At 58.8% G+C, this 57,671-nt stretch carries 51 protein-coding genes (1 of these 51 running past the window's edge); 8 read left to right on the forward strand and 43 right to left on the reverse strand.

Annotated features, from left to right (window positions below; genetic code table 11):
• The coding region (locus tag ASH01S_RS05995; RefSeq protein ID WP_067925110.1) for an IclR family transcriptional regulator at positions 1–597 on the forward strand (597 nt) is incomplete at its 5' end.
• 413 nt (positions 598–1,010) lie between these two features.
• Here the strand turns inward: ASH01S_RS05995 and ASH01S_RS06005 are convergent.
• The 4 genes from ASH01S_RS06005 to ASH01S_RS06020 form a co-directional block, all read right to left on the reverse strand.
• On the reverse strand, positions 1,011–2,510 hold the full coding sequence (locus tag ASH01S_RS06005) for a gluconokinase (RefSeq protein ID WP_067925116.1): 1,500 nt from the start codon (positions 2,508–2,510) through the stop codon (positions 1,011–1,013).
• 161 nt (positions 2,511–2,671) lie between these two features.
• Positions 2,672–3,718: a Gfo/Idh/MocA family protein gene (locus ASH01S_RS06010; protein ID WP_067925119.1), complete on the reverse strand. Its 1,047-nt coding sequence runs from the start codon at positions 3,716–3,718 to the stop codon at positions 2,672–2,674.
• Between the two features lie 30 nt (positions 3,719–3,748).
• Positions 3,749–4,531 carry a sugar phosphate isomerase/epimerase family protein gene (locus ASH01S_RS06015; RefSeq protein WP_067925121.1) on the reverse strand — a complete coding sequence of 261 codons (783 nt, stop codon included), beginning with the start codon at positions 4,529–4,531 and terminating at the stop codon, positions 3,749–3,751.
• 179 nt (positions 4,532–4,710) lie between these two features.
• Positions 4,711–5,433: a ThuA domain-containing protein gene (locus ASH01S_RS06020; protein WP_067925123.1), complete on the reverse strand. Its 723-nt coding sequence runs from the start codon at positions 5,431–5,433 to the stop codon at positions 4,711–4,713.
• Between the two features lie 257 nt (positions 5,434–5,690).
• Between ASH01S_RS06020 and ASH01S_RS06025 the strand changes: the two genes are divergently transcribed.
• Complete coding sequence (locus tag ASH01S_RS06025; protein ID WP_067925125.1) at positions 5,691–6,503, forward strand: alpha/beta fold hydrolase; 813 nt, start codon at positions 5,691–5,693, stop codon at positions 6,501–6,503.
• Between the two features lie 110 nt (positions 6,504–6,613).
• Here the strand turns inward: ASH01S_RS06025 and ASH01S_RS06030 are convergent, their stop codons facing one another.
• Positions 6,614–7,471 (reverse strand): 3-hydroxyacyl-CoA dehydrogenase family protein, encoded by an 858-nt coding sequence (locus ASH01S_RS06030; RefSeq protein WP_067925127.1) that lies wholly within the window; start codon positions 7,469–7,471, stop codon positions 6,614–6,616.
• 148 nt (positions 7,472–7,619) lie between these two features.
• On the opposite strand from ASH01S_RS06030, the gene ASH01S_RS06035 reads away from it, so the two are divergent.
• Positions 7,620–9,509, forward strand: a complete 1,890-nt coding sequence (locus ASH01S_RS06035; protein ID WP_157067017.1) for a helix-turn-helix domain-containing protein — start codon at positions 7,620–7,622, stop codon at positions 9,507–9,509.
• 23 nt (positions 9,510–9,532) lie between these two features.
• On the opposite strand, the gene ASH01S_RS06040 is transcribed toward ASH01S_RS06035, so the two are convergent.
• The 9 genes from ASH01S_RS06040 to ASH01S_RS06080 form a co-directional block, all read right to left on the reverse strand.
• Entirely contained in the window at positions 9,533–10,747 is a 1,215-nt protein-coding gene (locus tag ASH01S_RS06040) for an FAD-dependent monooxygenase (protein ID WP_067925131.1), read from the reverse strand.
• A 112-nt stretch (positions 10,748–10,859) separates the two neighbouring features.
• Positions 10,860–12,128, reverse strand: a complete 1,269-nt coding sequence (locus ASH01S_RS06045) for an MFS transporter (protein WP_245628949.1) — start codon at positions 12,126–12,128, stop codon at positions 10,860–10,862.
• A gap of 150 nt (positions 12,129–12,278) precedes the next feature.
• Entirely contained in the window at positions 12,279–13,877 is a 1,599-nt protein-coding gene (locus tag ASH01S_RS06050; protein WP_067925134.1) for a class I adenylate-forming enzyme family protein, read from the reverse strand.
• 115 nt (positions 13,878–13,992) lie between these two features.
• Complete coding sequence (locus tag ASH01S_RS06055; protein ID WP_067925137.1) at positions 13,993–15,093, reverse strand: cupin domain-containing protein; 1,101 nt, start codon at positions 15,091–15,093, stop codon at positions 13,993–13,995.
• A 12-nt stretch (positions 15,094–15,105) separates the two neighbouring features.
• Positions 15,106–16,794 (reverse strand): class I adenylate-forming enzyme family protein, encoded by a 1,689-nt coding sequence (locus ASH01S_RS06060; protein WP_067925139.1) that lies wholly within the window; start codon positions 16,792–16,794, stop codon positions 15,106–15,108.
• On the reverse strand, positions 16,769–17,950 hold the full coding sequence (locus ASH01S_RS06065; RefSeq protein ID WP_067925142.1) for an acetyl-CoA C-acyltransferase: 1,182 nt from the start codon (positions 17,948–17,950) through the stop codon (positions 16,769–16,771). Before ASH01S_RS06065 ends, ASH01S_RS06060 begins: the two co-directional genes overlap by 26 nt.
• Positions 17,951–17,964: 14 nt before the next feature.
• Complete coding sequence (locus ASH01S_RS06070; protein ID WP_067925145.1) at positions 17,965–18,741, reverse strand: enoyl-CoA hydratase/isomerase family protein; 777 nt, start codon at positions 18,739–18,741, stop codon at positions 17,965–17,967.
• A gap of 165 nt (positions 18,742–18,906) precedes the next feature.
• On the reverse strand, positions 18,907–19,317 hold the full coding sequence (locus ASH01S_RS06075; RefSeq protein ID WP_067925148.1) for an acyl-CoA thioesterase: 411 nt from the start codon (positions 19,315–19,317) through the stop codon (positions 18,907–18,909).
• 93 nt (positions 19,318–19,410) lie between these two features.
• Positions 19,411–20,754, reverse strand: coding sequence for a phenylacetate--CoA ligase family protein (locus ASH01S_RS06080; RefSeq protein WP_245628950.1), 1,344 nt, complete (start codon positions 20,752–20,754; stop codon positions 19,411–19,413).
• A 212-nt stretch (positions 20,755–20,966) separates the two neighbouring features.
• On the opposite strand from ASH01S_RS06080, the gene ASH01S_RS06085 reads away from it, so the two are divergent.
• Positions 20,967–21,797, forward strand: a complete 831-nt coding sequence (locus tag ASH01S_RS06085; protein ID WP_067925151.1) for an aldo/keto reductase — start codon at positions 20,967–20,969, stop codon at positions 21,795–21,797.
• A 121-nt stretch (positions 21,798–21,918) separates the two neighbouring features.
• Here ASH01S_RS06085 and ASH01S_RS06090 read toward each other — a convergent pair whose 3' ends face one another.
• The 16 genes from ASH01S_RS06090 to ASH01S_RS06165 all read right to left on the reverse strand — a co-directional run bounded on the left by ASH01S_RS06090 (position 21,919) and on the right by ASH01S_RS06165 (position 40,312).
• Complete coding sequence (locus ASH01S_RS06090; protein WP_067925154.1) at positions 21,919–22,989, reverse strand: anthranilate phosphoribosyltransferase; 1,071 nt, start codon at positions 22,987–22,989, stop codon at positions 21,919–21,921.
• An 88-nt stretch (positions 22,990–23,077) separates the two neighbouring features.
• Positions 23,078–24,559 (reverse strand): aldehyde dehydrogenase family protein, encoded by a 1,482-nt coding sequence (locus tag ASH01S_RS06095; protein WP_067925157.1) that lies wholly within the window; start codon positions 24,557–24,559, stop codon positions 23,078–23,080.
• Between the two features lie 42 nt (positions 24,560–24,601).
• On the reverse strand, positions 24,602–25,759 hold the full coding sequence (locus ASH01S_RS06100) for an iron-containing alcohol dehydrogenase (protein WP_067925160.1): 1,158 nt from the start codon (positions 25,757–25,759) through the stop codon (positions 24,602–24,604).
• Positions 25,760–26,839, reverse strand: coding sequence for an Ldh family oxidoreductase (locus ASH01S_RS06105; protein WP_067925162.1), 1,080 nt, complete (start codon positions 26,837–26,839; stop codon positions 25,760–25,762).
• A complete protein-coding gene (locus tag ASH01S_RS06110) occupies positions 26,832–27,557 on the reverse strand; it encodes an RraA family protein (protein WP_281178200.1) in 726 nt (241 codons plus the stop codon). The genes ASH01S_RS06105 and ASH01S_RS06110 overlap by 8 nt, the downstream gene beginning before the upstream one ends.
• A complete protein-coding gene (locus ASH01S_RS06115) occupies positions 27,547–28,419 on the reverse strand; it encodes an NAD(P)-dependent oxidoreductase (RefSeq protein WP_067925168.1) in 873 nt (290 codons plus the stop codon). Before ASH01S_RS06115 ends, ASH01S_RS06110 begins: the two co-directional genes overlap by 11 nt.
• 84 nt (positions 28,420–28,503) lie before the next feature.
• Entirely contained in the window at positions 28,504–29,280 is a 777-nt protein-coding gene (locus ASH01S_RS06120) for a carbohydrate ABC transporter permease (RefSeq protein WP_083516873.1), read from the reverse strand.
• A gap of 73 nt (positions 29,281–29,353) precedes the next feature.
• Positions 29,354–30,253, reverse strand: a complete 900-nt coding sequence (locus ASH01S_RS06125; protein WP_083516859.1) for a carbohydrate ABC transporter permease — start codon at positions 30,251–30,253, stop codon at positions 29,354–29,356.
• A 150-nt stretch (positions 30,254–30,403) separates the two neighbouring features.
• Complete coding sequence (locus ASH01S_RS06130; RefSeq protein WP_083516860.1) at positions 30,404–31,732, reverse strand: ABC transporter substrate-binding protein; 1,329 nt, start codon at positions 31,730–31,732, stop codon at positions 30,404–30,406.
• Between the two features lie 41 nt (positions 31,733–31,773).
• Complete coding sequence (locus tag ASH01S_RS17860; protein ID WP_083516861.1) at positions 31,774–32,238, reverse strand: RpiB/LacA/LacB family sugar-phosphate isomerase; 465 nt, start codon at positions 32,236–32,238, stop codon at positions 31,774–31,776.
• Between the two features lie 40 nt (positions 32,239–32,278).
• Positions 32,279–32,971, reverse strand: a complete 693-nt coding sequence (locus ASH01S_RS06140; protein ID WP_067925183.1) for an RraA family protein — start codon at positions 32,969–32,971, stop codon at positions 32,279–32,281.
• A 118-nt stretch (positions 32,972–33,089) separates the two neighbouring features.
• A complete protein-coding gene (locus tag ASH01S_RS06145; RefSeq protein WP_067925186.1) occupies positions 33,090–34,082 on the reverse strand; it encodes a LacI family DNA-binding transcriptional regulator in 993 nt (330 codons plus the stop codon).
• Positions 34,083–34,238: 156 nt separating this feature from the next.
• A complete protein-coding gene (locus tag ASH01S_RS06150) occupies positions 34,239–34,766 on the reverse strand; it encodes a helical membrane plugin domain-containing protein (RefSeq protein ID WP_067925189.1) in 528 nt (175 codons plus the stop codon).
• A gap of 15 nt (positions 34,767–34,781) precedes the next feature.
• Positions 34,782–37,973, reverse strand: a complete 3,192-nt coding sequence (fdhF, locus tag ASH01S_RS06155; RefSeq protein WP_083516862.1) for a formate dehydrogenase subunit alpha — start codon at positions 37,971–37,973, stop codon at positions 34,782–34,784.
• 475 nt (positions 37,974–38,448) lie between these two features.
• Positions 38,449–39,684: a Zn-dependent hydrolase gene (locus ASH01S_RS06160; protein WP_281178201.1), complete on the reverse strand. Its 1,236-nt coding sequence runs from the start codon at positions 39,682–39,684 to the stop codon at positions 38,449–38,451.
• 100 nt (positions 39,685–39,784) lie between these two features.
• On the reverse strand, positions 39,785–40,312 hold the full coding sequence (locus ASH01S_RS06165; protein WP_157067019.1) for a hypothetical protein: 528 nt from the start codon (positions 40,310–40,312) through the stop codon (positions 39,785–39,787).
• Positions 40,313–40,567: 255 nt separating this feature from the next.
• On the opposite strand from ASH01S_RS06165, the gene ASH01S_RS06170 reads away from it, so the two are divergent.
• Complete coding sequence (locus tag ASH01S_RS06170) at positions 40,568–41,617, forward strand: XdhC family protein (RefSeq protein ID WP_067925195.1); 1,050 nt, start codon at positions 40,568–40,570, stop codon at positions 41,615–41,617.
• A gap of 4 nt (positions 41,618–41,621) precedes the next feature.
• Here the strand turns inward: ASH01S_RS06170 and ASH01S_RS06175 are convergent, their stop codons facing one another.
• From ASH01S_RS06175 to ASH01S_RS06205, 7 genes are all read right to left on the reverse strand, one after another.
• Positions 41,622–42,755: a vWA domain-containing protein gene (locus ASH01S_RS06175; protein WP_067925198.1), complete on the reverse strand. Its 1,134-nt coding sequence runs from the start codon at positions 42,753–42,755 to the stop codon at positions 41,622–41,624.
• Entirely contained in the window at positions 42,743–43,603 is an 861-nt protein-coding gene (locus tag ASH01S_RS06180; RefSeq protein ID WP_067925201.1) for an AAA family ATPase, read from the reverse strand. The genes ASH01S_RS06175 and ASH01S_RS06180 overlap by 13 nt, the downstream gene beginning before the upstream one ends.
• A gap of 25 nt (positions 43,604–43,628) precedes the next feature.
• Positions 43,629–44,117 carry an SRPBCC family protein gene (locus ASH01S_RS06185; protein ID WP_067925204.1) on the reverse strand — a complete coding sequence of 163 codons (489 nt, stop codon included), beginning with the start codon at positions 44,115–44,117 and terminating at the stop codon, positions 43,629–43,631.
• A gap of 127 nt (positions 44,118–44,244) precedes the next feature.
• Positions 44,245–45,258, reverse strand: coding sequence for an XdhC family protein (locus ASH01S_RS06190; RefSeq protein WP_067925207.1), 1,014 nt, complete (start codon positions 45,256–45,258; stop codon positions 44,245–44,247).
• Positions 45,259–45,323: 65 nt separating this feature from the next.
• Positions 45,324–47,675 carry an aerobic carbon-monoxide dehydrogenase large subunit gene (locus ASH01S_RS06195; protein WP_067925210.1) on the reverse strand — a complete coding sequence of 784 codons (2,352 nt, stop codon included), beginning with the start codon at positions 47,673–47,675 and terminating at the stop codon, positions 45,324–45,326.
• The gene (locus ASH01S_RS06200) at positions 47,656–48,171 is read right to left on the reverse strand and encodes a (2Fe-2S)-binding protein (protein ID WP_067925213.1); all 516 of its coding nucleotides are present in this window, start codon (positions 48,169–48,171) and stop codon (positions 47,656–47,658) included. Before ASH01S_RS06200 ends, ASH01S_RS06195 begins: the two co-directional genes overlap by 20 nt.
• Entirely contained in the window at positions 48,168–49,052 is an 885-nt protein-coding gene (locus ASH01S_RS06205) for an FAD binding domain-containing protein (RefSeq protein ID WP_083516875.1), read from the reverse strand. The genes ASH01S_RS06200 and ASH01S_RS06205 overlap by 4 nt, the downstream gene beginning before the upstream one ends.
• Positions 49,053–49,279: 227 nt before the next feature.
• Here ASH01S_RS06205 and ASH01S_RS06210 point away from each other — a divergent pair, with 227 nt between their 5' ends.
• The 3 genes from ASH01S_RS06210 (at position 49,280) to ASH01S_RS06220 (ending at position 53,363) form a co-directional block, all read left to right on the forward strand.
• The gene (locus tag ASH01S_RS06210; RefSeq protein WP_067925215.1) at positions 49,280–50,431 is read left to right on the forward strand and encodes a GAF domain-containing sensor histidine kinase; all 1,152 of its coding nucleotides are present in this window, start codon (positions 49,280–49,282) and stop codon (positions 50,429–50,431) included.
• A 100-nt stretch (positions 50,432–50,531) separates the two neighbouring features.
• Positions 50,532–51,164 carry a response regulator gene (locus ASH01S_RS06215; protein ID WP_067925218.1) on the forward strand — a complete coding sequence of 211 codons (633 nt, stop codon included), beginning with the start codon at positions 50,532–50,534 and terminating at the stop codon, positions 51,162–51,164.
• Positions 51,165–51,716: 552 nt separating this feature from the next.
• A complete protein-coding gene (locus ASH01S_RS06220; RefSeq protein ID WP_067925221.1) occupies positions 51,717–53,363 on the forward strand; it encodes an ABC-F family ATP-binding cassette domain-containing protein in 1,647 nt (548 codons plus the stop codon).
• Positions 53,364–53,506: 143 nt separating this feature from the next.
• Here ASH01S_RS06220 and ASH01S_RS18440 read toward each other — a convergent pair whose 3' ends face one another.
• The 6 genes from ASH01S_RS18440 to ASH01S_RS06245 all read right to left on the reverse strand — a co-directional run.
• Complete coding sequence (locus ASH01S_RS18440) at positions 53,507–54,229, reverse strand: hypothetical protein (RefSeq protein WP_157067020.1); 723 nt, start codon at positions 54,227–54,229, stop codon at positions 53,507–53,509.
• 51 nt (positions 54,230–54,280) lie between these two features.
• Entirely contained in the window at positions 54,281–54,796 is a 516-nt protein-coding gene (locus ASH01S_RS06230) for a hypothetical protein (protein ID WP_067925227.1), read from the reverse strand.
• A gap of 77 nt (positions 54,797–54,873) precedes the next feature.
• On the reverse strand, positions 54,874–55,587 hold the full coding sequence (locus tag ASH01S_RS06235; RefSeq protein ID WP_067925230.1) for a hypothetical protein: 714 nt from the start codon (positions 55,585–55,587) through the stop codon (positions 54,874–54,876).
• A gap of 111 nt (positions 55,588–55,698) precedes the next feature.
• Positions 55,699–57,123, reverse strand: a complete 1,425-nt coding sequence (locus tag ASH01S_RS06240) for an ArsB/NhaD family transporter (protein ID WP_083516864.1) — start codon at positions 57,121–57,123, stop codon at positions 55,699–55,701.
• Between the two features lie 12 nt (positions 57,124–57,135).
• Entirely contained in the window at positions 57,136–57,282 is a 147-nt protein-coding gene (locus ASH01S_RS18445) for a hypothetical protein (RefSeq protein ID WP_157067021.1), read from the reverse strand.
• A 217-nt stretch (positions 57,283–57,499) separates the two neighbouring features.
• Positions 57,500–57,671, reverse strand: the 3' portion of a protein-coding gene (locus ASH01S_RS06245; RefSeq protein WP_067925236.1) for a hypothetical protein. Its footprint extends 122 nt past the window's final position; only the last 172 of its 294 coding nucleotides appear in the window; its start codon lies beyond the right edge, outside the window — the gene reads right to left on this strand; it ends in the stop codon at positions 57,500–57,502.

Here is a 57,671-nt window from a genome sequence, read left to right on the forward strand (position 1 = left end):
CCCCCCCGCCGCTATCGGCTCGGCCTGTCGGTGCTCACACTGGGCGGCATCCTGATGTCCAACCTGGAAATCTACCGCGAGGGCCAGCACCTGTTGGAAAGTTTCGTAAACCGCTTTGACGAAACCGTCCACCTGGCTGTGTTGGAAGGCCTGTCCACCGTCTACGTAAGTAAGATAGAGTCCAAACACCCGGTGCCCATGCTGACCCACCTGGGCCGCAAAAACCCTTTGCACTGCACCAGCTCCGGCAAGGCCATCCTGGCCTTTCAAGAGGATGAGTTGATCCAGGAGGTCATCCGGCGCGGCCTCACCCGCTACACACGCACCACCATCACCGACCCGGAGCAGCTTTTGCTCCGCCTGGAGGACATCCGCCGCCAGGGCTTTGCCACCAGTGAAGGAGAGTTGCGGGACGGGATATCGTCGGTGGCCGTGCCGGTGCGCGACTACACGCGCAAGGTGATGGGCGCGGTCACGGTGGTCGGGCCGACCTACCGTTTCACGCCCGACAAGGTGAAAACATTGGCCCGCCAGTTGTTGGACGTGGGACGAGAGATCTCCACCCGATTGGGCTATTATGTGCGCCGCAGCCCCTGACGCGTGGACTGACCGACTCAAGCCGCCTGCAAGCGGACAGACACACGCCGTGGAGCCGGACGGACCTCCGTCAAAAAGGTCAAGAGCGCGGACAGCGGCGCACAGGCTCCGGTAGCTGGAAAACCGCCCAGGTTGTCTCTATCATGGGGAGATGTAAGCGCCGGCCCGTTTGCCGCGACTTCTGCCGGTGCCGCAGCGCACTCGGGATGAGGTGTCACATGAAAGAACACATGCTCGCTTTTTTGATTGCGCTCGTCATTGTCCTCTCGATGGTATTGCCCCTTTTCTCCCACAATGGCGGCGGACCCATGGGATCAGCCTATCCATCGCGCTCACGGGTCTTTGTCTCCCCCCACGTCGGCGGAATGGGAGGAATGGGCATGCGCGGAGGACGCGGCAGCCGCAGGTAACCGCTACGGTTCCCGCGCAGTCACGGAAGAATCTACAGCTGCCAGGCCCAAAGCGTGGGCCAGCTGTTGAAACCGATCCAGGCGCTCCTCCCATAGAGTATGCCGGTGAAGGTCAGGCTGGTGCAACTCCTCGGACGCTGGCGGCGCCACTTCGCTCCAGGTCCGCCATCCCGCACAGATCTCCGCCCACAGGACTGCCCCCAGGGTGGATGCGTCCGCGGCTTCGGCCGTCCGCACCGGTACGCCGAACATATCCGCCACCAGCTGCCGCGTCCACGGCAGATCAAACAGCTTGCCGCAGGCCATCACACGCGCTGGCTGCCCCACACCCTGCATCAGCCGCTCCGCCATCCAGCGGGCGTTGAGCAGCATCCCTTCGACAGCCGCGCGCACCACGTGTTCAGCGCGGTGCTGCGTGGTGAATCCGATTAACGCTCCCGTAGCTGCGGCATTCCACAAGGGCGCCCGTTCGCCCGCTACGTAGGGAAGATAGACAAGAGACCCGCTCTCCACTGATCCCGCCCGAGCCAACAGCTCCGGCAGCGGCGGCGCACCAGCCGCGTTGAACAGACTTCGATGCAGGTGGTCCAGGACTACCCCACCACTGTTGCTGGGCGCACCCACCACGTACCGGCCCGTGGTTAAGATGTAGGAAAACGGGCGTGTCTCCGGATCGGCCACGGGCCGGGCGCTGCCCACACGGACCGCGCAACTGGTCCCGATGGTCAACACCATCGCCCTATGGTCCACGACGCCCGCGCCCAGGTTGGCCAAGACTCCATCGGACGCGCCGATGTTCACGCTGACCGACGTGTTCAGACCGCGCCCGGCCAATTCGCTCCCGGGTTCCGGGTGACGGCAGTGCGACGTAGGCACCGGCTGACTCAGACGTGTGGCGTCCACGCCGGCCAGCTGTAGCGCCTGCTCATCCCATACCTGCCGACGAATGTCGAACATCCCCGTCGCGCTGGCCATCGAGTGGTCAATCACCCACTCCCCAAACCAACGGTGCCAGATCCACTCCTTGATGGAGACAAACCGGGCGGCCTGGTTGAACACCTCCGGCCGCTCCTCGCGCAGCCAGACCAATTTCGGCAGCGGCGACATCGGATGGATGGGCGTGCCCGTCCGTTCGTACAACCCGGGCCCAAAGGGAGCGGTCCATATGGCGTCCGCTTGGCGCTTTGCGCGCGTGTCCAGCCACGTGAGCGCGCCGATCAGAGGCTCCCCTGCAGCATCCACCGCGAGCAGGCTGTGCATGGCCGCGCTGAAGCCGACGCAGCGGACACGACCGCCCACGAGCTGCGCCGTCACCTCACCCAGTGCCTCCATCACCGCCCCATACACTGCGCGCACGTCCTGCTCGCGCGCTCCTTGTACGTCCGCTGGCAGCATCGCCACGCGGCGGCTGGTGCGCACCGACGGCACGCCGTCCACAAAGGCTATCACCTTGACGGAGGTGGTCCCGATGTCAATCCCGAGGCTGTACTCTGCCAGTCCCATATCTTATACCCCTCCGTATCCGTTCTCGATGGCATAATCCGGATCCATCCCCGCCCGTCCTACTGTCCAGATCATGCACCGCCGCCAGCGCAGGCAGCCCGGACGGCCAGGGCCGCTCGGGCTGCTTGTGGTGTTTTCTCCGGTCGGCAGGCGCGGGTGTGCTACCCGATGCGCACCGCTTCTCCAGTCTCTGCCGATTGATAGATGGCGTTGATGATTTTTTGCAGGGTCACACCCTGCTCCGCTGTCGCCAACGGTTTCGGACCGCCCAGGCAAGCGGCCACAAACGCCTCGATCTCGGCCTCATGGCCGCCTTTTTTCGGCAGATACACAGGAGTCACATCAATCAGGGTGTCTTGCTTCTCCTGGTAGATCTTCAATGGGAAGACGTCGGCCCCACCGTCCACGCCCATCAGTTGCACCTGCATCACGTCCGCCTTTTCGACGTTCGCCGCAAACGCGGCCTCCAGCACCAGCGTGGCCCCGTTTTTGAAGCGAATGAAACCTCGGGCCATGTCTTCTACGGTGAAGTTCTGCCAGTCCCATTGTCCAAGCAAACCGACGCCTTTGCGGGTGCCGAGTCGCTGATAGGTGCTGCCCACCACCAACTCGGGCTTCGGATACCCCATCAGGTGCAGGGCCGTATCCAACATGTGCACACCGATGTCAATCAAGGCGCCGCCACCCTGCAGCTCCTTGTTCGTGAACACTCCCCAACCGGGAATGCCGCGGCGGCGCACCGCATGGGAGCGAGCGGCGTAAACCTCGCCCAATTCGCCCGCGTCGATGAACCGTTTAAGCGCCAGCACCTCCGGCGTATAGCGATAGTGCAGGCCATAGGTCAATATCTTGCCAGAGCGCGCCGCCGCCTCCGCCATCGCCTCGGCTTCCGCCACCGTCATCGCCGGCGGTTTCTCGCACAGGACATGACAACCCGCCTGCAGCGCCGCGATAGCGGCCGGTGCGTGGAACTTGTTGGGTGTGCAGATGCTGACCGCGTCCAGCTCCACCTCACGCAGCATCTGTTCATAATCGGCAAAGTGGTGCCGAATGCCGAACTGCTCGGCCGCCTGCTGGGCCCGTTCGTGGGCCACGTCGGCAATGGCCACCAATTCCACCTTGTCGGCCTGCTTCTGATAATTGGGCAGATGAATCGACTGGGCTATTCCGCCCGCACCTATGACGCCTACTCGCAACTTGTCCGCCATCTGTAGTTGACCTCCTGTCTCGACTCACGCTCAGCGGGCGGCCACGATTCCGTTGTCGCGCAGCCACTGCATACTCTTGGCCACATCGGACAGCGGATCCGACTCGGAGTAATCCTGCTCGACAATCAACCACTCCACGCCGGCCGCGTCCGCCGCCTCGACGACCGCGCGCAATTGTATGTCACCATCGCCCAGCGGCACGGTCTGGACTTCCCCGCCGGCTGCGCGGCGGGTGTCCTTGAGATGGATGAGCGGTACACGGCCCGCGTAGCGTGCCAAATAAGCGATCGCGCTCTGCCCAGCCCGCTCGGCCCAGCACGTGTCCAGCTCCACACACACCAAGTCAGCGTCCGTGGCCGCAAACAGCGCGTCAAACAACCACTGATTGCCCACTTTCTCCTCAAACTCGAACCAGTGGTTGTGGTAGCCAAACTGAATGCCGGCGTCCCGAAACGCCCGACCGGCCCGCTCCAGCACCGCCAGAGTGTGTTGCCACGCCTCTGGCTGACTCGGATTGTAGCGACAGGCGGGATCGAGATACGGACAGACCGCGTAGCGGCTGCCCAGAGCCTCCTGATACGCTACCTCTTCCGCCAACCGGGTGTCCAGCGCATCGAAGCTGATGTGGCTTCCCACCGCAGTCAGGCCCAACTCATCCAGCGCCGCCCGCAGCTCCGCAGCGGATAAACCGCCGTGCCCGGCAAACTCGACGCCTTGATAACCCATCTCAGCAACCCGCCGCAGTGTGCCGACAAAATCCTCTGCCGCCGGCTCGCGAACGGAATACAATTGCAAAGCCACTTGTCTCGACATAATCCGCCATCCTTTCCGGTCCATGCTGTGGAAAGCGCAACCATCTTGCAGCGAACGCTGCGCCCAGACGCACGCACCTGTGATTAAATCACAAGCCGCCGTGGATGAGAATGACGTATCTGGTCAAGTCCTTACGCATCTGGCTGCAAAGCGGGAACGCGAGCGCTGACTCCATCCCTTTACAACGATTCAATGGGCTTGTGATTGCCGTACGTGGGCGCCACGCCGCCATTGTCCGCCGCCCAACGGACCGCATTGCGAATGACCGTCTGCACGTTCGCGTCATAATACGTCGGATGGGTCTCGTGTCCAGGCCGGAAATAGAACACCTTGCCCCGGCCGCGGCGATAGGTCAGACCACTGCGGAACACCTCTCCGCCTGGGAACCAGCTGATGAACACCACCTCGTCCGGCGTCGGCACGTCAAAGTGCTCTCCGTACATCTCCTCATGCGGAAGCTCGAAGTATTCACCCAAACCGCGGACAATCGGGTGGCTCGGATTGACCACCCACAACCGTTCATGCTCACCGGCTTCGCGCCACTTTAGGTCGCACGAGGTTCCCATCAGCGCCTTGAACACCTTGGAGAAGTGCCCCGAGTGCAGCACAATCAGGCCCATGCCCTGCCACACACGCCGGACCACACGCTCGACGACAGCGTCCGCCACCTCCTGGTGAGCCATGTGCCCCCACCACACCAACACATCGGTTTGGTCCAGGGTCTCCTCCGTCAGCCCATGCTCGGGCTCATCCAGCGTGGCCGTGCGCACCTGGTGGCCGTCCGCAGCCAAGAACTGAGCGATGGTATGGTGAATCCCGTCTGGATACACCTCCCGCACTTTCGCATCCGTCTTTTCGTGGCGGAACTCATTCCACACGGTGACGCGGATTGACTGACTCATGCGCTTTCCCCCGCTCTCGCAGACTGTGTCGGTATAACGCTCTCTATTCTAGCATGTCGAGCATGCGCGGAGAGCCGGCGTTCCACCCAAGCCCAGGAAGCGGACAGACGACATCGTTTCGATCCGGCCGTATTTGTGGAAAAACTATGCGAGGGCGCTTTCATGATTTGCCAGCTGCGGCAGCGAGGTGTAAGGTGAGAAATTGAAGCTTTGAGTCACTGCCAAGACGTGCCGACCACAAAGAGGTGGATTCCCATATGTATTGCGAAGTCATGGGGGAACGCATTTTCTACGACCGCGCCGGCGACCGGACGGCGACACACAAGCTGCTGTTTGTCCACGGCGCCAGCAGCTACGCGTCGTTCTGGCTGCCGGTGATGGCGCGCCTGGGGCAGATGGGCGGGGTAGAGGGCATTTTGCTCGACCTGCCCGGCCACTACCGGTCCTCCGGCGAGGCGCGCACGTCCATTTCCGACTACGCCCAGTTCCTGCACGAGTTTATCCAGGTGATCACCCGCCTGCACCCGGACCTGGGCGGTCGCATCACCTACGTGGGCCACTCGATGGGCGGAGCCATCGGCCAGGAGTTGGCCATCTCGCGGCCAGACTGGCTGGACAAGCTCATCCTGCTCAACACGGCGGCCAAGCTGTCCGTCCCCGAGGAATTCTTGCAGCGCCTGGCCAAAGGGGACTACGACGCTGAGTACTTCCTTGGCCGTGGGTTCGCCAGCGGAGCTCCACAGCGGCTGCGCCAGTCGCTGTTCAAGCATCAGGCTGTTTCCATCACGGCCAGCTATCACGATTTTCTCGCCGCCGCCCGCTTCGATAGGACGCGCGACGTGCATCAAATTGACGCCCGCACGCTCATCCTCTGCGGGGCGGAGGACCACATCGTTCCACACGACGGTCCTTCTCACCTGCACGAGGAAATCGCCGATTCCGTGCTGATGACCGTCCCCGGCACAGGGCACTTTCTGCCTTTGGAAGACCCGCGCATGGTCGCGCGGGCCATCCACGACGTCGTCATCTCCGGGATGGTCGAGTCCGAACAGCTGCTGCGGATTCAATGAATCAGGCGAGACCGTCGGTCTGGACGTCTACACGCGTCCAGACCCCATGCCCCCCGCCCCAGTGCTACTTTGCCCGCAACCCCTGATGCCCTTAGGCCTTCACTCGTGTTTCATTCGTAGTCATACCACCCCTTGTTCACCTTTTTCCCCAGCCTTCCGGCCCGAATCAGCGCCCGCAGCGACTGCGGCGCCGCGTAGCGTGGGTCCTTGGTCTCCTGGAAAAACACGTCCATCACGTGCAGGCCAATATCGACGCCGGCAAAATCCTGCAATTCAAAGGGACCCATCGGGTAATTGAGCCCCAACTTGACGGCGGTATCCACGTCCTCCTTGCTCGCCACCCCTTCTTCGACCAGCCGGATGGCCTCAATGAACTGCGGCACCAGGATGCGGTTTACGATGAAACCGGGAGTGTCCCGCTTCACTTCCACGGTTGTCTTGCCCATCCGCTTGGCCAAATCCGTGGTCAGGGCCACCGTGGCGTCATCCGTTTCGTACCCACGGACCACCTCAACCAGACGCATCACCTGGGGCGGATTGAAAAAGTGCATCCCCACCACCTGTTTCGCGCGCGTCGTGGCCGCCGCGATGCTGGTGATGGGGATGGAAGAGGTATTGGTCGCCAGCACCACCTCCGGCCGGCACAGCCCATCCAACTGCCGAAACAACGCCTGCTTGGCGCCCTCATCTTCGATGATGGCCTCAATGACAAAGTCTGCCGAGCGCACATCTTCCAGACGGGGAGTCACCGTCAACCTCGCCAGCGTCTCCTCCGCTTCCGCCGGTGTCAGCTTCCCCTTCCCGACTGCCTTTTCCTGCAGCTGCCGAATCCGCTCCAGGGACCGCTCCAACGCCGGCTCCAAGGTGTCCGTCAGGACCACCGAAAAGCCGCTTTGCGCCGCCAGGTGGGCAATCCCTCCTCCCATACTCCCGGCGCCCACCACGGCAATCGTCCGAATCTGGGTCATGTCCTGTCCCCTCCTGTCTATTCCTACTCGCTCCCATGATAGTCCCGGCCAGCTCACACAGAAATTCGTACATTCAATCAATCAGATTGATATAATTCCTCTAAAATGAGGATAAGGTCGATCCGCCTGAAAGGAGAGGTCCTCTGTGATGCGCGAGATCCCTGCCGCCGAGCACCCGTTTCCGCTGCGCGGACGGGATCGGCTGCATCTCAACCTGCGCCAGATTGTGCATGACCTGGCGGATGCCCCTTCGCAGGCCCAACTCCTCCGCACTCTGCTGAAAACGGTACACCAGGTGTTTCACAGCGACGTGACCCTCGTCTATCTGACCGAGGTGAGCGGCCAGACGGTGGTTCCGCATGCGGAAGACGCTTCGGAGATCGCAGACTGCGGCCCGCTTCCGCTGTCCGCACTCAGCCAGCGTGTCATGGAGGCGCCGTACCACTGGCCCTCGGCCGAGATCGACCCGATTGTCGGCGCCTGCGCCTTGTGCCGCCAGCTGTCCGAACTGGGGCTGAAGACCTGGTTCTCCCTGCCCATCCGGCGTCGTGGTGTGCTGCTCGGCATCATGGTCGTCGGCTACTACCACCACGAGTACTTGGTCGAGGACGTGGTGCAGGTGCTCTGGGAGTTCGCGCACGACGTGGCCGATCTGATGGCGCGCCATCTCCCTGACCCCTTGCGCCGGCGCGTCGAGACGGCTCCTGATCAGCCAGAGGTGCCAACACTGTACCAACAGCGACGCATGCGCCGGCTGCTCATGAGCCATTTCCAGTTGACCAACACCCTGTGGACCGATGACAATTTGGCGGCGATTGCCCGCACCCTGTCTGGCCTGCTGCGCCAGCCGGTGATGGTCATGGATGAATACCTGGGAGTTCTGTGTGTGGCGCCGGAGGACGGACATTGGGCGAGACCACTCCGCAGACTGCGCCGGTGGGTGGAACAGCACCCGGTGCTCCGCCAGCATCATCCGTTCCCGGTTCGCACCGATAAGCTGGGTGACTCCTCCTTCGTGCTGGCGCCTGTCCAGATGGGCACAACGCCGCTGGGATGGCTGGTCGTCTGGGAGCAGGTGGGAAAACTCGACGACCTGGACATCGTCTCCCTGCAGCAGGCCAGCACGCTGCTGGCGGTCCACTTTTACCGCCGCGGCCTGGGGATTGAGCGGCGCGCCGAGCGGTTTCAGGAATTGTTCAACCTGCTCATCGACGCGCCGGAGGCGTTTGGCCCGGCTCAGGAGCACGAGGCGCGGCTGCTGTCGTTCAATCCAAACGCGCCCCAGTATGTCATGGTTGTCCATCTGCAGCAGCCGGAGCCAGCCTCGCTGGTCGATGCCCTGCGGCTGCGGCTGGCCGCGGAGTACCCGGAGGTGCTGATGGCCCGGCGCCAGTCAGACCTGATCTTGCTTCTGCCCTGCAACCGTTTTCTGAACGAGGAAGACACCCAGCGGTTTGCCCGGTGGCTGACGCACACGCTGCATACCGTGGCCTCCCTCACCCCGCATCCATCCACCATCAACAGGACAGAGGAGAAGACGGCTGACCAGGCGGAAGAACAACCCGCTAGCCGGCAGACCCCGTCCCCTCCACCCGCGCTCGGGATAGGCATCAGCGGCCGATGCTCATCCCGCGCGGAGCTGATGGAGGGTTTTGCCGCCGCCCACCTCGCCTGCCGCCTCGCACCGGTCTACTCGCCACCCGATGCGCTTCTGCACGCCGAGGAGGTGCTCACCGAGCGGGTGTTGCAGCCGATTGCCGCCAGCGATACAGCGCAGCAGTTCATCCGCGAGCGATTGGATCCGCTGCGACGATACGACGCCGACCACGAGTCGGACCTTCTCCATACCCTCTGTGCCTATCTGGAGCATAACGGGAACGTATCGGAGACCGCGCAGACGCTGTACATCCACCGCACCACGCTGCAGTACCGGCTGCGGCGGATTGAGCAGCTGCTGGGTTGTTCCCTGGATTCGGGCCGCATGCGCTTCGAACTGCAGCTGGCGCTCACCCTCGACCAACTGCGCGGCTGCACGTAGACCGACCAGCCCCCGTCCCGCCTTCAATACTTGCTAGCCAGGCTGGGCCCCGTTTTGGGCCCATAAGGCCCCTCGTCCAACCAGCGGCCGGCCTTGGGAAACAACGGGGCTATCGCGGCGGCCAGACGCCGCTGGATGTTGATGGGAAAGGCTCGGCCCTGGATGTGGTGCAGCGCCGTGCCCGCCGCATCCCGGTTGTACTCCGCTGCCGCCCGGCGCTCCTGTTCAAACGACCGAACGGCCGCCTTCGCCGCGTCTCCGCCGCTGGCGAGTGCCTGCCGGATCGCTTGGGCGGCGGCGACCGCGTCGGCAATCCCCGAATTCATCCCCCGCGCCCCGAAGGGCGCAAACAGGTGTGCCGCCTCGCCAACCAGCAGCACGCGGGCGTGCGCGTCACAGAACGATTCCGCCACCACCTGCAGGAACTGGTACGCGGACACCCAGGTGATACGCTCTGCGTACTTTTTGTCCATCACGCGCGGAAGCCAACGCCGCACACCCTCCTCCCCGTTGTAGTCGTCGGCGTTGTCCGTCTCAAACAGCTGCAAGTCCACCCGCCACCCGCCGGCGAACGGAACAAACAGGACGTTGCGCCCGTCCATCGCCGGGTGCTGATAATGAAACACCCGTTCCAGAGGCAACGGATTTGCCTCGTCCTCTTGTATATCCACCACGATGAACGTGTTCGCGGACCGGGTACCCTTCATCTGCACGCCTATCTGTTTGCGCACCACCGAGTGGGCCCCGTCGGCGCCGATGACGTAAGGAGCATGCCAGACCTTGCCCGATTGTGTTGTCACCGCGACCCCCTCGGGGCTTGACTCTACCTTTGTCGCCCCATCCTCCCAGACAAACTGCACGCCCGCAGCCTCACAGGCAGCGAACAGGTGGGCCTCGGCGCGCACCTGCGGCAGGCTGGTGAATGGAGGCAGGGCGTTCGGTTGGGGGGCGGGATAGCGCCGCACATAGACCTCCTTCCCGCGCCAAAACGTGCGTTTTACCGGCCAGACGATGCCATCCGCAGCGAAAGTGCCCGCCAACCCCGGGAAAATCTCATCCAAATGCTTTAACGACGCCTTGTGAATGAAGATGGCGCGGCTGCCCGGGCGAACACGTTGTTTGGGTTCCGCCTCCAGCACCGTGACCGGCAGACCCTGGTGGCGCAGCGCCAGCGCGGCCGTCATGCCGACCGGCCCGGCGCCGATAACGAGGATATGGGACAAGGAAGCTTCGGACATGCTGACCGCCCCTTTCTGCTCATAACGCGTAAAAAGAAATGTCACACATCCAACCAAATCCTAATTCTTACGCTACTTTTATTATACGGATTTTAATTCCGCAATGGCACGACTACGCTTCGACAACCTCGACCTCAGGCACCTCGTAGACAATCCCTTTTTTCTTCAGCTTCAGTGGCGCGGTCTCCTTCAGCCCGAAGGAGACCAGAAATACGAGGAACGAGCCTCCAGCCGCCATCCAGAACGGAGCTGCCGGACTGACCGTATCGGCCAATGTCCCGGCTATCGTGGGCACCAATGTGCCACCAAACAGCTCGCCGACCAGCACGATCGACGACATGGCGGTCGCAACAAAGGCCCGGGGAATGGATTCTGCAGGAATGATGGACATGAACACCGGCGCATACCCTTGCGCAACCGCCAGAAAGAAAGCTAGGATCATGAAGGTGCCCACCCCGACGTGCAACGTGGCTACCAGCGCCGGTGAAATCGCTGCAATGAATCCGAAGATGATCATGATCGGCTTGCGACCAACGTGGTCAGACAAGTAAGGAAGCACCAATCCCCAGATGAAACTGCCTATCCCCATCGCACTCATGATCAGCGATACCTGCGACGGTGTGAACTTATCGACCGTCGTGAAGAAGGTCGGGGCAAACGTGGTAAAGGCAAACAACCAGCTCATAAACCCGATCGATATGATCATGCCCAGCCAGATGTTACGGTGCCGAAACGCCAGTTTATAATCGGAAAGCTTCGGACGCACGTGCACATGACTCCCCGCCTCGCCGATGAGAGCTGGCTCTTTCATGTATTTCATCAAGATCAGCGCGACGACAATACCCGGGACCGCCAGGATGTAGAAGGCGTACTGCCAACCCATGCTCTCGGCGATACGGACAACAAGCAGCGGCGCCACCACGCTGCCCAACAGCGCGGTCGAACTTTGCACCAGCCCCATGTTGAAACCGCGGCGTTGCGGCGTGGAGTCGGCAATCACCGCCGCCTGCGCCAGTGTCACCACCGGTCCTTCGGCTGCCCCCATCAAGCCCCGCGCCAGCAGCAGGATCGACAAGGATGTGGCCAGCCCGGTCGAGAACGAAGCGATGGAGAACACAATGACGATGGCAATGAAGAATTTTTTCTTTGAATTCATCAGATCGGACAAGCTGGAAAACAACCAGCTGGAGATGGCCCAACAAATCGACAGAATCGACACAGACAACCCCATTTGCGCCTCACTCAGCTTGAGCGCCGGTGCCATGAACGGAAACAGGAACGTGATGCTGAGTCTGTCCATCATCACAAAACCGTAAGTAAAGAACATAGCGGTGACGATGAAGTTCTCGTAGCGCCAAAAGCCAGCCCTGGCTTCACGCATCAGGAATACCTCCTTATCACGTCGCAGAGTGGTGGACGGGCGGAGGCTCTTCCCAGTGTTTCCCTATCTCCCATATGTGACGCTGCATACGCAACCCTCCATCCCGTCTTTTCCTCATAAAATCAACACTTCCTCAGCTCAGTCGACCGATCATCCTACCGACGCCCGCACCCAGGCGGCCAGCTTCGCCTTTTGAACCTTTCCCGACGCAGTGGTTGGCAACTCCGGGCGGATTTCCAACCGTTCGGGCAGTTTGTACTTGGCAACCCCTTTCGCCAACAGATAATCGGTTACATCGTTTAGTGTCAGGACATTCCCCCCTTCGTGCGCAGACGATTCGGTGAGCGCCACAAAGGCGCACGACCGCTCGCCCAAGCGTTCGTCCGGCATTGCGACCACCGCCGCCTGGCGGATCTTGGGGTGCTCCAGCAGCAGGTCTTCGATCTCCAGGGCGTAGATCTTCAACCCGCCGCGGTTGATGATGTCCTTGGTACGGCCGACGAAGTGGATGAACCCCTGCTCATCCAGGTACACCAGGTCGCCAGTGCGGAAAAAACCATCCTGAGTCATGACTGCGGCTGTGGCTTGCGGATTCCCTAGGTATTCAACAAACAGGGACGGACCACGAAACGCCAGTTCGCCGATTTCGCCGACAGGGAGTTCCTGGTCACCGGCCGGATCGAGCACACGCACCTCGGCACGCGGACAAACACGGCCCACCGTCTGCCACGAGGCTTCCGGGGGATCCCCGGGCCGGGTGTACGCGCCTGCGCACACCTCGGTCATCCCCCACTGGGCCGCCACGGTGCAGCCAAACTGATCTCGCAGCTGATGCACCATGTGCGGGGGTATTTTCGATCCGCCCGTAATCACCAGCCGCATCTTCAGTGGGATGCCCTCGTCGCGGGCGGCGCGCAGGATGTCCAGCCACTGGGTCGGCACCCCGGTGGCCACCGTCACGCCTTCCCGCCGGGCCGCCGCCAGAAACGCCTGCGGGCTGTACTCGGGCAGGAGCACGTGGCGCATGCCGCAGCGCAGCGTGGTGGAAATCATGGGAATGGAAAACATGTGCCCAAAGGAACCCAGACTGAGGAACACATCCTCGGACGAGAACTGGTATTCGACGGACTGGTCGATATGCCCGGGCACAAACGTGCGATAAGTGTGCAGGGTGGCCTTGGGATTGGATTGGGTGCCCGAGGTGAACAGGATGGCAAACGCGTCGTCGGCTCCCGGCCGGTGCTTGGCCAAATCGGCGTCCGAGACCACAGCGTCCCGCTTGAGCAGGTCGTCGACCACAATCGCCGATTTATCATCGGTCGCGCGACTGACCAGCACGTGTTCGACACACCCCACCTCCGGCAAGACGTCCAACAGCACCGAGAGCAGGTCCGTCCCTTGCCAATCGGGTGTAAGAACCACCATCCGCACCTGATTGTGCGTCAACATATACCTCAGTTCCTGCTGCCGATAGGCGAGGTTGAGCGGGGTCAAGACGGCCCCCACCCGGCACAGCGCCAAGTGCGTCAGGACATGCCACCTATCATTGGGCAGCATCACCGCCACCCGGTCTCCCTTCCCGATACCCAATGCCAAAAAGTGTTTGGCGAGCCGGATGGAGAGATCCCGCACCTCGACGAAAGTCAAGCGTGTTTCCCCCTCCACAAACGCGGTCCGGCCGCCAAACCGGCGGGCCGCTTCGTCGACAATGTCCACGATGGTCGTATCCCGTTCATCCCATATCCGCATCCCGCTTTCACCTCCAACGTGCCCGTATACGAACGAGTAGACACCCGCGGCCCCGACGGTTGATAACCCGCGTCCCGGCCGCCGTGGCGGCGGGCGCTCAGGCAACTTGACAGATTCAGGTCAACGGGGCGAACACCTCGCGCACCGCCTGGTGTCCGTCGCCTTCCGAGTACGCTTCTGTGCGTTCCAACTCCAACAGCTCCATCAACGGCCGGTCGTTGATGGAGAACAGGACGGCATCCCCATCCCCCGTGTTGGCATGCTCATGCCAGGCCCAGGGAGGCACGGTGAAAAAGTCCCCCTTTTCCCAGTCCAGCTGCACGCCGTTGACGACGGAGCGCCCGCGGCCCTCGACCACGTGGTAGACGGCGCTGCTGAGGTGCCGGTGGGCCTTTGTGTGCATGCCTGGCGTGAGCGTTTGCATGACGGCGCCGATGCGCGGATCAGCCGATTGACCGTTGGCCGGATTGATGTATTCGACCGCATAGCCGTCATGGGGATCCGGCGGCAGCGACTTCAGGCTCTCCATCGCGGCCACCGTGTGCTGCCACGGATAAACGGTGAGCGGCGACGGATAACCGTGGTGCCGATCACCGAGCGGGCGCAACGCCCCGTTTCCGTAACGGCGCACCGAGTAGTTGTCCGGCAGCGACAGGGGTTGCCGCTTTTCCTTGTGCGGTTCAAAGAAAGAGGCGTCGATGAGCTGGATGAACGGGGAGTCCAGGCCGTCCATCCAAATCATCGGTTTGTCTCCCTCATGACCGTGATCATGCCAAGTCCAGGCCGGCGTCAGGATGTAATCGCCCCGCTGCATGAAGATTTTTTCGCCCTCCACCGCCGTGTACGCGCCTTCGCCCTCAATGATGAACCGGACGGCCGATTGAGAGTGTCGGTGCGAAGGGGCGATTTCCCCAGGCAGCAACAGCTGGATGCCGACGTACAAGGTGCGGGTGACCGCCGCCTGTTGTCCGGCGGCTTTCAGACCCGGGTTCTCCAAGAAAATCACGCGCCGCTCACCGCCGCGCTCAGGTGTGATAAGCTCCCCGGACCTCATCACCCGCTCCCGGATGACCGGCCACTTCCACAGGTAGGGTTCTACCCTCGTGTCCGGCTTGGGCGTGATGATTTCGTGGATGACATCCCACAACGGCCCCAGGTTGTACCGGCGCACCTCATCGTGAAAAGCGAGCAATTCGGAACTCCACTGCTGACTCATACAGTTCACTCCTCATGCCTGTTTTCGAAAGACGGGCGGATGTTTCTCCCGCATCATGCGCGCCAACTCCAGCTTGTAGATCTTCTTGCTGCTGTTGAGGGGCAGTTCGGGAAGGATTTCGACAATGTCCGGCACCTTGTAGTCCGCCAGTCGCTCACGGCAGAACTCCCGGACGTCCTCGGCTGAAAGCTGGCATCCAGGCTTCACCGTGACGCACGCGCACGAGCGCTCGCCGAGCACCGGATCGGGCACCGGGACCAGTGCCGCCTCCTGGACGGCCGGATGCTCATAGAGGACGTCCTCCACCTCGCGCGGGTAAATCTTCAGCCCGGCGCGATTAATCATCTCCTTGATCCGTCCGACTACCGTCACATACCCTTGCTCGTCCAAGCGGCCCAAGTCGCCGGTGTGAAACCAACCTTCCGCGTCGATGGCCTGCCTCGTCGCCTCCTCGTTGCGGTAGTATCCGCGCATCAACCCGGGCGACTTGGCCACCAACTCACCCACCTCACCCGTTGGCAGCACTCGTCCCGCTTCATCGACCACCCGCAGCTCGACGCCGGGCAAGACCTGGCCGACCGTGGCATACACCCACGCTTCGGTCTCGAAGTGGGAAGCAGTTAGAGCAGGGGAACACTCGGTCATGCCATAGGACAGGATGGGACTGAGCCCCAGCTCAGAGCGGATGCGTTCGATGACCTCGTAGGGACAGGGCGTGGCGGCGACGATGCCGGTCCGCAGCGAAGACAGGTTGTACTGCGAGCGCCTGGGGTGATTCAGTTCCAGCACGAACATCGTCGAAACCCCGTGATGCACCGTCACGTGCTCGCGTTCAATCACCTGAAACACGGCTTCCGGATGGAATTCGTTCATCAGCACCATGGTCGAATGGGTGGCCACCGTCATGATGGTGACCGCGAGTCCAAACACGTGGCAGACCGGTACCACAATCAGGACCACGTCCCGCTCCCCGTTTTCCAAAGCCTCGTTCATGCGGTCTCCGGAAAACAACAGATTGCGGTGCGACAGCATGGCGCCTTTGGGGGTGCCCGTGGTGCCCGAGGTGTAGACTATCGCCGCGATGTCCTCGGCGTCCACCGGCGCAGACGCTGCGCCCGGATGGACGCCCGCACTTCGGTCGGGAGCCGCGCCGGCCTTATTGACAGCGTTTTCATGGATTCGCCCCAACTCCAACACGGAAGAGAACGGGGTGCCCACGCTTAGGTCCTGCCCGGCCGGACCGACCGTAATCAGGTGCTCAAGCCCGGGATGAACCTGCCGCACCTGCACAAACAGGTCGTGGTGATAGGCATCCTCGCATTCATCCCCAATGACCGCGGCGCGCGGCTCGGAGTTGCTGACAACAAACTCAATCTCCTGTTGACGCAGCCGCGGGTTCACCGGGACCAGGATGAATCCAGACTGGGCACAGGCAAACAAGGTGATGGCAAACTCCGGCCAGTTGGGCAGACAGGCGACAACCCGGTCCCCCGCCCGCAGACCCATGCGTCGCAGTCCATTGGCCAACGCCCGGACCCGCTCGTGAAACTGCGCGTACGTCAGGCGGACGTCTGACTCGGCCTGGACGATGGCCGGCTTGTGGGGATGGCTGCGAACCGCGTCCAGGAGAACGTCATAAATGGTTCGCTTCCCCACCCTCATCCAATCGGAGTGTTCAGAGGGCTTCCCAAATGGTTGCAATGCCCTGACCCCCTCCAATGCAGAGTGAGGCGACTCCGTATTTCTTGCCGCGGCGCCGCAACTCCAGCAGCAGGGTCTGAATGAGTCGCATGCCGCTGGCGCCGAGTGGATGGCCGAGTGCCACGGCGCCACCGTTGACATTCGTGATGGCCAGGTCCAAGTCCAGCTCTCGCTGGCAGCCCAGGACCTGAGCCGCAAACGCCTCATTGATCTCCACCAGGTCCATCTGCCCGAGCGTCATCCCCGCTTTCTCCAGGGCCTGGCGGATAGCGGCCACCGGCCCCAGCCCCATCAGGCTCGGTTCCACTCCGGCGATGCCCCAGGCCACCAAGCGGCCGAGCGGACGCAGTCCCCGCCGCTCGGCAAACCGAGAAGACACCAACACGCCCGCCGCCGCCCCATCGGACAGGGCACTGGCGTTGCCGGCGGTGACCACGCCATCCGCCACAAACCGGGGCGGCAGTTTAGCCAGTGTGGCGGGAGTCGTCGGGCGCGGCACTTCGTCCTGGTCCACGACCCGCATTCCGCGTTTTTCCGCCACATCGACGGGCACAATCTCCTCCGCGAAGTACCCCGCTTCCATGGCAGCCAAGGCCCGCGCATGGCTGGCCGCCGCGAACGCGTCCACCTCGTCACGCGGGATGCCGTGCTTCCTCGCGATGCTTTCTGCGGTGCCGGCCATGGTGCAGCCGCCGTACGAATCCATTAACGCTTCCCACAAGGCATCCTCCAGCTTTCCCCCGCCCAGCGGTACCCCCCTGCGGGCACCGCGGACGACAAACGGCACCTGGCTCATGTTCTCTGTGCCGCCAACCAGTGCGACCTCCGACTCCCCGTACGCGATCGACAGAGCGGCCGAGACCACCGACTGCATCCCGGATCCACACACGCGATTGATGGTGATAGCCGGGCACTCTATGCGTGTACCCGTTTTCAAGCCAATGTGGCGGGCGGTGAGAATGCCCTCCGGAGAACTGGATTGATGGACGTTCCCGATGACGACATTGTCCACTTCTTCCGCTGCCACGCCGGCCCGCCGCAGCGCCTCCCGACTGGCCGCGACAGCGAGATCGACCGCGGGCGTATCTGCGAAGGCTCCGTTGAACTTGCCAAACGCGGTGCGTGCCGCACCCACCAAAAGAAACTCCGTCGCCACTGCCCTTCCCCCCGTCAGCGGCCGATGAATGCAGGCCTGCGTTTCTCCCGAAAGGCCGTAATCCCCTCGTGCGCGTCCTGGCTCGCAAACACCTTTAGGAACGCCTCGTTTTCCAAGTCCAGTCCGTGACTCAGCGGGTTGTCGAAAGCCGCGTGAATCACGCGCTTGGCTTCCCCCAGCGCCACAGCAGGCCGCTCGCTGAGCTTGCGAGCAAAATCGCGGGCCCCGTCCAGCAGGTTCTGTGCTTCGTACACCTCGCACACCAGGCCCCAATCCTTCGCTTCGTCGGCCGTCAACGGGCGGCCGAGGAGGATGACTTCCTTCGCGCGCGCCTCGCCCACCAACCGGGTCAAGCGCTGTGTGCCACCTCCGCCTGGGATGATGCCCAGTGTCAACTCCGGCAGGGCGAAGACCGCGTGCGCCGCCGCGATCCGAAAGTCACACGCGAGTGCCAGTTCAAAGCCGGCCCCGTACGCCGCTCCCGACACCGCTGCAATCACCGGCTTTGGGAGGGTTTCCAGTTTTCCTAGCGCGGCCCGAGACACGCGGTTGAACGCAGCCATCTCCGCCCGCCCGTACGCGGCCACCTCCTTGATGTCGATGCCGGCAACAAAGGCTTTATCGCCCTTCGCGGTCAGAACAACCACCCGGACCGCGTCGTCCTCCTGAATCTGCGTCAGAACATCGTCCAATTGAGCAAAGGCGGCGAGGCTGAACGCATTGACCGGCGGATTGTCCACCTCTACCCAAGCGACCCCATCTTCGATGCGCAATTGCAAATGTTTCGCCAATCGTTTCGCCTCCGTCCCTCTGCGTAGCCCGGCGTCGCCCAGGCGGCACTCTGGTTGCACTTTTAGTATAGGAAGGAGACATGCGGTCAGGCTATCCGCTGATTCGAGCAACTCTAGCGGCGGACTTCCTCTGCTTCGCGGAACTGACGCCTGGCCGCCTGGCCATCACTCGCGACTGCCAAACAGCCGGCGGACGTGCTCAGGAATCGAGACCGCGTGCAGTCCCGCTCCGTCTTGTTGCACCCATGCCCGCCACTCGTGGCCCTCGCCGGTCACGGTATCCCCAGTGCATACGGTGTGGAGAATCTGGAACGAACGCCGCTTGACCTGGCCGATGCGGGAGGTGACCGTCAGCGCATCGTCGTACCGGAGAGGCGCACGAAAATCGCAGTGTGCGGACAGGATGGGCAACAGGATGCCCTGTCGCTGCGACAGGTCCCGTGGCGGCAACCCCAGAGACCGAAGCAGTTCATGGCTGGCTTTGTCGAACCACCGGAAATAATTGGGGTAATAGACAATGCCAGCCGCATCGGTCTCTCCCCACTCGACGCGCGTGGTGAGTACATGTTCGGGCAACTGGAACTCTCCTTTCCGTCCTGCGAACCAGCGTCATCCGCCCGCTCGGGGGAATCATCCGCCCCGAACGGTCAGTGCAAACGAGACCTGCACTCAATCCGTCCCATCTTGAGGGGCCAGCGGACCTGACGCGGCAACCTGAGTTTGCGGGCGCAGATCCAGCACGCGGCGCGCCTTCATTTCGAACCGGGGCAGGCTCCCCGGCTCCACCGGCTCGACATCAATGCGCAGCCCGATGCCCTCCCGCAGACGCCTGCCCAGGATGCCGACAGTCTGGGTGTCCGCTTCCACCTGCACCTTGATCTGCGGCATCTGCTCTTCGGTGTAGTACACGATGCGGAACTCCCGCACGTCGGAAAACTCCCGGACAATGGCCTCAATCGACTGGGGAAAGATGTTCACGCCGCGAATGACCACCATGTCGTCGCTGCGCCCCACCACGCCACCGGGTAGAAAACGGAACGGGCGGCCGCAGGGGCACGGTTGGTCCGCCGCCACCACGATGTCGCCAGTCCGATAGCGAATGAGCGGGTACCCACGGCGGCCAAAGTTGGTCAACACCAGCTCTCCGGTCTGCCCCGGAGGGACGGCATCGCCGCTCACGGGATCGATAATCTCGGCGAAAAACTGCCGCTCGTTTACGTGCAATCCGCGCCGCAGCTGACACGCGTAGGCGTACGCCCCCATCTCCGTCATTCCCGAGTGGTCGTAGCAGCGCGCGTTCCACAAGGTATCAATCTGATCCCGCACCGAAGGAATGGAAGCGCCCGGCTCACCAGCGTGGATGAGCACACGCACCGCCGAGGACTTCAGATCCAGCCCGTTTTCCGCCGCGACCTCGGCCAGGTGCAGCGCGTAGCTCGGCGTACACAAGAGCACGGTGGCTCGCATCTCCAGGATGAGCCGCAACCTCTCCAACGAGGTCTGGCCACCCCCGGGAATCACCAGCGCCCCAATGGCTTCCGCCGCTGCGTAGGCGGCCCAGAACCCGATGAAGGGGCCAAAGGAAAAAGCCAAAAACACACGGTCCTCCCTCGTCACCCCCGCGGTTTGCAGCACCTCCACCCAGCAGTCCCGCCACCACGCCCAACTCTCGGGCGTGTCCAGGACCTTGAGGGGTTTGCCCTTGGTGCCGGAGGTCTGGTGGTACTGGACATACTCATGTTCCGGCAAGTAATGGTTGCGGCCAAAGGGGGGAAACCGCTGCTGGTCGTCCACCAATTCGGCCTTCGTCGTGAACGGAACCTGCGCCAGGTCTTCCCAGCGTTGCAGCGGCAGTTTCACGCCCGCCAGCTTCTCTTGGTAGAACGGATTGTGCTCCCTGGCCTCCATCAGGACACGATTCAATTCGGCAAATTGATGGCCTCGCAGCACTTCGACCCCTGACCCATACGGCGGCCGAAGGTGCGCATCCGCATCTAATGACAACGCTTTCAAACCTCCCTTCATCCTGGTCGGCCCAGCTGATTGTTCACAAATGATAAAATGAGTTTATTATTGGATCTATAACGTAAGTTCAATATAGTCAGTATGCGTTTTGATTGTCAACTACGTCTTGCGATGTGCTTGAATCTACTGGGGATTGTGGATTAAAGTAGAGATTGTGCGGTGCATTTGTCGCAAGTCCCGCAGCTGGGAGGTTGATCTGGATGGTAGCTCGTCATCTTGCAGACGCCACGGTGCTGCATAATGGTGTCCAGATGCCGTGGTTTGGGCTGGGCGTCTGGCAGGCCAAGGACGGCGAAGAGGTGGAACAGGCCGTCAAGGCCGCGCTCGCGCACGGATACCGCCATGTGGATACAGCGGCCGTGTACGGCAACGAAACCGGTGTGGGCAAAGCCATTCGCGAGTCAGGTGTGGCGCGCGAGGAAGTCTTTGTCACCACAAAGGTCTGGAACTCGGACCAGGGCTACGACAGCACCCTGCGGGCCTTTGAGGAAAGCCGCAAGCGGCTCGGCTTCGAATACGTGGATCTGTACCTGATTCACTGGCCGGTCAAAGGGAAATACAAGGACACCTGGAAGGCGCTTGAGAAACTCTACCAGGACGGGGTTGTCCGCGCCATCGGGGTGAGCAACTTTCAAATTCACCATCTGCAAGACCTGATGGTGGACAGCCAAATTGTCCCGATGGTCAACCAGGTCGAATACCACCCCCTCTTGACGCAAAAGGAACTGCACGCGTTCTGCAAGCAGCACAACATCCAATTGGAGGCGTGGAGCCCCCTGATGCAGGGCAACCTGAACCAGCCGCTGCTGACCGACCTGGCGCACAAGTACGGCAAGACCCCGGCGCAAATCGTGCTGCGCTGGGATTTGCAGAACGAGGTTGTCACGATTCCCAAGTCGGTGCATGAGAACCGCATCGTGGAAAACGCGAGCGTCTTCGACTTTGAACTGTCGGCGGAAGACATGGAAAAAATCGACGGTCTGAATCAGAACCACCGTTTCGGGGCGGATCCAGACAACTTCAACTTCTGAGCTTCGCTGCGATAATCCAAGGCGCCGGGGGCTCGTCCTCGATGAAGGGAAAAAAGGCGGCTGGCCACCCCCGGCGCCAGGCAGGGGGCTGTCCCCGCGGCTGGCCACCCCCGCGCTCATATCAAGGCGTGTCCGACTGCATCGCCTGAAATTGCTCCCAGGCTTTCCCCGAGTCGAGGCACTCCCGGGCCCGCTCGATTCCCTCGCGGATGTCTTCGCACCGACCCACGTGCCAGAGCCGAATTCCGGCGTTCAACACCACCATGGCCCGCCATGGGTGCTGTGGGTCTTGCAGTACGTCCTCAATCGCGTGCGCCTGGTCGGAAGCAGACCACTCGACGCGTAGACACGGTGCCTGCACGCCAAGGTCGGCAGGGTTCACCACCAATTTCTCTATCTTCCCATCCTCAATTCGGCAAATCTGTGAAGCCCGGTGTGTCGGTACGTCTTCCGATCCGTCCACTCCCTGCACCACCAGCACACTCCGCCCGTCCACTCGCAGGGCGAGGTCGACAGCCTTCTCGACCGCGGCGCCATGGAACACCCCAACCACCAGAAACTCCGCCTGACTGAGGTTGAGAAATTTCTCCGCCGTGTTGAGGGCGGTGCGGACCCCCAGCTGCTGACGCAAGGGCCGCAAGCCAGCGAGCGCCGGGCACCAGCGCTCCGTGTCCGCCAAGACCACGCGCGCGTCCGCCAGCTGTTCCGCCAGCCGCTCTGGGCTCGGAGTTTCATCCGCCACCGGAGACCAATGCGCGGGCGCGATCCGCAGGGCGCGCCAAATGTCCAACAGCGTCGCCCCGTATTTGGGCGGCAGGGACGCCGATGCGTGCAAAAATACCGGAACGCCGAGCGCGGCCAGGACCACGGCCGCCGGCACTGTGGCCGCGAAGCTGTGCGCCCGCCCGTCGTACGGCCCGGCGCAATCAAGCACGCCGGGCACCGCCGACAGCACCGGTCCAGAGCACGCCTCAAGGCCCGCCGTCGCCGAGCGCTCCCTGAGCGCCCGGGTCAGAGCGGCCAACTCGTCCACACTCTCTCCTTTCAAGCGCAGGGCCACCAAAAAAGCCCCAATTTGCGCGTCCGTAGCCTGTCCGTCCAAAATCGCACAGGCCGCTTCGTAGGCTGCCTCAGCCTCAAGGTCCCGCGCCCCCTTCGGCCCGCGCGCCACTTCGCGTAAGTAAGCCTGCATCAAGTAGGCGCCCCCTCATGTCTGTATCCTGTTCAACAGGATACAACGTCGGAGTAGGATGCACCACGGGCAGGCCGAAGTTCGTTTGTCACTGGTATTGCGTATACACCACCTTGGTCTGCATGTAAAACTGCTGGTTTGTAGAACCAATCGAGTACGGACCATATCCCGATTCCTTGATACCTCCAAACGGAACATGGGGTTCACTGGCCGTGCCGTGATTGATGTGCACCATGCCAGCTTGAAGGCGTTTGGCAGCCATTCGTGCAGCGGACAATCGATTGGTGAACACAGTCGCGGCCAAACCATAGGCTACATCGTTCGCCATCGAAATGGCATCTTCCTCGTCGGCAGCGGTGATAATGCTCAGGACGGGCCCGAAAATTTCTTCGCGAGCGATACGCATCTCCCTGGTCACGTTAGTAAATAAGGTGGGCAGCATATAGTGGCCACGACTATGTTCGCTTTCGCTCATTTGCTCGCCTCCATACGCCAGCGTCGCTCCTTCTTGAAGACCTTGATGGACGTAATCTACGACTGTGTTCAGGTGCTCCTCGCTAATCAGCGGTCCCATGGTAGCCTGTGCATCCCAGGCGGGTCCGACCTGTATCTTTTTCACTTCTTGCAGAATAGCAGCCGTTACGACTTCCGCCAACGGCTGCACAACAATGACCCGGCTGATGGCGGTGCACCTTTGGCCCGAACATGCGAAAGCCGCGTTGACAATTTGCCGAGCAACCGACTCCACATCCTCGGTGTCGAGGACGACCGCAGGGTTCTTTCCACCCAACTCCAATTGTGTGGGTATTAGTCTACGAGCAGCTTGCTGCTGAATCGCCATCCCCTGCTGCGACGACCCAGTGAAACTAATTCCACGTACAAGCGGGTGGTTAACGAGCACTGGACCAATTGTCTGACCGGAACCTATGACTTGGTTCACGACCCCCGCGGGCACTCCCGCCTCGCGCAGTAGGGACATTAATTTCGAAGAAGACCAGGGTGTCAACGTGGCAGGTTTGTAGACAACCGTGCATCCATAGGCAAGCGCGGGAGCAATCTTTCTCACCGGAGTAACGACGGGAAAGTTCCACGGAGCAATGGCCGCCACAACGCCGATTGGTTGACCGATGACCTCAATATCCACGTTGGTGCGTTCACTGGGAATGATTTTACCCTCGATTCTTAGGGCCTCGCCGGCCGCGAAACGCGCTTCCTTGATAGCCCTTTGCACCTCTCCAATGGCCTCGTTCAGGGGTTTTCCTTGTTCCGCTGAAAGGATATACGCCAGTTCGTCGCGATCCCGTTCCATGAGAGACGCAAACTTCGCTATGATCTCTGCCCTCCCCGGACCGGGGACCTGCGACCAAGTATCAAAGGCGTGGTGGGCCGCCCGCACGGCCTCATTGGCGATGTTTTCATCCGCCTCCCAGAACAAACCCAGCACTTGTTCCTTAAGGGCTGGATTAACCAGTTCGTATTTTCTAGGTCCCTGGTGCAACCATTCTCCGTTGATGAAATGCCCGTATTCGTGACCCGTGGATTGGGATAACCATTCCTTCATGCTGGACATCTTAACCACTCCCGATTCATGTACTCACATGCAAGTTATGGGCTACATCGCCATTCGACAGATGGAAATCAAATCTTCGGCCGTAGTTCGACGTGGATTCACCGGCACGTTGCCCGACTCCAACGCCTCAGCGGCCACGGAAGGCAAGGCAGCTTCCTTGATCCCGAAGTCTGAGAGCGTAGCTGTGATGCCAATGTCTTCCTTTAATTTCCGAACGACCGATACGGCCTCCTCGGCCAACTCCCGCCGCGTTCTTCCTCGTCTGCTGCAACCGAAAATCTCAGCTATATCGCCAAACTTTTCAACATTCGAGACCACATTGAATTGCATGACCTCAGGTAGTAAAATCGCATTGACCACTCCGTGTGGGATGTGGTAACGCGCTCCCAGTGGCATCGCCAACGCGTGTGCCAAGCCCAAGCGAGTCGGGTTGAACGCCATGGCAGCCATTAAGCTGGCCAAGAGCATATTGTACCGCGCTTCTCGATTGTCCCCTTGCCACACGGCTTGACGCAGACTTGTAGCAATCAAACGCATGGCGCGTATCGACATGGACTCCGAAATGGGTTGAGTCGTCTTGTTCACGTAGGATTCCAGCGCATGAGTCAACGCGTCCATCCCTGTCGCAGCCGTCACTTCAGGAGGCAGCGTAAGCGTCAGGTCCGGGTCACAGAGGGCCAGGTCAGGACAATTAAAGTAGCTACCGACACTGACTTTCACTTGCCGAGACCGGTCAGATAAAACGGACCAGATGGTGATTTCGCTTCCGGTTCCCGCAGTCGTTGGGACCGCAATGACCGGAGCTCCTTTGTGGGGCACCTTGTTGATGCCAACGTAGTCTCGTATGTTGCCTTCGTTTTTCATCATCAGTCCAATAGCCTTGGCGGTGTCCAAGGAACTGCCGCCACCAACCCCCACAACCAGGTCACACCCGTGTTGGAAAGCCACTTGGACACCATCATCTATGGACTGAATGTCCGGATCCGATTGAATCTTGGAAAAGACATGGGTCGGTACATGAGCCTTCTTGAGCACCTCCAGCACCTTTTCAGCCACACCCGCCTTTACAACCCCGGGATCGGCGACCAGCAGAACCCTGGTCCCGGATAGACTGCGAACATGATCAGGCAGACGGTCTACAGCACCGAATCCAAACTCGACGGCCGTCGGAAGTTCATAACGAAAGGTACGTTGAAGCATTTACACCATCTCCTTGCCAGATATTCGGGTCAACACAGACGGCGCACCAAGTTCCCGGGATAACTTATTCAGCTCTTCAAGCACCCGCTCTGGTAGTTGAATCCCATTCTTCTTATTGATTTCCTCGATCCGGGATTCAATTTCTCCGGGTATGAAGATTTCGTCCACGCCGGGAGCCTTAGGCTCCGCCTTCAATTCACGGATATATTGATCCATGCGCGACTTGAACTCTTCTGCCGGCATGAACCGGTTTATATCAATGGCTAAGAACAAGTGCCCGACATTTTGCGGATGTAGCCAGTCCTCATACATATTCCGGACGTACCGACCAAATCCGGCACCCGTTAGGACCCCGGCCAGCATGTCTATCAAGAGGGAGATGGCATACCCTTTGTATCCTCCAAAGGGTAAAACTGAACCCTCGAGAGCTGCTGCCGCATCGGTCGTTGGCCTCCCGAACTTATCTAGGGCCCAGCCCTCCGGAATGGGTTCTCCTTTTTCTGCCGCCACAATGATTTTCCCTCTGGCAACAACACTCGTGGCCATATCGAGAATAAAAGGATGTTGATCGCCTGCCGGTATCGCCACCGTCAGCGGATTCGTACCGATGAATGGCCTTATTCCTCCGGTGGGAGGCATGGTTTGGGAGGCGTTGGACATGACGATAAGTATTACGTCCCGCTGAATGGCTTTCAGGGCATAATAGGCTCCGGTCCCAAAATGATTGGAATGCTTGACCCCAACCACCGCGGTGCCGCAGCTTTTGGCCAGGCGAAGAACCTCGTCCAGCGCCGCGCTACCTGCTACCACGCCTACGGTGTTGTTCCCATCGACCCGAGCCGCTGCCGGAGCGATGGACTCTATGGCGATCTCGGCCCTGGGGTCGACCATTCCCTTCTGAATGCGTTTCACATAGATCGGCACTCGAACGACTCCATGTGAGTCGACCCCACGAAGATTCGCCTGAACTAATGATTCGGCAATCAAGGAAGCACGGTCTTGCGGTACTTTAATCAGCCGCAGTATCTGCTCGCACCAGTCCTGTAGTTGCAGCCAATCAATCCTGATGAAGTCAGACATCAAATGAACATCCCTTTTGTCGTAAAGTTTGGTCTACCCAACTGCGATCCACAGTTCCTGACACAACATCAGATAGGATCGCTTGCTCGCGTTGTCTCTGACTTACCGCTGCGCGCAAGACTGACTCGGCCGCATCGGGCGGAATTGCAACCACCCCATCCGCGTCACCCACGATGATGCTTCCAGGAACCACGGTCATACCGCAAACCGATACGGGGACATTGATCTCCCCGGGGCCATCTTTGTAAGGACCTCGGTGTGTTACCCCCCTCGCGTACACCGGAAAGTCTGCCTCAGCGAATGCTCGGACATCCCGAATCGCACCGTCGACCACAAACCCACGAAGGCCTTTGTGCATCGCCAGTGTCATCATGATCTCGCCGACAATGGCATTTGTTACGTCTCCACCCGCATCGACAACGATCACGTCCCCTGCCTGCGCCAGGTCCAGTGCTTTATGCACCATCAGATTGTCACCCGGTCTGGTCTTGACGGTCAGGGCGACCCCCAGCAGTTGTGCGCCTCGATGCAACGGCCGCAAGTGAGCCGTAGAGCCGTAAATTCGATTCAGATTGTCACTGATCAGCGGAGTCGAAATGCCTCGATAGCCCTCCACGAGTTCCCACCTAGGACGCGACGACATCTGTAAAACTTGAAATCCGTGTGAGCCCATGATTCCTCTCCCTGTATACGTGACGTGGGTTGTCTCATTCTGCATCAAACAATTTGCTGACGGCCGAAAAGTCAACCTCACCGAACTTATGGGATGCTAACAGGTACAAACTTCTTGCCAGACTGGCCAGAGGCATCGAGACGGAAGCTCCGTCGGACAAAGCGATGCCGAGATCCTTGATCATGAGATTCATTTTGAATCCCAGGGAGTCGTTCCCGGTAAGAATATCTTTGCTCTTGTGGGTAAAGATCCAGGAAGCTCCCGAACTCTGGCTGACCACCTCAAGGACGCGGGACATGTCCAGATTCAGCTTGCGCGCTAACTGTATGGCCTCCACTGTCGCCAACATATGGATGCCGGCCAACATCTGGTTGATGGCCTTGACGGCTTTGCCATCCCCAACATCGCCAACCGGAATGACGTTGGCGGCCAGTTCACCGAGAATGTCGCGGACAGCTTCGATAACAGCGGGACTGCCCCCGGCCATAATGGTTAACGTTCCGTTCTCCGCCCCGGAAGTCCCGCCACTAACCGGGGCGTCCAAAACACTCGCACCGCGAGACCGGAATTCTTCATCCACGCGCTTCATAACGCCTTTGCTGCCGGATGTCATCTCAACCAGGACGAGCCCCGGGCGCACTCTGAATAAAACATCCTCCTGCAGTAAGGAAGATTCCATTTCACGGTCGGACGGCAGGATGGTCATCACCACATCGGATTGCTCTATCATCTCCGCCACATCGCGAACAACCTTTGCTCCGAGCGTCTCAAGTTGCTGTACAGGCTGTGGTCGCCTGTGTCGAACGACATTCAGACTGTATCCTGCCTTGCACAGGCGGGTGGCCATAGGCAGTCCCATGGCACCCAATCCCAGAAAACCGATTGTTTGTTTACGGATGTCACCCATGGTTCCATCTCTCCCCTCCATATGATCCGTGTTTTACCTATGACCGAAGGGTTGGATTTATCTGTCCAACGAGAGGGCGGCTGCCTATCCCTTGACACTTCCCGCTGTAATGCCCTCAATGAGGTATTTCTGAAAGAATATGAATATGATAAACAACGGGACCAAAGACAGGGTGGCCATGGCAAACAGCGGGCCCCATGAACTTTGCCCGGTCACGTCCACAAATTGTCGCAGGGCGAGTGCGACCGTGTAAAGATTTGTACTGCTGATGTACAGTAACTGGCTGAAGTAGTCATTCCAAGTCCAAATAAAAGTGAAGATTGTCGTAGTAACTAAAGCGGGAACGGTCATGGGCAGAATCACAAAAAAGTACATCCGTACAGGTCCGCATCCATCGACCCTGGCTGCCTCATCCAATTCTTTGGGTATGCCCCTCATGAACTGAATCATAAGAAAGATAAAAAATCCTTCCACGCCGAGAAACTTAGGAACAATCAACGGCCAGTAGGTGTTTATCCACCCCAATTTATGGAACAAAATGTATTGAGGAATCACGGTGACATGAAAGGGCAGCATCAGCGTTACAAGCATTACCGCAAAGAGAAATCGTCGAAGGCGAAAATTCAGCCGGGCAAAGGCGTACGCCGCCATAGAACAGGAAATCAAATTTCCGATAATAGACATAGCCACGATGAAAAATGAATTTAGGAAGAAACGGTCAAAACCAATCCCGGACAGCCCAGCCCATCCCTCGACATAATTCGCAAGCGTCGGCATGCTGGGTATGAAGAAGTTGTCTCTAAATATTTGGTTCTCCTGATTGAACGAACTGCCCAGCATCCATAGAAGTGGATAAATCATGAGAATACCCAACAAGATGTTAAAAACATGCCGGAACCAATGCACTCTGGTCAGGCTCACATCAACCCACCGCCTATTCCGAATAGAATACCCATTTCTTGGATGTCGCAAAGAGGAACGCCGAAATGATGGCAATGGCAATCAGCAACACCCAAGCCATGGCTGAAGCGTATCCCATTTGGAAATTAGAAAATCCGGTTTGATACAAATACAGCGTATAGAACAAGGTTGAGTTGAGAGGACCACCACTGCCGTCGCTCACAATGTACGCCGGCGTAAACGCCTGGAATGATGAGATGATCTGCATCACCAAATTGAAAAATATGAAAGGTGTCAACAGCGGCAAGGTGATTCGAAAGAATCGTTTCGATGTGCTGGCTCCGTCAATGGTCGCGGCCTCGTGGAGTTCGACAGGTATTTGTTGTAGGCCGGCCAAAAAAATGATCATAGGTGACCCGAATTGCCAAATCGCCAAAATGATTAAGGTATATAACGCTGTCTGTGGAGAATCAATCAGGTTTACATTCTGTAAACCGAATAGATGCTCCAGCAGATTACTGACCAGACCGCCCCCGCCAAAAATTTGCTTCCATAACAAGGAAATTGCCACACTGCCACCAAACAGGGATGGAACGTAATAGACTGCCCTGTATATATGCAGTCCGCGAATGCCTTTGTGCAGCAAAAGGGCAATGAGCAGGGCTACGACGAGATGAATAGGCACATTCAGTAATACGTAGGTGAGTGTAACCTTTACACTCATCAGGTACTGCGGATCCTGGAACATTTTAACATAGTTACCGATTCCAATCCACCGAGGACGATTGATCATGTCATAATTAGTAAATGATAGATACAAAGATGCGATCATGGGCAGGGCTGTTAATCCGAGCAAACCCACAAGCCACGGTGTAAGAAAAAGATATCCGGCCATACTCGATTGGCCATTTCGAGTCCGAGCTTTCAAGGACATTGTGCGAAGAATTACGTATCTCCGAGCTGCGAGATCCGTTCGCTTCTGCACTTCATGCAACGGTTTCAGAGTGGTCCCCCCCATTTCATCATTCCAGGAAGGGCGGGCACTGCGCCCGCCACCCATGGTTCGAACACACTGGGGCCCCAATTATTGACCCAGAAGGCTGTTTACTTGCTCAAAGAACTGTTGGGCTCCCTGGGATATCGACACCTTGCCATACGCGACAGCTTGGGCGGCATTGGTAAAATCTGCAGCAATCTGGTTGTACCCTTTGGGCGGTTTCGGGGCCGTGCTTGCCAGTTTCAATCTGTTGCTGATGAAGTCCATCTCTGATTGCTGTGGCGGCGAAAGCAATGGCTTGATAACTGAATCTATCTTTGTGGATCCGGGCGAGCCCTGTTCAAGTTTGAATATCTTTCCCGCTCCTACATCATTGATGAAGAAATTGATGAACTCAGCGGCCTCTTTCGGATGTTGGGAAGATTTCGGAATCGCGAGGTAGGCTCCTTCGACAAACTCCCCGTTCCTTCCATTTTTCATCCGAGGTTCGCCGACCAATCGGACTTTGGCGTCTGGCATGGCGGTTTGGTACAGGTATAACTGGTTGGCAGGTATCGCAGTGATACCAACCTTGCCCTTGGCGAACAATGTTTGTTCCGGGGCCACCCCTGTATACTGCGCCTCGGTTGCCGCATCGGGGACAACGCCGTCCTTGCGAAGCTTCGCCCACATCGCAAACCAATCTTCCAAATCCTGTTTGGTGAACCCCAATTTCCCGTCAGTCGTAAATAGGTCCTTTCCGCGCTCCCGCAGAAAATACTCAAAGACAGGCTCCATGGCACCGCTTTCATCATCTGCTCCCCAATGATCCTTGCCTTCCCCTTTGGCTATGAAGGCCTTTTTCACGGCGGTGGCTTCGTTAATAAAATCGTCCCACGTCCAGTTCATTGTGGGCGGTTGGACACCCAGCTGTTTGAAGAGAGTCTCATTGTAAATTTGCCCAGACATCGTCACGCCCTGAGCAATCATGTCCAAAGACCCATTGACTTTCCCGCTGTCCGTCACAGCTTGAGGGAAGTCTTTCAGGTTAATCACGCCCGACTTGACGTAGGGTTCCAAATTCAGTAAGGCCCCTCGTTCCGCATAATCGGAGACATAGAATTGATGCATACCAATAACGTCTGGGGCATTCCCACCTGCAATCTGGGTAGAAAGCTTGGTCCAATAATCGGCCCAACTGGTCGGTTCTGCCTTGACATCGATATTAGGGTACTTTTTCTCAAACTGAGAAATGACACCATTGTATACCTTGTTGCGAACGGGGTCCCCCCACCACGTGAAGCGAATCGTAACCTTCTCTTTGCTAGCTCCCCCGGCCGCGTTGTCCGTCCCGGAGTTGTTCCCCTGGCCACAAGCTGACACAAGGCAAGCGGCGGCCATCGAGACCACGAATGCGGATCCCCATTTTCTCTTCATGGAAAATCCCGCCTTTCCTGCAGATAGTGCTGGATACTTCCTCAAGACTCCGGAGCGACACGTTGACCCTCTTCTATGGCCCGCACCTTGGCCAGCCGTCTACTGAACGGAAGCATCTCGACATAGCGCGCCGCCAAATAACGGTCGATGATATCCTGAGCAAGCCATGGACCTATGATTTGCGCCCCCAGGCACAATACATTACAATTATCGTGTTCCACACATTGATGAGCTGAGTGGGCGTCGTGACAGAGTGCGGCGCGAATTCCACGGAACTTGTTCGCTGCGATAGTTGCACCGACACCCGTTCCACACACGATTACGCCTCTATCGCAAGTGCCGTCGAGCACGAGCCCACAAACTTTTTCTACGATATCTGGAAAATCCACTGGTTCTACGGATCTGATTCCACAGTCCGTTAATTTATGCCCGCATTCTTGCAGGTGAACACAAAGGAAATCCCTCAGGCCAGCACCAGCGTGGTCATTCCCAAACGCGATTTTCACCGTATACCCTCCGGCAGTGCGGTGAAGAAGCCACATCCAATCATTTCACCGTCTCGTCCAATTCCCAACCTAATTGTTCGTAAAGCTTCCGTCGCCCAATCTTGTCTTTTTCCAACTCCTGTCTTGCATACTTGGCAACGTCCTTCGCAATCTTACGCGGAACAACAATCACACCGTCCCCGTCGGCCACAATCACGTCTCCCGGGTATACAACAACGCCGCCAATGTTTACCGGAACGTCTTTTGCTTCAAAGCGTATCCTTCCCTGGTCCATCTTCTGGCTCACAAACTTTGACCACACAGGAATCTTTTGAAGAATAATTTCATCAGTATCGCGAACTCCGCCGTTGGTAACGATACCTCGGATTCCTTTTGCATAGCAGGCAAGTGAATTATTGGAGCCAATGATCCCTACATCCACGCCACTCTGGTCGATGACGATGAAATCTCCAGGCTCGATGTCATGAAACCAAGGATCATTGCAAACCTCGCGGTAATACCAGGAAACCCACTGCGTGTACTCCTCCGGACTCATGGATGGAATATTACTCTCGTACGGCACGTACCTCGCCGTCCTTGCAATTCCGAAAGCCCGCGTTCGGAAGAGAGGACGAATGTCATAGGAAACCGATCCGTAATGGTGCATCATGTTCCAATCCATTCCGTCACGCACGTCCGTAACCCGCAATCCTTCGAAGAGTTCCAATAGCTCCTGACGTTCCTCCGGTGACACGTCGAAATCCCCCCCGAGGGTTATATGCAATCGATTTCTGCAACCGATTGCCTTGATTGTACATCCGACTTCTGATTGAGTCAATAGATAGATTTCTCAACGGAATCGGATTTTCTCGTCACCGAGTCCGGACTGAGGACTCGCGGACGACGATCTCTGGAGTCAGAGTCACTGCATCATCAGACAGTTTCTCACCTTGGATCAACTTGATGACCGATTCCGTAGCTATCCTTCCCAGTTCACGAGCTGGCTGTTTGATCGTGGTCAAAGGTGGGGCTAGGTGCTTGGCCCAGACCGTTTCGTCATACCCAACGATAGCGACGTCGCCGGGAATTCGCAGGTTTAGCTCCCGCAACCTCTCGATCACATACAACGTAAGCACGTTGTTAGTAACAATCACGGCGTCCGGTTGATACTCTTCGTACAGAGGTGAAAGATTCAACTCCGCTTCAGGGTGCTTCCGCCATACGGCCACGGAATTGATGCCATGTTCGCGCATCCCTTCTTTGTAACCCTCTACACGTTCCGTCCACGTGCTGACGCCTTCTTCATTGTAGGTGACAAGGGCAATCCTCCTAAATCCTTGTCCAAACAGGTGCTCGACGGCCAGACGAATTCCCTGCCTATTGTTCACAACAACAGAATTTGCGACAATCCCTTGAATCGTTCGATTTAGGAACACGAGCGGAAAACCGGTTTGGATAAGATGGGCCAGCATTTCCTTGTTGTGCACGGTAGGGTTGATAAGAATCCCATCGACCCGCCTTTGCTGCAGGCTGAGGATATATTCTTGCTCCTTGTCGCCGTTGTTTCCCGAATTGCAGATCATTAGGTGGTAACCAAATTGATTGCACGCCTCTTCCACACCGTCCAGAACGGTCATCCAAAATGGATTCTTCAAGTCCGACAAAATGAGACCAATTACCCGTGTTTGCGCCATCTTGAGGCTACGAGCCAGCTCATTCGGTCTATAATTTAGTTCCTGAACGACCGACAGCACCTTTTGCCTTGTTTTTTCTGAGATATTCACCGTTTTTCCGCTTAGAATTCGCGAGACGGTGGACTTAGACACTCCAGACAGCTTCGCGACATCTTCCATCGTGAATTTCATATACTCTCCAACCCTTTCTTGCAATCGATTGCAGCAACCGGTTGCTCATTGCTATCTAGTATATATTCTAGCATTCCTGCTGAAAGAGTTGACATCAATGGGCAGCAAACGATATGGGCGGAGACGCGAAGCAACAGCGTACGCTCAGAAAGGATCTTATTCTACTCCCTCGGCTGTGCCGCTCTCCTGACGTAGCCCCCGCCCGACCGCCTGCAGCAGGCCAAGCATCCAGGCGAGACCAGCGGCGACGTCCGGATCGCGCAGAGCGGCCAGCAGCGAGAAGAAACCGTCAGCACGGAGCGCTGCCGGCGGAGAAGCAGCGACCTCCGGCTGGCCCGCCTCAGCCGCGTCCCACGCGGGCCGTAAAAAGGGGGCCAAGAGCGGCTGCAGCCGCGCCAGGTCGAGACGGCCAAGGAGCTGCAGCAGCCCTATCAGGTTCTTGATACCGCCCGCGTATTCTGGCCTTCCGGCCTGGCGGACGAGGATCTCCAACACATCGCTGCCCTGTTCGAGCAGCGCAGACCCCATCTCCAACAGGCCGCTCTTTTCCAGCGCGTCCAGCAGGCGCAGCCCGGCCTGGATGGCGTCGTGGTGCTTGGCCGCCGCCTCTGCAATCGCCGTCGCGGAATCCGGCCCGACAGCTGGGCGTGGTGTTGGAGCCATCAAACGGATGGCCTGTGCCATGGATGAATACCTCCCCTATGGTCCTTGGCTGTCGACCGGCGACTCTTGCCGTTCTCCGTCGAATGTGAAGCCGCTGCCCGCACCGAGACCGGTCGCCGACCGGCCGTCTGGAGAATGGCCACCAGGTCCTGGCGCAGGCGCAGCCTTCCCGGCGACGCGCTGTCTGGCAGTGTACACGTCCACGGCGGCACCCTTGACGAACGGCTGCACCGTGCGGTCCACCAGTGAGCGGTAGTCACCGCGCCGCCACTTGCGTTCCACCTCCACACCTGCCTGCGGGTTAGGATGGCCGAGCCGAAAGTTGCCGCGTACGACGGGGGACGGTCCCCGCGGTTCCAACACCTCCATGCGGACCGCGACCTCTTTATAGGCGGGCGTGCGCGTGACGTGGTCATGGTAGCTGCTGGTGAGGTAGTTGACCGCCTCATCGTCCTCCGGCGTATTCATCGGCAGATACAGTTCTTTGCCCTGCACCCGGTCTGTCACCGTCGCCCTGACTTGGACCGATCCGTACGGCGACACGATACGCACCAGAGCGCCGTCGGAAATTCCCCGCTCCCGCGCCAACTCCGGCGACACCTCGACATAGGTGGTCGGCACCTTGCTGCGAATTCCGCACACGCGGTACGTGAGATTGCCTTCATGGAAATGCTCCAACATGCGCCCGTTGTTCAGGTGCAAGTCGTACTCCTGGTTCGGCTCCAGGACAGGCTCGCGCCAGGTGGGCGGGTGCAGGCGGGCCTTGCCGTCGGGAAACGGAAATCCGTCCGTATACAAGAGCGGCGTATCACGCCCATCGGGCTGCACCGGCCATTGCAGGCTCTGGTACCCCTCCAGCCGGTCCCAGCGAACACCGGCCATCAGGTCCGTGAGGGCGCAGGCCTCGTCGAGGATCTGACCCGGATGTTCGTATTTCCAATTTGCCCCAAGCCTCTGCGCTAGCCGCGTGATGATCCACCAATCCGGCTTCGCCTCTCCCATCGGCGTGAACACCTGGTACAGCCGCTGGATGCGCCGCTCCGTGTTGGTAAATGTGCCTTCCTTTTCAAGGCTCGGGCAGGCGGGCAGAATGACATCGGCAAACTGCGCTGTCTTGCTGAAAAACACATCCTGGACCACGAAGAATTCGAGCTTTTCGAAGGCGGCCTGTACGTAGTTGGAATTGGAATCCACCAGGGCCATCTCCTCGCCCTTCAGATACATGGCTTTGAGCTCGCCTTTGTGGATGGCTTCGACCATCTGGTGGTTGTCCAAGCCCGGCCGCTCGGGCAGCTTCACTCCCCAGGCGCGCTCGTACTTGGCGCGCACCGCTTCGTCCTCCACCCGCTCATAGCCCGGCATATAGGCCGGAGCGCAGCCGAAGTCGCCGGCTCCCTGCACATTGTTGTGGCCGCGCAGCGGGTATGCTCCGGTGCTAGGGCGCCCAAAGTTGCCGGTGACGAGCAACAGGTTGCAGATGGCAGTGCTGGTCTCGCTGCCTCCCACGTGCTGCGTCACCCCCATGGCCCAGCAGATGCAGACCTTTTGCGCCGCGTGAATCATCTCGGCCGCCTTGGCCAACTGGTGGCGCGGGATGCCCGTCTCCCGTTCGGCGTACTCCAGCGTATAGGGCTGGAGCCATGCGCGAAAATCGTCGAGCCCGTTCACGTGAGCATCCAAGAACGCCTTGTCCTCCCAACCGTTGTCCAAGATGTGTTTCGTGACCGCGGCCAGCCAAATAAGGTCGGTGCCAGGCCTGGGATGCAGCCAAAGATCGGCGCGGTTGGCCATGTCATTTTTGCGCAGGTCCGCTACAATGAGCTTCTGGCCGTGCAGCTTGTGCGCCCGCCGGATACGGGTGGAAAGGACCGGATGCGATTCCGCCGGATTGGCCCCCACGATGATGACCAAGTCGGCCATCCCCAGGTCGTGGATGGATCCGCTGTCGCCACCGTACCCGACGGTCCGCCGCAACCCTTCCGTGGCCGGCGTCTGGCAATAGCGCGAGCAATTGTCGATGTTGTTGGTGCCAATCACCGCACGGGCGAACTTCTGCATCAGGTAGTTTTCCTCGTTTGTGCACTTGGATGAGGAGATACAGCCAATCGCGTCTGGACCGTATTTCTGGCGGATCTCCTGCAGCCGCCGCGCCGTGTAATCGAGCGCCTCATCCCAGGACACAGGGATAAATCGATCATCGCGGCGGATGAGCGGCTGTGTCAGCCGATCCGGGCTGTTGACAAAGTCCCAGCCAAATTTTCCTTTGACGCAGGTGGAGATTTGGTTGGCCGGCGCTTCCAGCTGCGGTTCCACCTTGAGGATTTTTCGGCCTTTCGTCCAGATGTCGAAGCTGCAGCCGACACCGCAGTAGGTGCAGACGGTTTTTGTCCGACGGATGCGCGACTCGCGCATCTTCGCCTCCACCTCGGAGACGGTGAAGATAGGACCATAGCCCGGTTCCACCTCCTTGGTCAGGTGGACCATCGACTCCCACAGGGACGGCTTCATCCCGGTCATGAACCCAGCCTCACCCAACATCGACTTTTCCATCAGGGCGTTGCACGGGCACACCGTGACACAGTGGCCGCAGGACACACAGGACGATTCGTTGATGGGCACATCGTCATCCCAGATCACGCGCGGGCGATCCCGTTCCCAATCAATGGAGAGCACCTCGCTGACCTGCAAGTTCTGACAGGCCTCCACACAGCGGCCGCAGAGGATGCACTGGTCCGGATCGTACCGATAAAACGGGTGCGAGTTGTCTTGCTCGTAGGGCTTGGGTGAAAACGGATACTTCTGACTGTTGATATGCATCGCCATGGTCGTGTTGTGAACGACACAGTTGCCGTTGTTGTTGTCGCATACGGTGCAGTACAGCTCATGGTTGTGCAAGATACGGTCCATGGCCTCGCGCCGGGCGGCCTTCGCCCGTGGGGTCTTGGTCTGAATGGTCATCCCCTCTGTTGGCGCCTGTGCACAGGTGCGCACCAGCTGTCCGTCCACCTCGGCGATGCAGGTGTCGCACGTCTCTACAGCGCCTAGCGCAGGATGAAAACACACATGCGGAAAATCGGCTTCCATCTGCACAATGGCGGCAAGAATGGGTTCGTCCACGGCCGCATCCAGAGTCTGGCCGTCCACCGTGACGCGCACGCGCGCTGCCTCTCCGGCCAGCGTCGCCACAGTTGCCTTGGACTCGGCTGTATTGACGGGAGCTTTGCCCATGTCCACCCCTCTTTGTAGCGGGAAGATTTGTCTGCCACACCATCGCGGGCTTAATCCCCTCGTATGCTCTCCGAGTTCGGGGTGGATGATTCCTGAATCCGACGAATTTAGCTTGATGCGCCAAGACATCCGCGCTATAGTAAGAAAATGAACAATTAACCTTATTTTCCCATACATGTTAGTGGATGCTGGTCTGAATGATCCGCGCGTGGGTTATCGGGAACCAGCGAAGTGGGTGGCACGGCTGCGCGCCATGAGGACGGACGATCACGTACTGGTGCTCAAGACGCATATGGGGTGGGCCCTTTTGGCGCTTTCGGCCGCCTCAACCGGCGGCGGGAATCGGCCGAGATATACGCCTTCCTGGTGGACAAAATTGGCGCCGGAGCGGCGTTTAGCCTGTAAGCGCGGCGGACGGCGGGCGCGTGAAAGTGTCCGCCGTTGACCTGTCCAGCCAGAGCCCGCGGCTAGATCCTCAATTCGCGACGCGCACCAGCGTCCGGTACAACAATTCCACGCCGATTGCGCAATCCTCCGGAGAACTCCACTCCTCCGGCTGGTGGCTGATTCCGTCTTTCGAGCGGACAAACAGCATCCCAACCGGGCAGAGGCCGGCCAACTGCATGCCGTCGTGGCCTGCGCCGCTGGGCAAGGATAGGGTCTGGATGCCCATCTCCTGGGCGCAGCCGGCCATCTCCTCCTGCAGCCAGGCCGAGCAGGACACCGGGGGTACCCGCTGCAGTTCCTGAATTTCCAATCGGACCCCGCGCCGTGCGCAGATGGCCTCGGCCTGGTGGCGAATTTGGCGCTCCACTTCGTCTCGTACCGACTCGTCCGTGTCGCGCAGGTCGAGCGTAAACTCGGCGCATCCCGGGATGATGTTCACCCCACCCGGACTCACCGTCAGCTGGCCCACCGTGGCCACGGTCCGCTTCTGCCCAGCAGCCGCCGTCTCCGCCGCCGTCAATACCTGCGCCGCAGCGGCCAATGCGTCTTTGCGCATCCGCATCGGTGTCGTTCCGGCATGGCCGGCCTCCCCCAAGATGCGGAACCGCAGCCATAGCGGACCCGCGATGCCGGTGACAATGCCCACCGGCAGATTCGCCGCCTCCAGCACGCGACCCTGTTCGATGTGCAACTCCACGTACGCCTTGACCGATCCGGCCGCCCGCGCGGCCTTGTGGACCGTCTCCGGAGACAGCCCGGCAGACCGCATCGCCTCGGCCACAGTCACCCCGTCCGCATCCTGCGCCTGTAGATGCTCCGCGGTCAACGTCCCCGCCAGGGCCCGGCTGCCAATCATGCCAAAGCGAAAGCGGGCCCCCTCTTCATCCGTAAAGGCGATGACTTCAATCGGGTGGATGTGGGATATGCCCTGTGCCCGCAGCGTCTGAACCGCCTCTAGGGCCCCCAGCACGCCCAGCGGTCCATCGAACTTGCCGCCGTTTGGCACCGAGTCGAGGTGCGAACCCACCAACACCACCGGTGCATGCGCATCGGTCCCGTCCAGCCGGCCAATCAAGTTGCCGACCGCGTCCTCGCGAACCGATAACCCCGTGCCCTGCATCCAGCCAGCGACCAAGTCCTTTGCCATGCGCTCTTCGCGCGTAAATGACATCCGCGTCACCCCGCCGGACGCTTGACGGCCAATCTCAGCCAATCGCATCAAACGGGACCATAACCGTTCCTGATTGACAGAGCCGCTTGCCACACCGTCAACCTCCCGGGCTGTCCTCTTCTTTTAGAATGGAAGAGAACTTATGAAAGAGAATCTCGACGTGATGGAGCAGTTTCTCACCATAGGGGGTCGGTTACGCCTCGAAATTCCGCTTCTCACCAGGCGGCAACTGTACGTCTTTCTTTTCTCCGACGAATCCTGCACGAGCTGCGCTCCACCACGCGCCGATGACCCCAGCCGTCATGCCACCCATCTCACCGCCCATGACGACATTAAAGATGGACATGAAGTCCATCGCATTGGGCATATGCATATCCATATGATACATGTATAAGACCCATCCAGCGGCAGCCACCCCGGTCCCCACCGTGGCTCCAACAACTCCCCCTACCATGGCCCCCATCAATGACCACATAGCTCCATGTTGTTTATGGATCTTGACGACGTCCAGCGGTGAAGTCGTGTGGCACACTGCATTCTCTATATCTTTCGATCCGACCCGAAATCCTACACGACTGCCCAAAAGTGCACCGAGGCCACCGAGTAGGAAGGCGAGCAGCCCGGATGTACCGATAAAAAAATCGAGCATGCCACCCATGATAGATCCAGACACACTGCCCCAGGCGCAGCCCCATCCTGTCGTCCGATAAAATCGATCCATACGATACCGCCTTCCATCTATACGAGTTTTATGATGAGTTTCCATCGTAAAGCCTTGAGAGTAAGAACCCTCAAGTGACTCTCGCCTGAATATCCTTCAAGACCAGAGAACATCCGGTCAGGTATTAAGAAACATCCATTTAGGTATACATGAACCCTATATTATCATTATACATTCATTATATAATCGAGAATACAGGAAACTTTATCGAGCATGTCGAATTCACCTCCAGCGAAACCAAGGAGATGACGAACTGTGTCGAGGATCGATGAAGCACGTGACGTGTTTTCCCGGATTGAACAGGCCTGGTCGGATGGGGAACGGACGGCTCTGTTGACGATTACCCAAGTGAAAGGCTCCGCGTACCGCCTTCCTGGTGCCAAAATGATGATGACAGAAAAAGGCAAGATGCTCGGCACACTCAGTGGCGGTTGCTTGGAATCCGACTTGTATGGATGGGCGGAAAAAGCCATGGAAGAAGACGAACCCCGTCTTGTCAATTACGACCTCAGTGAAAACGAACTGTGGTCTCTCGGAATTGGCTGCAAAGGAACACTCGAAGTCGCCATCTTTCCCATTCACGCTGAAGACCCATTTTGGCAATCTGTGCGAAAAGCCGTCGCCCAAGACCGTGCCATCTCATTAGCCATTGAATTACCGACCGGTGCCCGCGCCGTCTTTGATGGGACGAATCCGCTTTCCGGAGATATGGACAACCTCCCAGAGGCCGTCGTACGGCAGCTGACAAGCCGTGTCTGGAGCCGTACGAGGGCGGAAGTGGCCATTGTCGACGACCGCCGCTTTTATATCGACACGATGCGGCCGAACGAACGGCTGATCCTGTGCGGCGCAGGTCATGACACGGTGCCGGTGGCAGCGCTCGCTGCCCAGTGCGGCTTTCGAGTGTCGGTTCTTGATCCCCGTAAAGAGTTTAATGGGGTTAAGCGCTTTCCTAACGCCGAACACCTGGTGGTTGAACCCGACCAAGCAGATCCCGCGCAACTCACAAATAGTTGGTGGTTGATCATGAACCACCTGCAGATGCGCGACGAGGCCGCGCTTCGCCTAGCCTTGCAAGCACAACCCAAGTTCATCGGCGTGCTCGGCCCCTTGTCGCGCACGGTCGAGATGCTGGACCATATTGGCGCCAACATGAGCAGCGGGCCGATTCACGCCCCGGTTGGACTGGACGTGGGCGCGGAAACGATTGACGAAGTTGCAGTGTCCATCGTGTCCGAATTGCTCGCAGCGCGCTCCGCGCGGTCGGGAGGACCGCTCCACGGACGGGAAAACATTCACTCTTGAGAGCTCAGGGCGCTGCGGATTGCAGTGCCCCGCTCAACACTGCCTTTTTCCATGTTCTCACATCATGGACATCGACGAACGCGTCAAGGTAAGGCAAGGCCATCGACATACCGACCGATGTTGGCTCATATCCGGGTTCGCCGAGCAGCGGATTCAACCAAACCACTCGACCAACCCGGGCAGCCAAGTCGCGCATGGAAGTGTGCATTTGCTCCGGATGCCCGGCGTCGAATCCATCCGATACAATGAGGACGCACGTATGCCGCTGCAAAAGACCTGGATACCGGCGCAAGAGCTGTTCCAACGCACTGCCAATGCGAGTGCCTCCCCTCAGCCCCGGCAACTCGGCGTGCGTGATGCCCGCAACGCCTTTGCGCGCGATGAGAGAGGTTACTCGCAACAGGCGCGTTGAAAACAGAAAGATTTGGGTGCGTGCCCGGGCCCGCGTGAATGACCAGGCGAGCGATGTGACAAAAGGTGCATACGGCTTCATAGAACCGGATATGTCCATCACCAGGACAACACGCGGCTTGTCGGGACGGTGTCGCCGCATCTTCAGCACAAACGGCTCCCCTGCATGACGCATAGCGTGGCGCATGGTCTGACGGAGATCAAGTTTCTCTCTGCCTCGGGGCCGCCATTTGCGCCCACGCGGCGCATCCATGGTGCGCACCGCCAAGCGGGTCAACTGAACGACATCCTTCAACACCTGTTCGTCCGCCCGCAATGCATAGCGCTCGCCATCGTTGGGATGATACCCAGCGAGAAAGCCCTGCACTGTATCAACCGGAGGGTGCTCCGCCTGATCACCGCCGCTGCCACCTTCGCGGTCCGCCCAATCATCCGGCTGCAGACGGCGCTTTTCCTGCAATTGCACGCCCCGGTCCCCAAAATATCGCTCGAACAGACTCGGAAAGATGCCCCACTCTGCGGGGGTCCGCGAATAGATGGAGCGAAAGGCGCTGCAGACCTCTTCCATACGGGTCAGGTCCAATTCCGCCAAGGCAGAAATGGCTATCAACGTTTCCGGAACGCCCGCCCGAAATCCATGTTGTCTCAACCAAGGCGCAAAATCCTTAACCTGCCGCACGATATCGCCCGTCAAGCGGTTCATCTCGGCCGCCGTCAGGCGTTCCATAACACGTCGAGTCCCCTCTCCCGCACGAAGTTCAAGTCCTCTTCCGTCTTCAGCAAACAGCCGAGAGTGAGTCGCACCACTTCTTCGTCCAACTCCTGCGCCCCCAACTCATGCAGCGCCTGTGCAAAATCGATGGACTCCGCCAATCCGGGCGGCTTGAGCAGTGACAACTTGCGCAGCCGTCGTACGCCGCGTGCGATTTGTTTCGCAAGTTCCGATGCTATCCGCGGCACATGCAGCGAAATGATGGCCGCCTCTTGTTCAGGGGACGGGTAATCGACCCAAACGTAGAGGCAACGGCGCCGCAAAGCGTCCGACAAGTCGCGTGTACGATTGGACGTCAACATGACAATCGGTGGCTTTTCGGCGCGAAAGGTTCCCATCTCCGGAATGGTAATTTGGAATTCCGAGAGGAATTCCAAGAGCAGCGCCTCGAATTCCTCGTCAGCCCTATCGACCTCGTCAATCAGCAGCACAGGCGCTGGCTTTTCGCGCAGCGCGCGCAAAAGCGGCCGTTCAATGAGAAACGGCTCACTGTACAGCGCCGCCTGATTCACGACACCGTCGGCAAACGCTGTGCGCGCCGTCAGCAACTGCTTTGGGTAATCCCAATCGTACAACGCCTGACTCGCATCTAAGCCTTCATAGCATTGCAAGCGCACCAGGTCCACGGAACGAACGGTGGCAACCGCTTTCGCCAGTGCTGTTTTCCCTACACCCGCAGGCCCTTCCAACAATAGAGGTCGGGCCAGCCGCTGTGCCAGATGCAGTACAGTAGCCAACCCTTCCTCGACGACATAGTGAGCGCGATGCAATTCTTCCTGCAGTCGGCACACCTGTTCATTCATCCGGACAGCCTCCACCTGACGTCCTTCAACCTTGGTCCGCTGTTTTATCCGTTGCGGCGACCTCTTCATCTGGCAAGGCGAGCAAGGCATTCTTCAGATTGGCAAATACCTTCTCCGTAATCTTCCGCGCTTCGTTATCAATCAGTCGCCCGCCCAGACTTGCGATGGGTCCACTGATCACCGCGTCGCAACGCCATTTTAAGAGGGTCCCTCCATCAACGTCGCCGAGTTCCATTTGCGCTTTCATATCAACTCCGCTGCCCATTCCACCGCCGCGAATCGACAGGGAGGCCGCCTTACCCGGTTCCGTCACGGTCAATTCACTGGTGAGGTCGAACTTGCCTCGCACCGGCCCCACGCCGACCTTCACAAGACTGCGAAAACGGGTCTCACTCTCTACGTTCAATTCAATCAAGTCGGGAATACAAGTTCCCATTTTATGCGGATCTGTAACGAACGCCCAGATTTTCTCCCGCGGCTGCTCAATCGTAAATTCTCCTTCGTACGTACGCATGGTCTTGCCTCCTCTGTTGTTCATGCCAATTTGCTAAGGCCCCTTCAGCCGCCAACCATCGACAGGACGGAGGTACTGTCCCCGTGCCTTTTGTGTGAGTACACATCCAGATCCGCATGGCGCATGGTCAAGCGTGACTTTGCAGGTACTTGTCTGGCTCGCGCGCAAAGCGATCCCGGCAGCCAGAACAGCAAAACCCGTAGGTGGTTCCGTCCAGTTCAAGACGGTATGGAGTCTTCGCCAAGTCCACGGTCATGCCGCAGACCGGATCGACCACTTGTTGCTGAACCGCAACCTGGCTGCCATGCGTGGCCGGCGACCCAGACGCCGAACTGCCTGTATCGGACTGTCCCGGCCAGGATACGCTCACCCCCCGACGACGGCACTCCACAATTTGCGCCAGAATACTGAGGGATATCTCATTGGGTCCCACGGCCCCGATATCGAAACCTGCAGGTGCCGTAACAAAGTCGATAAATTCGCTTGACGCGCCTACTTCTGCCAACTCGGCACGCACGGTTGTCCAGCGCTTGGGGCTGGTGACGAGGCCCAGATAACGGAGCGGCAATGAAGAGACCGCCAGTAATCCATCGACATCGTACAACCCCATCGTGGCAACTACGGAGTACGCTGGCGCACTCGTATGGACAGGAAGTTGGTGGCGCAGTTTTACGGCCGGATCTTCAGCGGAACCCGTGTCTATCGCCGCTTCCAAGGAAATCCGGTACGGCGTCAGTGAAAATCGAGGTGCCAATTCTGCGAGAGCGTGCGCGATGGGGGAATCTCCTACGAGCACCAATGGTGGATCCACATTTTTGGGCTCCAAGAACAGTTCGACCGTTCCCTCGGATGCGCACGTCATCGGCAGAACGGTGACGCCTTCCGCCACGTCGGCCGGCGGCTGCGAGGTCACCAGCAAAAGCTTACTTTCGCCACTGGTCAGGCACTTCTTCGCTTGGTCAATGACCAGCTCCCGCGTGCACTGACCACCGACGAAGCCTTGCATCTCCCCATCGGCCGTGACAATCGCCTTGTCACCAACAGTCGCCGAACTCGGGCGCACACGGCGGACGACTGTCACCATGACATACGGTTCCGAGCGTTCGTCCAGGTCCCTCGCGGCTTCCCAAAGATTATCCATCCGTCGGGCCCCGGCGGCCTCCGTGCCGCCGGGTCTTCCCTCCTCAATTCAGGTTGGCTACCGAATTACTCGGTGATACCGTGCTCCCTCAAGATGTTCCATACCTTCCATGGAAAAATCGGCATATCGATGTGTTCCACACCAAGCGGCGACAGGGCATCCACCACCGCGTTGACAAAGGCTGCGGGTGAGCCGACGTTCGGTGACTCACCAACGCCCTTGGCGCCGATTGGATGGTGTGGCGACGGCGTAACCGTCCGATCCGTTTCCCAATGCGGAGTGTCTGCCGACGTGGGAACCAGGTAGTCCATCAGGTTCGGCGCCAGACAGTTGCCATCCGCGTCATACGGAATGTCTTGCATGAACGCAATCGCAAACCCTTCGGTCACCCCTCCGTGCACCTGTCCTTCGACAACCATGGGATTAATCACGTTGCCGCAATCATCAACGGCCAAGAAACGCCGCACCTTGACAGCACCCGTTCCCTTGTCGATATCCACCACCGCGATGTACGCCCCGTTAGGGAAGGTGAGGTTCGGCGGATTGTAGTAGTACGTCGCTTCCAGGCCCGGTTCCATGCCCTCAGGTACATTTGTGTAGGCGGCGAACGCCACGTCCTTCATCGACACGGCCCGACCTGGCAAGCCTTTTGCGGAGAAGGCGACCCCGTCCCAGACCACGTCGTCTTCGCCGACCTCCAGCAGATGCGCCGCGATTTTGCGAGCTTTCTCGCGAATCCTGCGCGCGCAGAGGGCCGCCGCGCCGCCGGCCGTCGGCGTCGAGCGGCTGGCGTACGTGCCCAGCCCGTAGGGAGCTGTGTCGGTATCGCCTTCCTCAATCAACACGTCATCCGCACTGAGTCCGAGTTCTTCAGCGATGATCTGGGCAAAAGTCGTTTCGTGTCCCTGGCCCTGGTGCCGTACCCCAAGCCGCGCAATCACTTTACCGGTCGGATGGAAGCGAATCTGCGCGCTGTCGAACATCTTGATGCCGACGATGTCGAACTGATGAGCCGGGCCAGCACCGACCACCTCTGTGAAGGTCGAGATGCCAATCCCCATCAATTCTCCACGCGCCCGCTTTTCCGCCTGTTCCTTGCGCAGCTCTTCGTACCCAATGCGCTCCAGCGCGAGTTTCAGCGTCTTTTCATAGTCCCCGCTGTCGTAGACCCATCCGGTCGGCGAGTGATACGGGAACTGCTCCTTACGGATGAAGTTTTTCAGACGCAGTTCAGCCGGATCCATCTTCAGCCGCTGGGCCAAGATGTTCATGACTCGTTCGATGAGATACGATGCCTCTGTGACACGGAAGGAACAGCGGTAGGCTACACCGCCCGGAGCCTTGTTCGTATATACCCCGTCCACCTCAACGAACGCAGCCTTGAAGTCATACGACCCAGTCACAATGCTGAACAACCCAGCCGGGAATTTGGACGGATCGGCAGCCGCGTCGAACGCACCGTGATCGGCAATCGTCTTTACACGCAGGGCGAGCACCTTGCCGTCCTCACGCGCCGCAATCTCCGCAGTCATATGGTAGTCGCGAGCAAAATGGGTACTGGCGATGTTTTCGGTGCGGGTTTCAATCCACTTTACAGGGACCCCCAATTTCAAGGATGCAACCGTCGCAATCACGTAACCGGGGTACACAGGGACCTTATTCCCGAAACCACCGCCGACATCGGGTGAAATGACGTGAATTTGATGTTCTGGAAGCCCGGACACCATCGCCAGTACGGTCCGGTGGACGTGCGGCGCCTGCGAAGTGACATACAGCGTTAACTTATTCCGGGCTGCATCCCAGTCCGACACGCACCCACAAGGTTCAAGGGGCGCAGGATGGACGCGTGGAAAGCGCACATTCTGCTTGACGACGACCGGCGCGTCGCGGAACAGCGCTTCCGTTTCCTCTCTGTCCCCTGCCTCCCAGTGGAAGATGTGGTTCGACTTTTTCTCTTTGTCTTCGCGAAGAATCGGAGCGTCCGGCTCAAGTGCCTGGAACGGGTCCGCTACGACCGGCAAGGGTTCGTAATCGACTTCAATCAGTTGCGCCGCGTCCTCTGCTTGAGCGCGCGTCTCAGCGACGACCGCCGCGACTTCCTGGTACTGAAACAGGACCTTGCCGGTGGCCATCACCATCTGCTGGTCTCCTGCCAGCGTCGGCATCCAGGCGAGGTTCATCTCGGCCAAGTCTTCTCCAGTAAGGACCAGCTTGACCCCCGGTGCGGCAAGTGCCGCAGACGTGTCAATCCGGCGAATGCGCGCGTGCGCGTACGGACTGCGCACGATGCAGAGATAGAGCATATTCGGCAACATCACGTCATCCACGTAATGGCCCTTGCCCCGAATCAGGCGCGGGTCCTCCTTGCGCCCAATCGGTTTACCCATGGGCCGCAACTCAGTCTGTGGAAGTGCCACTGGCTGCCGCCTCCTCTATTGCTTCTTGGTTTTCACCCGCCATCTTGCGAGCAGCATTTTGAACGGCTTTCACGATATTCATATACCCTGTGCAGCGACAGATATTTCCTGACAGCGCCTCGCGAATTTCTACGTCAGTAGGTGCCGGATTCGTCTGTAACAACCCGTAGGCCGCCATCAGCATGCCAGGGGTGCAGTAGCCGCATTGCAGAGCATGATCCTCCCAAAACGCACTCTGCAACGGGTGCAATTGACCATTTGATTCAAGCCCTTCGACGGTCATCACCTCGTGGCCGTCCGCCTGCACAGCCAACACCGTGCACGACTTGATGGGCTTCCCGTCGAACAGCACCGTGCACGCACCGCAGGTGGTCGTATCGCAACCAATATGCGTTCCTGTCAGATTCAGTTGTTCACGCAGGAAATAAGCCAACAGCGTACGCGGTTCAACGTCCGCTTCGTACAGGCGTCCGTTGACCTTTACTCGGATGTTCATTCATCCCCCACCCTTCCATGCAACTCTTCCGCGATCTCGCGAAGCGCGCGCGCAGCGAAAACACGCAACAGGTCGCGCTTGTAGGCGGCACTGCCGCGCAGGTCATCCGCGGGATCGGCGTCTTCCGGCACCAGCCGCGACACGGTCGCAATCGTCTCCTCTGTGATGGGTTGTCCGATGAGCGCCTCCTCCGCCTTGGTCGCCCGCAGAGGAATCGGTCCACAGGCGCCGATGCCGATACCGCCCTCGGCAACGCGGCCTTCACTGTCGAGCACGATGTGCACAGCCAGCGCGGCGATGGCGAAATCGCCGGCCCTGCGCTCAAGTTTCATGTAACGGGCGGCGACGGGCCCGCCAGGCGTCGGGACATGCACCGCGACCGCGAGTTCGTTTTCATTCAGCGATGTCGCAAACGTGTCTACGAAGAACTCGTCAATGGGAATCAGTCGGTTTCCCTCCGTCCCCTGCACCTCCACCTCGGCGCGAAGAGCTATCATCGCCGCGCCCCAATCCGAGCCTGGATCTGCGTGAACGAGTGAGCCGCAAATGGTGCCCCGGTTGCGAATTGGAGGGTCCGCAATCCAGCGGGCAGTGCGGGACAAAAGCGGATATTTGTCATCGAGTTCTGATGCATGTTCCAGTTCCGCGTGGCGTACCAAAGCCCCGATGCGCAGTTTCCCATCGGCCTCGCGCCAACCCTTCAAATCCTGGATGCCGTTCACATCGATGAGTACAGCCGGCGCCGCGATGCGAAGCTTCATCATCGGCAACAGGCTCTGGCCACCCGCCAACACCTTGCTGTCGTAACCGTACTCAGTCATGAGACGCACCGCCTCGTCGACTGATGTCGGTACTTCGTACTTGAACGCATTGGGAAACACCATAAGGCCCCCTTTGTTGAGAAACGTGAGAATGACAGAGGTCGGTGGTCGGACCGCGATCCCGACGAAGTCCCATTTTGAATGCGGTTTCAAAAACAGGATAAAAGGTAGTTCACTGTTCTCGGGATTATTATAAAATAGCTGATAGACACGCAATACACCCGATCGGGTGTTTTTCGATACCGGGTCCTCCCTTTACTATCCTTGGAAAGGACGGGAGACAGCGGATGAGCCAACCCACGACAAATCAAGCCGAAGTCTTGCGGATTTTGTCGGAAGCGCTGGAACGCCTGCAGCCGTGGATGGAGGAAGGCCTTGAACCGCTGTTGCAGGCTGTCGTGGACCACGCGCGTACATTGGTCAACGCTGCGTTCGCCGGGATCATCATTACAGAACCAAAGAATCCGTCCACCATTCGATACTTTAAAGTTTCCGGATGGGACGGAAAGCCCGTGGAATTTCCGAAAGGACACGGGATGTACTTCGTACCCGTCAAAACCGGTGACTCGCTGCACGTCGATTCCATCTCCGGACATCCACTGTCTGTCGGCATGCCGACAGGCCATCCACCCGTCGAGGCGTTGTTGACCATCCCACTGAAATACCATGGACAGGCGATTGGTTGCATCTTTTTCGGCCAGCCACCCAAGACAGGATCCTTCACCAAAAGCGACGAAGACATGATGAATGGATTTGCTTCGCTGTGTTCCATTTTCATCTCATGGTGCGACCAACAAAATGAAAACTGTTTCCGCATCTTAACGGAAGAACGGCAACGAATTGCGGAAGAATTACACGATTCACTGTCGCAGACCCTGTTTGCCGTGGTACGCGAGATTGACCGCTTGGAACGGCTGACGGTCGCAGAGAAGAGTGAGCTGCAGGCGCGTACCGCTCGATTGCGTGAATTGACGGAACAATGCCAATCCGAACTTCGAGCCATTTTGTTTCGCCTCATGGACGATGAGGCTCGACCCAACGTCACCGCCTTGACTCATCTCGTACAAGAATTCGAGCGAATCAGCGGGATTTCCACAAAACTCATCACACACGGTGATGGTGACTTCAGCCGATTGAGCCTCCCCATTCGTCAAACCATACTCAAAATCGTCGCCGAATCTCTGACCAATGTGTTCCGCCACGCCAACAGCCCAGTGGCCATCGTCCACCTGCTTGTAGAAACAGACGCAGCGACCATCACGGTACAGGACGCCGGGGACGGCATTTCAGACGAAGCCCTGCGTCTCATCACCCATCCAACCGGGCACTTTGGCTTGCATTCGATAGCGCGTTCCGTCGCCGTTCTCAACGGGCAGTTGGACATTTTTCGCAATGAGGATGGAGGGACAACCGTGCGCTGCACGTTTCCCATTCGCTAAGGCTCGATTGAACCAGGGCATGAAATGACACCCGATTCCGTTCATTTTGCCCCGATTCGACACCACAGCACAGTCGGCGATATGCAAGGAGGGGCTGACCTTGACAGAGAGCATCGTTATTGTTGACGACCATGAACTGGTTCGCATTGGTTTACAGACGTTGCTCAGCGAGCACGGATTGAACTTGGTTGGACAGGCAAGCACCGGAGCGGAAGGACTCGATCTCATTCAATCTCTGCAACCCGATCTCGCTCTGATTGACGTGCGATTGCCCGACATGAGCGGCATTGAGTTGTGTAAGTCGGTGCGGGAGACAAACACGTCCACGCGCCTCGCCATCCTCACTTCGTCGATGGACAAGAATGTCGTACACGCCTGTCTCCAGACAGGGGTTCAGGGATATCTGCTCAAGGATATGCCCGGAGAAGAGTTATTCAAATCCATACAAAATATTTTGAATGGTAAATCTGTCCTCGATCCGACCGTAACAGAGTACGTCCTCCATTGGATTGAATCACCGAGACAAGGCGAATCCGGCAAAGACGCTCTCGATCTACGGGACGTGGAGATCCTGCGCCTCATGGCCCAAGGACGCACCAACCAAGAAATCGGCAAGCACCTCCACCTGTCGGAAAACACCGTCAAGTCCATTATCAATGAAATTTATCGTCGGCTCGGCGTCAAAAGCCGCGTAGAAGCCGTAATGGAAGCGCACCAGCGGCGACTTCTATAATGGCCTGGGAATACAGATGGACAACAATGACTAGCTCAAGTTTCGCACCCTTGAATCGACCGGGATTTGTTTATGCTACTGTTTATGTTACTAGAGATCTGGAAGGTCGATTGTTAGATACATTGATACATTGAGACAGCCAAACGACTTGGGCATATTCGGATATTCTGTGGTATACTGAACGCGAAGCACACTTTGACCGTGGAGGTATCCAATTTTCCGTCATGATAGATCCTCGTGCGTGAACAACCACACAGATTCAGGCGCGCGACGCCTGCGTGGTTTGTGCGACGGGGAGGATCTATCCTTTTCACGGGATTGGATGCTCGGGTGAGAGGTGGATGAGTCGTCTTTTAACCCGCCCCGGGTGAGATACTCGTTCTTCCTGGTCCCCTGCAACGTATTCACTGTCCGACATCGAAACTCCGTGGCCAACCGCAGGCGTCCGCGCCCGCGGTTTTTGCGTCTTGGGAAACGCATCTCGGACGTCCGCGCGCTGGCCGTATGGCTGAGGCCACCGACGCAGTGCGCCGGCGAGTTGGAGGGATTTCGATGCCGAATGTCATCAAGGCACAGGGACTGTCCAAGGAATGGGCGGGCAAATCCCTGTTTACAGGAGTGGACTTTGAAATCGCCGAGGGGGAGCGAGTGGCGCTTTTTGGTCGCAACGGCGTGGGTAAGACAACGCTCCTCCGCGGCCTGATGGACGACGGGACATTTGATACGGGTACCATATGGCGACGCTACCCACTGGAATCCTGGGGTTGGCTGCAACAACACCTGAACGTGGAGACAGCCGCCACCCTGCAGGAATTTGTGCAAAGCGGCCATCCACGCTTGTTTCGGCTACGCCAGCAGCTCGATGCCTTGCAGGAACAGTTGGAAGAGGCAGCGTCCGGATCGGACGGGGAGGGGGATACGGGCCATCGTGGCCGGCTGAACCAGCTGGCGGAGGCGTACAGCGCGCTGCAGGAACGGTATCTCGCACTGGACGGCTACACCTGGGAATTGCAGGTGGAACAGACATTGTCCCGGTTTGGCTTTGCGCCCGCGCAACACGCTGTCCCCTATGGACGTCTGAGCGGCGGAGAGAAAACGCGGGCCCAACAGGCCCTCTACGACAAGCAGCAGCGGGAGAAACAAGCGTTGTTGGAAGCCATCCGCCGTTATCGTGAGTGGTATCAGCAAGCACATGACGCAGCGGGCGTCAACTTTCACCTGCGCAAGAAAGCTGAGAAGAACTCGACTCGCTTTAAGGCGAAGGAACGGGCGTTGGAGCGCTTGGAGGCGGAGATGGTGGAACGACCGAAGGCGGACCCGTCTTTGTGCATTGAGTTTCGGGAAGGTCTGTCGGAGGCAAAGACCTTGCTCACATTGCACGATGTCGCGTTTCAATACACGGCCAAACCCCTTTTTGACGGCCTCAACCTGCGCGTACAGCGCGGCGACAGAATCGCCGTCATCGGCGGCAACGGCATGGGCAAGACGACATTGCTAAAGCTGATGACCGGCCGTCTGCAACCACAACGCGGGCGGGTGGATGCCCATCCGGCCCTGAACATCGGCTACTTCGCCCAGGAACTTGAGGACTTGGACCTATCCCGCACCGTGCTCGACACGCTGCTGGTGCTGGAGGGAATGACGCAGTCATACGCGCGCACCGTGCTCGCCGGGTTCCTGTTCCCGCGCGAGGACGTGTTCAAACGCGTCGGCGATCTGAGCATGGGTGAGCGCTGCCGCGTTGCCTTCGTCAAACTGTACTTTTCCGGCGCGAATCTGCTTGTGCTTGACGAGCCTACGAATTATCTCGATATCGACGCCCGCGAGCGGATTGAGGAGGCGCTCCGTGCGTACCCGGGTGCGCTGCTGGTGGCATCCCATGACCGGTATTTGGTCCGCAGGGTGGCCAACCGCATCTTGCACCTGGAACCGCATGCGGGAGCACCGGGCACACAGGTCACCCTGTTTCCAGGACCTTACGACGAATGGCTGCAGCGTCTTGACGATCCGTCCGACCTCCCCGTCCACGTGCGCGATCGCATCCGCCAATTGGAGTACCAACTGGTTGAGGCCGTGGCCAGGGAGGAGGACTCAGCTGATGAAGAGGCGAGAATAGCGGAAATCCGACACATTCGTGAGCAATTGAACCAACTCAGGGAAAATCGGCGCAGATCCGATACTTGGAAACGGCGGGATTGATACCGACGACGGCGTCCTGCCGGAGGCCTATGGCGTTGCGGCGAACGCAGAACAAAGGCCATTTGATTCCCTACACAAAGGGTCCGCCTTACGGCGGTACCCATCTTTCACAGTATTCATACGTCATGAGGCTCACGTCCGTATCAAACCCTAAGACTCGGATGCACCCAGGATGGTCGGCTCCGATTGGGTGAAGTGGAATGCATCCTTGGTGCCCGCCGATTCGAGACGCCACCAGTGGTGCTGGTTCGCCGGGCTATCCCTTCATCATTCCCTGCTGCCGCGGCAAGGCGACGCCGCCGGGAGCGCTGGCTGTCCCTTCGAAACAATTTCAACTGATTGGATTCGGACGCAGCCGATGCTTCCGCTCTGGCGACATCTCCGGTTGCGACGGTGGATTGGGTGCTGCTCCCTTCCCGGGCGCCGGCGCTCGGCTCTGGAGCGTCCGCTATCCCTTTGAGTTGAAAAACCGGAGACAAATTGACGATTTGAAAAACGGGATAGTATATCAACTCCTTGGAACTCAGGACGAGACAAATGGCATCATCTTCAATCTGAACCAGGACGCCTTGTCTGGCTCCTTCGCCAAGTTCAACACGAACCAGCTGCATCCACAACGCTGCCAGCACATCGCGGAAAGATTCCGGGAACGCGATCTGCGGGACATTGACCTGCTGCGGAAGCTCCGTAATGTTCGTCGTAACGGACTTGATGTGCCCAAATGGGTAGTGAACGATTCGTCCGTCGTCTGTGAACACGGACGCGTAATCGGGCTGAATGTTGACGAGCCATCCCGTAAGCCCCGTATCATTATGCTGTTCGATGTGAATGCGCGTGCCAAGGAGCGGAGTCAACAATGACTGCATGGCTATCCCCCTTCCGCTCCGGTCCATCGGTGGAACCCGTGTCGTCGCTGATTACCCGCGGCCCTCTCTGCGACCTGGACGTTCTCCAGACGCCCTTGAATCGGCGCGTTCCGGTTTTTGGACAATCCAGGTGACGCTCCGGATATGATAAGTCGGGTAGTGTACATAAGCCTGCATGTCGTGTAGAAGCGTCACCACCCCTGGCCGCAGTTCAATGAGCACCCCTTGCACGGAGTTGGGGCCACCGTGATTGATCCGCACCAGCCGATGTTTCAATTGAGCGAGGAGGTCGTCGAAGTCGCTCGCCTCTATCAACGGCGGAGATTCTTCCTCGATCACCTGCCCATCGGGATCCACTGCTGGACGATCCGCCTGCATCTGCGGAATTACCGGTTCCGAGATTGTCTTGATGTGCCGCGCGTTGACGTACACCACGCCTTCTTCCGGCGTATCCACGGCGATATAATCTGCCATGATGGCGGCGAGTTTTCCAACGATTCGTTCCGGCCCGCCCCTCTCCAGTTGAATTGTCTTCCCAATGGAATCCTCCAAAAAACTGAGATCCATATTCCTAACCTCCTCAAGTGTCTGCCCGAAATCGTACGTAATACCACTGCAAGCCTCGGTGCTGCGTGCCCCAGTTGTCATGCCGAAGTCATCCCTGGGGAGGCCTGAGCGTTAAGACGCCCCGGTCGGGAGACCGATTTCACGTGATGCATGGGAATACGAACCCGTTCACACGGCGACACAACCAGCTCCACAAACTGCTCATGCACGGCGCGGATGATGCCAACCACCTCATCCGCACCACCGCGGCCGAATTTCGCCAACTTCCCGACTTCTTGTTCCAGTGCCTCTATGAGCCGAGTGGCCCCGGTCGGCAACTGTTCCTTTTGATGGTTGGCCCACTCGACGAATTCTGGCTGGATTTGGACGTCCAACGGCCGCACCAATTGGATGTGACGAACAGGTATATACAAAACTCCATCTGGGATGGCGCTGACAACCAGGTAATCGGCCTTCACGTCGATCACATAGACGACGATAGGATCTGGTCCTGCGCCGTCCAGTTGCAGCACCGATGCCACCCACGTCCGCACTACGCCGTGCAAGGCATCGGGCAATGACCCAGGGTCGAGTGGCGCACTCGCGGCATCAATCTGCGGCGGTTTGTGAACAGGCACCCCTTCGCCAACACGTAACTGCTTGATATGCTCCAATGCGACCAAGGCCATCCCCATCTCGGGATCATCAACAAGTAAGAAGTCCGCGCCGACCTTTCGCACGATTCCACAGTAACATTTCTGTGGGCTCATAGCCGCGATCACGGGAAGGTTGACCAGGTCCTCATGTGCCACCGTTTGGTTCGCCTCCCTGCCACCACATGTTCAGTTCACACTATGCCAGCAACATTTGTACATGTGTTGGGCTGTCGTCTGTCCATGGGGCAGATGGTTCGAACAGCGCCCTCAGCGCAGCAGCCATGTACCCCAGCTGTACAAGGTAAGAAGGGAAAGCATGAGACTCGGTGGAATGACGAGCAACGATACACGCATGTAATCCCCCCAGGTAATCCCGGTTTTCCCTCGGACCAAGTGAAGCCACATCAAAGACGCCAACGTGCCAGTCGGAACCAACAGCGAGCCTATGTCACTGCCGAGTACACTCGCAAGGTAGGCGAGCTTCAGATGCGCAGCTGGCAAATGCAAATCCGTAAGCATCACTGTGCCAATCATCACAGATGGCAAGTTGTTGAACAGCGATGACATCACAGTCACCAGGAGCCCCGTCCATATCACGACAGCCAACAGCGAAGAACCGGCCATCCCTTGCAGCACATGCCCCAGCAGGAGAGTGAGTCCTTGTTTGTGCAGCGCGTAGACCAGTGTGTACATGCCAAAGGCAAATACCAGGACATACCACGGTGCTGTCCGCACGAGCTGCCATGCACCTTTGGGCCGCCGAGAGACATAGACCCCGAGCATCACCAGTGCGCCTGTAATGGCGATGACTTGGACCGGAATTCCGTAAGCCGCACCCACAAAAAATCCCACCCGAACCAGCACAACGAGAACAATGCCAATGCGGCACATGAAGGGATCAAAGTCGGGTACACCCGCCCATGGACGAGAACGAAACCCCTTAGGTCCGGGCGGATGTACGGGAGGTGGACCTCCTGGCCACATTGGAGCGACAGGTCGAAGCACATGCCAAGTGTCACCGGGGCGAGGCGGGAACGTCCGAGCTAGCTCTGGCTCAACCATCCTGTACCGTTGCGGAATGTGACGACGGCACACAGCGTAGAGAAGGACTATGCAGACGATAATTCCCAGGAGTGATGGGACCAGCATCAATGTCGCATACTGGTTGAGATCGAGACCAACAATACTCAACGCGATGAGATTCGCCAAGTTGCTGACACCAATCGGCGCACTGGCAGATGAAGCCACCAAGCAACCGCCAATCAGGTAGGGGAGCGCCTGGATCTTGTTGAAGCCAAGTCGCTGCATAATCTCCACAATGATGGGTGTCGTAATCAAAACGCTGCCGTCGTTATTGAAAAACATCGTCATACAAAAACAGAGCATCAGCGTCAGCACGAACAACCGCCGGCCAGATCCGCCGGCCTTGCGAGCAATCTGCAGGGCGGCCCACCGGAAAAGGCCTGCGCGGTCCAGCACAGCCGACATCAGGATGGTGCCGAGAATGGTCAAACCCGCCCCCGACACCACATGTAGCACAGCGGTGAGGTCGCCCAGATTGACCACCCCGAAGATGACCAACAGCGCGGCGCCGGTTGCTGCAGGGATAGCTTCATTTAGCCTGCGGGGTCTCCACAAGATGGTTGCGACGACACACGCGAGCACGAGTGGCGATAACCAAGAAGTGAGCATCGTCCTTCTCCCTTATCGTGGTCGGGCACTTCTCATCCTGGCATGGAGCGCAGCAGCCCGCGCCCGTTTCGAAGCTGTGCGTTGTGTCACAGGTTTGGACGGAGAGAGGATGTACACAAGTCCGAGAAACGCGGCCGTGACCAGCACCACTTCCAGCATTCTACATCCCCCTTTGAAATCCCCGATATAGATAGATCACCGGGTAGATGCGTACTGTACGGATATTCGCAAGGGGTAGTGCAGGTTCACATCATTCCTGAAATTGGTGCAATCGCCCAGGCGTGAGGCGGGGACAACGGTGACTGTCGGATAGCGAAGGGCAAAACAACACAAAAAAAGACCCATCGGTTCATTACCGATAGGATCTACGGACTGATTAGCGGCTTTTGCCGCCACTCTTGTGCCCGTGGCCGCCGCTCTTGTGCTCATGGCCGCCGCTCTTGTGCTCATGGCCGCCGCTCTTGTGCTCATGGCCGCCACTCTTGTGCTCATGGCCGCCACTCTTGTGCTCATGGCCGCCGCTCTTGTGCCCATGGCCGCCACTCTTG

It is taken from the genome of Alicyclobacillus shizuokensis NBRC 103103 (assembly GCF_001552255.1).
GTDB lineage: Bacteria > Bacillota > Bacilli > Alicyclobacillales > Alicyclobacillaceae > Alicyclobacillus_G > Alicyclobacillus_G shizuokensis.

Coding starts and splice junctions, on each gene's coding strand:
- ASH01S_RS06230 (WP_067925227.1), bottom strand. CDS start 54,796: ATGGATCTCAGTTTTTTGGAGGATTCCATTGGGAAGACAATTCAACTG.
- ASH01S_RS06050 (WP_067925134.1), bottom strand. CDS start 13,877: ATGCGGATATGGGATGAACGGGATACGACCATCGTGGACATTGTCGAC.
- ASH01S_RS06210 (WP_067925215.1), top strand. CDS start 49,280: ATGAGCCAACCCACGACAAATCAAGCCGAAGTCTTGCGGATTTTGTCG.
- ASH01S_RS06025 (WP_067925125.1), top strand. CDS start 5,691: ATGTATTGCGAAGTCATGGGGGAACGCATTTTCTACGACCGCGCCGGC.
- ASH01S_RS06100 (WP_067925160.1), bottom strand. CDS start 25,759: ATGCTTCAACGTACCTTTCGTTATGAACTTCCGACGGCCGTCGAGTTT.
- ASH01S_RS06035 (WP_157067017.1), top strand. CDS start 7,620: ATGCGCGAGATCCCTGCCGCCGAGCACCCGTTTCCGCTGCGCGGACGG.
- ASH01S_RS06090 (WP_067925154.1), bottom strand. CDS start 22,989: ATGCAGGCTTACTTACGCGAAGTGGCGCGCGGGCCGAAGGGGGCGCGG.
- ASH01S_RS06120 (WP_083516873.1), bottom strand. CDS start 29,280: ATGATTTATCCACTTCTATGGATGCTGGGCAGTTCGTTCAATCAGGAG.
- ASH01S_RS06165 (WP_157067019.1), bottom strand. CDS start 40,312: ATGGATCGATTTTATCGGACGACAGGATGGGGCTGCGCCTGGGGCAGT.
- ASH01S_RS06045 (WP_245628949.1), bottom strand. CDS start 12,128: ATGCGTGAAGCCAGGGCTGGCTTTTGGCGCTACGAGAACTTCATCGTC.
- fdhF (WP_083516862.1), bottom strand. CDS start 37,973: ATGGGCAAAGCTCCCGTCAATACAGCCGAGTCCAAGGCAACTGTGGCG.
- ASH01S_RS06145 (WP_067925186.1), bottom strand. CDS start 34,082: ATGAAATTCACGATGGAAGATGTCGCGAAGCTGTCTGGAGTGTCTAAG.
- ASH01S_RS06220 (WP_067925221.1), top strand. CDS start 51,717: ATGCCGAATGTCATCAAGGCACAGGGACTGTCCAAGGAATGGGCGGGC.
- ASH01S_RS06005 (WP_067925116.1), bottom strand. CDS start 2,510: ATGGGACTGGCAGAGTACAGCCTCGGGATTGACATCGGGACCACCTCC.
- ASH01S_RS06030 (WP_067925127.1), bottom strand. CDS start 7,471: ATGACCCAGATTCGGACGATTGCCGTGGTGGGCGCCGGGAGTATGGGA.
- ASH01S_RS06085 (WP_067925151.1), top strand. CDS start 20,967: ATGGTAGCTCGTCATCTTGCAGACGCCACGGTGCTGCATAATGGTGTC.
- ASH01S_RS18445 (WP_157067021.1), bottom strand. CDS start 57,282: ATGCTGGAAGTGGTGCTGGTCACGGCCGCGTTTCTCGGACTTGTGTAC.
- ASH01S_RS06105 (WP_067925162.1), bottom strand. CDS start 26,839: ATGTCTGACTTCATCAGGATTGATTGGCTGCAACTACAGGACTGGTGC.
- ASH01S_RS06180 (WP_067925201.1), bottom strand. CDS start 43,603: ATGAATGAACAGGTGTGCCGACTGCAGGAAGAATTGCATCGCGCTCAC.
- ASH01S_RS06150 (WP_067925189.1), bottom strand. CDS start 34,766: ATGGCACAGGCCATCCGTTTGATGGCTCCAACACCACGCCCAGCTGTC.
- ASH01S_RS06200 (WP_067925213.1), bottom strand. CDS start 48,171: ATGAACATCCGAGTAAAGGTCAACGGACGCCTGTACGAAGCGGACGTT.
- ASH01S_RS06015 (WP_067925121.1), bottom strand. CDS start 4,531: ATGTCGAGACAAGTGGCTTTGCAATTGTATTCCGTTCGCGAGCCGGCG.
- ASH01S_RS06185 (WP_067925204.1), bottom strand. CDS start 44,117: ATGCGTACGTACGAAGGAGAATTTACGATTGAGCAGCCGCGGGAGAAA.
- ASH01S_RS06110 (WP_281178200.1), bottom strand. CDS start 27,557: ATGCAGAATGAGACAACCCACGTCACGTATACAGGGAGAGGAATCATG.
- ASH01S_RS06010 (WP_067925119.1), bottom strand. CDS start 3,718: ATGGCGGACAAGTTGCGAGTAGGCGTCATAGGTGCGGGCGGAATAGCC.
- ASH01S_RS06020 (WP_067925123.1), bottom strand. CDS start 5,433: ATGAGTCAGTCAATCCGCGTCACCGTGTGGAATGAGTTCCGCCACGAA.
- ASH01S_RS06175 (WP_067925198.1), bottom strand. CDS start 42,755: ATGGAACGCCTGACGGCGGCCGAGATGAACCGCTTGACGGGCGATATC.
- ASH01S_RS06115 (WP_067925168.1), bottom strand. CDS start 28,419: ATGGGTGACATCCGTAAACAAACAATCGGTTTTCTGGGATTGGGTGCC.
- ASH01S_RS18440 (WP_157067020.1), bottom strand. CDS start 54,229: ATGCAGTCATTGTTGACTCCGCTCCTTGGCACGCGCATTCACATCGAA.
- ASH01S_RS06095 (WP_067925157.1), bottom strand. CDS start 24,559: ATGTCCAGCATGAAGGAATGGTTATCCCAATCCACGGGTCACGAATAC.
- ASH01S_RS06240 (WP_083516864.1), bottom strand. CDS start 57,123: ATGCTCACTTCTTGGTTATCGCCACTCGTGCTCGCGTGTGTCGTCGCA.
- ASH01S_RS06190 (WP_067925207.1), bottom strand. CDS start 45,258: ATGGATAATCTTTGGGAAGCCGCGAGGGACCTGGACGAACGCTCGGAA.
- ASH01S_RS06125 (WP_083516859.1), bottom strand. CDS start 30,253: ATGTCCTTGAAAGCTCGGACTCGAAATGGCCAATCGAGTATGGCCGGA.
- ASH01S_RS06055 (WP_067925137.1), bottom strand. CDS start 15,093: ATGAGTCAGCAGTGGAGTTCCGAATTGCTCGCTTTTCACGATGAGGTG.
- ASH01S_RS06040 (WP_067925131.1), bottom strand. CDS start 10,747: ATGTCCGAAGCTTCCTTGTCCCATATCCTCGTTATCGGCGCCGGGCCG.
- ASH01S_RS06130 (WP_083516860.1), bottom strand. CDS start 31,732: ATGAAGAGAAAATGGGGATCCGCATTCGTGGTCTCGATGGCCGCCGCT.